Origin of the sequence: Actinoplanes lobatus (genome assembly GCF_014205215.1) — a bacterium.
GTDB lineage: Bacteria > Actinomycetota > Actinomycetes > Mycobacteriales > Micromonosporaceae > Actinoplanes > Actinoplanes lobatus.
In genome coordinates, this window is record NZ_JACHNC010000001.1 from 2,852,916 (window position 1) to 2,907,917 (window position 55,002).

Annotated in this window: 68 protein-coding genes, 2 tRNA genes and 1 riboswitch (1 of these 71 cut by a window edge); of the genes, 67 read left to right on the plus strand and 3 right to left on the minus strand. The window is 68.7% G+C overall.

All coding sequences use genetic code 11. From position 1 onward, the window contains the following. The 53 genes from BJ964_RS13145 to truA form a co-directional block, all read left to right on the plus strand. Positions 1-18: transfer RNA gene (locus BJ964_RS13145), tRNA-Met, on the plus strand; it begins 55 nt to the left of the window's first position. A 107-nt stretch (positions 19-125) separates the two neighbouring features. Further along, a complete protein-coding gene (gene rpmG, locus BJ964_RS13150) occupies positions 126-293 on the plus strand; it encodes a 50S ribosomal protein L33 (protein ID WP_014687739.1) in 168 nt (55 codons plus the stop codon). 137 nt (positions 294-430) lie between these two features. Then, positions 431-880 (plus strand): MaoC family dehydratase N-terminal domain-containing protein, encoded by a 450-nt coding sequence (locus tag BJ964_RS13155; RefSeq protein ID WP_188120942.1) that lies wholly within the window; start codon positions 431-433, stop codon positions 878-880. Continuing rightward, entirely contained in the window at positions 880-1,275 is a 396-nt protein-coding gene (locus tag BJ964_RS13160; RefSeq protein WP_188120943.1) for a MaoC family dehydratase, read from the plus strand. Before BJ964_RS13155 ends, BJ964_RS13160 begins: the two co-directional genes overlap by 1 nt. A 79-nt stretch (positions 1,276-1,354) precedes the next feature. Then, positions 1,355-1,427 (plus strand) — tRNA-Trp (locus tag BJ964_RS13165). Positions 1,428-1,532: 105 nt separating this feature from the next. Next, the gene (secE, locus tag BJ964_RS13170) at positions 1,533-1,907 is read left to right on the plus strand and encodes a preprotein translocase subunit SecE (protein WP_188120944.1); all 375 of its coding nucleotides are present in this window, start codon (positions 1,533-1,535) and stop codon (positions 1,905-1,907) included. A 44-nt stretch (positions 1,908-1,951) separates the two neighbouring features. Beyond that, entirely contained in the window at positions 1,952-2,662 is a 711-nt protein-coding gene (gene nusG / locus BJ964_RS13175; RefSeq protein WP_188120945.1) for a transcription termination/antitermination protein NusG, read from the plus strand. Positions 2,663-2,741: 79 nt separating this feature from the next. After that, positions 2,742-3,461 carry a 50S ribosomal protein L1 gene (gene rplA / locus BJ964_RS13180; protein WP_188120946.1) on the plus strand — a complete coding sequence of 240 codons (720 nt, stop codon included), beginning with the start codon at positions 2,742-2,744 and terminating at the stop codon, positions 3,459-3,461. Positions 3,462-3,557: 96 nt separating this feature from the next. After that, positions 3,558-4,394 carry an ATP-binding cassette domain-containing protein gene (locus tag BJ964_RS13185; RefSeq protein WP_188120947.1) on the plus strand — a complete coding sequence of 279 codons (837 nt, stop codon included), beginning with the start codon at positions 3,558-3,560 and terminating at the stop codon, positions 4,392-4,394. Beyond that, positions 4,391-5,089 carry a hypothetical protein gene (locus tag BJ964_RS13190; protein ID WP_188120948.1) on the plus strand — a complete coding sequence of 233 codons (699 nt, stop codon included), beginning with the start codon at positions 4,391-4,393 and terminating at the stop codon, positions 5,087-5,089. The genes BJ964_RS13185 and BJ964_RS13190 overlap by 4 nt, the downstream gene beginning before the upstream one ends. Positions 5,090-5,363: 274 nt before the next feature. Next, complete coding sequence (rplJ, locus tag BJ964_RS13195; RefSeq protein WP_188120949.1) at positions 5,364-5,909, plus strand: 50S ribosomal protein L10; 546 nt, start codon at positions 5,364-5,366, stop codon at positions 5,907-5,909. 51 nt (positions 5,910-5,960) lie between these two features. Next, the gene (gene rplL / locus BJ964_RS13200; protein WP_188120950.1) at positions 5,961-6,341 is read left to right on the plus strand and encodes a 50S ribosomal protein L7/L12; all 381 of its coding nucleotides are present in this window, start codon (positions 5,961-5,963) and stop codon (positions 6,339-6,341) included. Between the two features lie 598 nt (positions 6,342-6,939). Further along, complete coding sequence (rpoB, locus tag BJ964_RS13205) at positions 6,940-10,380, plus strand: DNA-directed RNA polymerase subunit beta (RefSeq protein WP_188120951.1); 3,441 nt, start codon at positions 6,940-6,942, stop codon at positions 10,378-10,380. A gap of 100 nt (positions 10,381-10,480) precedes the next feature. Next, the gene (locus tag BJ964_RS13210) at positions 10,481-14,374 is read left to right on the plus strand and encodes a DNA-directed RNA polymerase subunit beta' (RefSeq protein ID WP_188120952.1); all 3,894 of its coding nucleotides are present in this window, start codon (positions 10,481-10,483) and stop codon (positions 14,372-14,374) included. Positions 14,375-14,473: 99 nt separating this feature from the next. Next, positions 14,474-14,785 (plus strand): hypothetical protein, encoded by a 312-nt coding sequence (locus BJ964_RS13215; RefSeq protein WP_188126926.1) that lies wholly within the window; start codon positions 14,474-14,476, stop codon positions 14,783-14,785. A gap of 67 nt (positions 14,786-14,852) precedes the next feature. Further along, on the plus strand, positions 14,853-15,386 hold the full coding sequence (locus BJ964_RS13220) for a hypothetical protein (protein WP_229806626.1): 534 nt from the start codon (positions 14,853-14,855) through the stop codon (positions 15,384-15,386). Between the two features lie 428 nt (positions 15,387-15,814). Continuing rightward, positions 15,815-16,189, plus strand: coding sequence for a 30S ribosomal protein S12 (gene rpsL, locus BJ964_RS13225; protein WP_014440718.1), 375 nt, complete (start codon positions 15,815-15,817; stop codon positions 16,187-16,189). Position 16,190: 1 nt separating this feature from the next. Then, the gene (gene rpsG, locus BJ964_RS13230; protein ID WP_188120954.1) at positions 16,191-16,664 is read left to right on the plus strand and encodes a 30S ribosomal protein S7; all 474 of its coding nucleotides are present in this window, start codon (positions 16,191-16,193) and stop codon (positions 16,662-16,664) included. An 85-nt stretch (positions 16,665-16,749) separates the two neighbouring features. Continuing rightward, positions 16,750-18,846, plus strand: a complete 2,097-nt coding sequence (gene fusA / locus BJ964_RS13235) for an elongation factor G (RefSeq protein ID WP_188120955.1) — start codon at positions 16,750-16,752, stop codon at positions 18,844-18,846. Between the two features lie 118 nt (positions 18,847-18,964). Next, positions 18,965-20,158 (plus strand): elongation factor Tu, encoded by a 1,194-nt coding sequence (gene tuf / locus BJ964_RS13240; RefSeq protein ID WP_188120956.1) that lies wholly within the window; start codon positions 18,965-18,967, stop codon positions 20,156-20,158. A 374-nt stretch (positions 20,159-20,532) separates the two neighbouring features. Then, positions 20,533-20,841: a 30S ribosomal protein S10 gene (rpsJ, locus tag BJ964_RS13245; protein ID WP_007073037.1), complete on the plus strand. Its 309-nt coding sequence runs from the start codon at positions 20,533-20,535 to the stop codon at positions 20,839-20,841. 12 nt (positions 20,842-20,853) lie between these two features. After that, complete coding sequence (rplC, locus tag BJ964_RS13250) at positions 20,854-21,504, plus strand: 50S ribosomal protein L3 (protein ID WP_188120957.1); 651 nt, start codon at positions 20,854-20,856, stop codon at positions 21,502-21,504. Further along, positions 21,501-22,148, plus strand: coding sequence for a 50S ribosomal protein L4 (gene rplD / locus BJ964_RS13255; RefSeq protein ID WP_188120958.1), 648 nt, complete (start codon positions 21,501-21,503; stop codon positions 22,146-22,148). The genes rplC and rplD overlap by 4 nt, the downstream gene beginning before the upstream one ends. Continuing rightward, on the plus strand, positions 22,145-22,447 hold the full coding sequence (gene rplW, locus BJ964_RS13260; RefSeq protein WP_183222833.1) for a 50S ribosomal protein L23: 303 nt from the start codon (positions 22,145-22,147) through the stop codon (positions 22,445-22,447). Before rplD ends, rplW begins: the two co-directional genes overlap by 4 nt. Positions 22,448-22,461: 14 nt before the next feature. Further along, positions 22,462-23,301 (plus strand): 50S ribosomal protein L2, encoded by an 840-nt coding sequence (gene rplB, locus BJ964_RS13265; protein ID WP_183222834.1) that lies wholly within the window; start codon positions 22,462-22,464, stop codon positions 23,299-23,301. Positions 23,302-23,313: 12 nt separating this feature from the next. Then, positions 23,314-23,595, plus strand: coding sequence for a 30S ribosomal protein S19 (gene rpsS / locus BJ964_RS13270; protein WP_014687760.1), 282 nt, complete (start codon positions 23,314-23,316; stop codon positions 23,593-23,595). A gap of 37 nt (positions 23,596-23,632) precedes the next feature. After that, a complete protein-coding gene (gene rplV, locus BJ964_RS13275) occupies positions 23,633-24,076 on the plus strand; it encodes a 50S ribosomal protein L22 (protein ID WP_183222835.1) in 444 nt (147 codons plus the stop codon). After that, positions 24,076-24,903 (plus strand): 30S ribosomal protein S3, encoded by an 828-nt coding sequence (gene rpsC, locus BJ964_RS13280; RefSeq protein ID WP_188120959.1) that lies wholly within the window; start codon positions 24,076-24,078, stop codon positions 24,901-24,903. The genes rplV and rpsC overlap by 1 nt, the downstream gene beginning before the upstream one ends. Before the next feature lie 3 nt (positions 24,904-24,906). Next, positions 24,907-25,332 (plus strand): 50S ribosomal protein L16, encoded by a 426-nt coding sequence (rplP, locus tag BJ964_RS13285; RefSeq protein WP_127545789.1) that lies wholly within the window; start codon positions 24,907-24,909, stop codon positions 25,330-25,332. Then, the gene (rpmC, locus tag BJ964_RS13290) at positions 25,332-25,565 is read left to right on the plus strand and encodes a 50S ribosomal protein L29 (RefSeq protein ID WP_183222837.1); all 234 of its coding nucleotides are present in this window, start codon (positions 25,332-25,334) and stop codon (positions 25,563-25,565) included. The genes rplP and rpmC overlap by 1 nt, the downstream gene beginning before the upstream one ends. Beyond that, entirely contained in the window at positions 25,562-25,837 is a 276-nt protein-coding gene (rpsQ, locus tag BJ964_RS13295) for a 30S ribosomal protein S17 (protein WP_183222838.1), read from the plus strand. Before rpmC ends, rpsQ begins: the two co-directional genes overlap by 4 nt. 94 nt (positions 25,838-25,931) lie before the next feature. After that, positions 25,932-26,300, plus strand: coding sequence for a 50S ribosomal protein L14 (gene rplN / locus BJ964_RS13300; RefSeq protein ID WP_007465279.1), 369 nt, complete (start codon positions 25,932-25,934; stop codon positions 26,298-26,300). Then, positions 26,297-26,617, plus strand: coding sequence for a 50S ribosomal protein L24 (gene rplX, locus BJ964_RS13305; protein WP_188126927.1), 321 nt, complete (start codon positions 26,297-26,299; stop codon positions 26,615-26,617). Before rplN ends, rplX begins: the two co-directional genes overlap by 4 nt. After that, complete coding sequence (gene rplE / locus BJ964_RS13310; protein ID WP_188120960.1) at positions 26,617-27,186, plus strand: 50S ribosomal protein L5; 570 nt, start codon at positions 26,617-26,619, stop codon at positions 27,184-27,186. The genes rplX and rplE overlap by 1 nt, the downstream gene beginning before the upstream one ends. A gap of 2 nt (positions 27,187-27,188) precedes the next feature. Next, entirely contained in the window at positions 27,189-27,374 is a 186-nt protein-coding gene (locus tag BJ964_RS13315; RefSeq protein WP_020513598.1) for a type Z 30S ribosomal protein S14, read from the plus strand. Positions 27,375-27,493: 119 nt separating this feature from the next. Beyond that, a complete protein-coding gene (gene rpsH / locus BJ964_RS13320; protein ID WP_014440735.1) occupies positions 27,494-27,901 on the plus strand; it encodes a 30S ribosomal protein S8 in 408 nt (135 codons plus the stop codon). 14 nt (positions 27,902-27,915) lie between these two features. Continuing rightward, positions 27,916-28,455, plus strand: a complete 540-nt coding sequence (rplF, locus tag BJ964_RS13325) for a 50S ribosomal protein L6 (RefSeq protein ID WP_188120961.1) — start codon at positions 27,916-27,918, stop codon at positions 28,453-28,455. Then, positions 28,452-28,847: a 50S ribosomal protein L18 gene (rplR, locus tag BJ964_RS13330; RefSeq protein WP_425322152.1), complete on the plus strand. Its 396-nt coding sequence runs from the start codon at positions 28,452-28,454 to the stop codon at positions 28,845-28,847. Before rplF ends, rplR begins: the two co-directional genes overlap by 4 nt. Before the next feature lie 13 nt (positions 28,848-28,860). Then, positions 28,861-29,484 (plus strand): 30S ribosomal protein S5, encoded by a 624-nt coding sequence (gene rpsE / locus BJ964_RS13335; protein WP_106315548.1) that lies wholly within the window; start codon positions 28,861-28,863, stop codon positions 29,482-29,484. Then, positions 29,484-29,666 carry a 50S ribosomal protein L30 gene (gene rpmD / locus BJ964_RS13340; RefSeq protein ID WP_183222841.1) on the plus strand — a complete coding sequence of 61 codons (183 nt, stop codon included), beginning with the start codon at positions 29,484-29,486 and terminating at the stop codon, positions 29,664-29,666. Before rpsE ends, rpmD begins: the two co-directional genes overlap by 1 nt. Continuing rightward, on the plus strand, positions 29,667-30,116 hold the full coding sequence (gene rplO, locus BJ964_RS13345) for a 50S ribosomal protein L15 (protein WP_188120962.1): 450 nt from the start codon (positions 29,667-29,669) through the stop codon (positions 30,114-30,116). Positions 30,117-30,582: 466 nt separating this feature from the next. Continuing rightward, complete coding sequence (gene secY / locus BJ964_RS13350) at positions 30,583-31,923, plus strand: preprotein translocase subunit SecY (RefSeq protein ID WP_183222843.1); 1,341 nt, start codon at positions 30,583-30,585, stop codon at positions 31,921-31,923. Between the two features lie 71 nt (positions 31,924-31,994). After that, positions 31,995-32,648 (plus strand): adenylate kinase, encoded by a 654-nt coding sequence (locus BJ964_RS13355; RefSeq protein WP_188120963.1) that lies wholly within the window; start codon positions 31,995-31,997, stop codon positions 32,646-32,648. A gap of 84 nt (positions 32,649-32,732) precedes the next feature. After that, positions 32,733-33,566 (plus strand): type I methionyl aminopeptidase, encoded by an 834-nt coding sequence (gene map, locus BJ964_RS13360; RefSeq protein WP_188120964.1) that lies wholly within the window; start codon positions 32,733-32,735, stop codon positions 33,564-33,566. A 34-nt stretch (positions 33,567-33,600) separates the two neighbouring features. Next, a complete protein-coding gene (locus BJ964_RS13365) occupies positions 33,601-34,023 on the plus strand; it encodes a DUF1707 SHOCT-like domain-containing protein (RefSeq protein ID WP_229806627.1) in 423 nt (140 codons plus the stop codon). A gap of 236 nt (positions 34,024-34,259) precedes the next feature. Continuing rightward, on the plus strand, positions 34,260-34,481 hold the full coding sequence (gene infA / locus BJ964_RS13370) for a translation initiation factor IF-1 (protein WP_007073013.1): 222 nt from the start codon (positions 34,260-34,262) through the stop codon (positions 34,479-34,481). Between the two features lie 51 nt (positions 34,482-34,532). After that, on the plus strand, positions 34,533-34,649 hold the full coding sequence (gene rpmJ, locus BJ964_RS13375) for a 50S ribosomal protein L36 (RefSeq protein WP_014440745.1): 117 nt from the start codon (positions 34,533-34,535) through the stop codon (positions 34,647-34,649). A gap of 149 nt (positions 34,650-34,798) precedes the next feature. Continuing rightward, entirely contained in the window at positions 34,799-35,179 is a 381-nt protein-coding gene (gene rpsM, locus BJ964_RS13380; protein WP_188120965.1) for a 30S ribosomal protein S13, read from the plus strand. A gap of 17 nt (positions 35,180-35,196) precedes the next feature. Then, entirely contained in the window at positions 35,197-35,604 is a 408-nt protein-coding gene (gene rpsK / locus BJ964_RS13385) for a 30S ribosomal protein S11 (protein WP_014440747.1), read from the plus strand. Positions 35,605-35,616: 12 nt separating this feature from the next. Next, positions 35,617-36,243, plus strand: a complete 627-nt coding sequence (rpsD, locus tag BJ964_RS13390; RefSeq protein WP_183222847.1) for a 30S ribosomal protein S4 — start codon at positions 35,617-35,619, stop codon at positions 36,241-36,243. 85 nt (positions 36,244-36,328) lie between these two features. Next, the gene (locus BJ964_RS13395; protein ID WP_093618743.1) at positions 36,329-37,351 is read left to right on the plus strand and encodes a DNA-directed RNA polymerase subunit alpha; all 1,023 of its coding nucleotides are present in this window, start codon (positions 36,329-36,331) and stop codon (positions 37,349-37,351) included. A gap of 36 nt (positions 37,352-37,387) precedes the next feature. Next, entirely contained in the window at positions 37,388-37,900 is a 513-nt protein-coding gene (gene rplQ, locus BJ964_RS13400; protein ID WP_188120966.1) for a 50S ribosomal protein L17, read from the plus strand. An 85-nt stretch (positions 37,901-37,985) separates the two neighbouring features. Continuing rightward, complete coding sequence (gene truA, locus BJ964_RS13405; protein ID WP_188120967.1) at positions 37,986-38,801, plus strand: tRNA pseudouridine(38-40) synthase TruA; 816 nt, start codon at positions 37,986-37,988, stop codon at positions 38,799-38,801. 8 nt (positions 38,802-38,809) lie between these two features. Here the strand turns inward: truA and BJ964_RS13410 are convergent, their stop codons facing one another. Further along, on the minus strand, positions 38,810-39,538 hold the full coding sequence (locus BJ964_RS13410) for a hypothetical protein (RefSeq protein WP_188120968.1): 729 nt from the start codon (positions 39,536-39,538) through the stop codon (positions 38,810-38,812). Between the two features lie 95 nt (positions 39,539-39,633). Between BJ964_RS13410 and BJ964_RS13415 the strand changes: the two genes are divergently transcribed. The 9 genes from BJ964_RS13415 to thiC all read left to right on the plus strand — a co-directional run bounded on the left by BJ964_RS13415 (position 39,634) and on the right by thiC (position 47,567). After that, positions 39,634-40,251 (plus strand): class I SAM-dependent methyltransferase, encoded by a 618-nt coding sequence (locus tag BJ964_RS13415; RefSeq protein WP_188120969.1) that lies wholly within the window; start codon positions 39,634-39,636, stop codon positions 40,249-40,251. Between the two features lie 28 nt (positions 40,252-40,279). Further along, on the plus strand, positions 40,280-41,926 hold the full coding sequence (locus tag BJ964_RS13420) for an ABC-F family ATP-binding cassette domain-containing protein (protein WP_188120970.1): 1,647 nt from the start codon (positions 40,280-40,282) through the stop codon (positions 41,924-41,926). A gap of 34 nt (positions 41,927-41,960) precedes the next feature. Next, a riboswitch (TPP riboswitch) is annotated at positions 41,961-42,071 on the plus strand. Further along, positions 42,065-42,646, plus strand: coding sequence for a thiamine phosphate synthase (locus BJ964_RS13425; RefSeq protein ID WP_407650804.1), 582 nt, complete (start codon positions 42,065-42,067; stop codon positions 42,644-42,646). (Overlaps the previous riboswitch by 7 nt.) Then, complete coding sequence (gene thiO, locus BJ964_RS13430) at positions 42,643-43,671, plus strand: glycine oxidase ThiO (RefSeq protein ID WP_188120971.1); 1,029 nt, start codon at positions 42,643-42,645, stop codon at positions 43,669-43,671. The genes BJ964_RS13425 and thiO overlap by 4 nt, the downstream gene beginning before the upstream one ends. Beyond that, the gene (gene thiS / locus BJ964_RS13435) at positions 43,668-43,868 is read left to right on the plus strand and encodes a sulfur carrier protein ThiS (RefSeq protein ID WP_188120972.1); all 201 of its coding nucleotides are present in this window, start codon (positions 43,668-43,670) and stop codon (positions 43,866-43,868) included. Before thiO ends, thiS begins: the two co-directional genes overlap by 4 nt. A 2-nt stretch (positions 43,869-43,870) precedes the next feature. Next, positions 43,871-44,614, plus strand: coding sequence for a thiazole synthase (locus BJ964_RS13440; RefSeq protein ID WP_188120973.1), 744 nt, complete (start codon positions 43,871-43,873; stop codon positions 44,612-44,614). Beyond that, positions 44,608-45,204, plus strand: a complete 597-nt coding sequence (locus BJ964_RS13445) for a thiamine phosphate synthase (protein ID WP_188120974.1) — start codon at positions 44,608-44,610, stop codon at positions 45,202-45,204. Before BJ964_RS13440 ends, BJ964_RS13445 begins: the two co-directional genes overlap by 7 nt. After that, entirely contained in the window at positions 45,201-45,968 is a 768-nt protein-coding gene (gene thiD, locus BJ964_RS13450) for a bifunctional hydroxymethylpyrimidine kinase/phosphomethylpyrimidine kinase (RefSeq protein WP_188120975.1), read from the plus strand. Before BJ964_RS13445 ends, thiD begins: the two co-directional genes overlap by 4 nt. Before the next feature lie 75 nt (positions 45,969-46,043). Continuing rightward, complete coding sequence (gene thiC / locus BJ964_RS13455; protein ID WP_188120976.1) at positions 46,044-47,567, plus strand: phosphomethylpyrimidine synthase ThiC; 1,524 nt, start codon at positions 46,044-46,046, stop codon at positions 47,565-47,567. A gap of 46 nt (positions 47,568-47,613) precedes the next feature. Here the strand turns inward: thiC and BJ964_RS13460 are convergent, their stop codons facing one another. Further along, positions 47,614-48,033, minus strand: coding sequence for a ribonuclease domain-containing protein (locus BJ964_RS13460; protein WP_229806628.1), 420 nt, complete (start codon positions 48,031-48,033; stop codon positions 47,614-47,616). 122 nt (positions 48,034-48,155) lie between these two features. After that, complete coding sequence (locus BJ964_RS13465) at positions 48,156-49,661, minus strand: hypothetical protein (protein WP_188120977.1); 1,506 nt, start codon at positions 49,659-49,661, stop codon at positions 48,156-48,158. A gap of 528 nt (positions 49,662-50,189) precedes the next feature. Between BJ964_RS13465 and BJ964_RS13470 the strand changes: the two genes are divergently transcribed. Genes BJ964_RS13470 through BJ964_RS13490 form a run of 5 tightly spaced genes read left to right on the plus strand, consistent with a single transcriptional unit; the run spans position 50,190 to position 54,857 of the window. After that, positions 50,190-52,904 carry a sensor histidine kinase gene (locus tag BJ964_RS13470; protein ID WP_188120978.1) on the plus strand — a complete coding sequence of 905 codons (2,715 nt, stop codon included), beginning with the start codon at positions 50,190-50,192 and terminating at the stop codon, positions 52,902-52,904. Further along, the gene (locus tag BJ964_RS13475; RefSeq protein WP_188120979.1) at positions 52,901-53,308 is read left to right on the plus strand and encodes a roadblock/LC7 domain-containing protein; all 408 of its coding nucleotides are present in this window, start codon (positions 52,901-52,903) and stop codon (positions 53,306-53,308) included. Before BJ964_RS13470 ends, BJ964_RS13475 begins: the two co-directional genes overlap by 4 nt. A 41-nt stretch (positions 53,309-53,349) precedes the next feature. After that, positions 53,350-53,712, plus strand: a complete 363-nt coding sequence (locus tag BJ964_RS13480; RefSeq protein WP_188120980.1) for a DUF742 domain-containing protein — start codon at positions 53,350-53,352, stop codon at positions 53,710-53,712. Then, the gene (locus BJ964_RS13485) at positions 53,693-54,304 is read left to right on the plus strand and encodes a GTP-binding protein (RefSeq protein ID WP_188120981.1); all 612 of its coding nucleotides are present in this window, start codon (positions 53,693-53,695) and stop codon (positions 54,302-54,304) included. Before BJ964_RS13480 ends, BJ964_RS13485 begins: the two co-directional genes overlap by 20 nt. Beyond that, complete coding sequence (locus tag BJ964_RS13490) at positions 54,255-54,857, plus strand: GNAT family N-acetyltransferase (protein WP_188120982.1); 603 nt, start codon at positions 54,255-54,257, stop codon at positions 54,855-54,857. Before BJ964_RS13485 ends, BJ964_RS13490 begins: the two co-directional genes overlap by 50 nt. The last annotated feature ends 145 nt before the right edge of the window (positions 54,858-55,002 follow it).

A 55,002-nucleotide genomic window follows, 5' to 3' on the forward strand; every position in this document is an offset into this window, starting at 1 on the left:
CAAGTCCGGCCATCGCTACTCTTCTGTGGTGCCCCAACCGGGGCCCCACTTTGCGAAGCGGCTGACCGAGCGTCTACGCTGGTTCGTCGTCAGTAAGAAATCCGTTAGCAGGAAGGCACCCCGCCGTGGCCAAGGCGACCGACGTCCGTCCGAAGATCACCCTGGCGTGCACGGAGTGCAAGGACCGGAACTACATCACCAAGAAGAACCGGCGTAACGACCCGGACCGCGTCGAGCTGAAGAAGTTCTGCCCGCGCGACGGGAAGCACACCCTGCACCGCGAGACCCGTTGATCTCTCGCAACATCTGATCTTCACACTGCGCCGCCCGGAGTCACTCCGGGCGGCGCAGTGCTGTTTCCGCAGCATCCTCGATATTTTTGCACTGACAGTGCTATTTCTGGGATGGCCCCGGAGGGTAGTTTGTGGGCATGCCTCTGGACCAATCGTTCGTCGGCCGTAGCTGGCCGCCCACCGAGCCGTACCTGGTCGGTCGGGAGAAGATCCGTGAGTTCGCCCGGGCGATCGGCGCCACCGACGCGGCGTACCACGACCCCGCGGCCGCGCGCGCCCTCGGCTATCCGGACGTGGTGGCCCCGCCCACCTTCCCGGTCGCGATCACCATGGCGGCCAGCCGTCAGGTCATCGCCGATCCCGCCCTGGGCCTCGACTACACCCGGGTGGTGCACGGCGACCAGCGGTTCGCCTACACCCGTCCGGTGGTCGCCGGGGACGCTCTGATCTGCGTCAACTCGGTGGACGAGATCACCAGCCGGGGTGGCCACGAGTTCATCACCACCCGGACCGAGGTGACCACCGAGGCCGGCGAGCCGGTGGTCACGGTCTGGTCGAAGCTGGTCCAGCGCGGTGAGGAGCACTGATGGCCGACGCATTGGAGCCGAAGACCTTTCGGGTGACCCGGGCCGATCTGGTCCGCTACGCGGGCGCCTCGGGCGACTTCAACCCCATCCACTGGAGTGACCGGTTCGCCACCGGCGTCGGGCTGCCCGGCGTCATCGCGCACGGCATGTTCACGATGGCTCTGGTGGGCCGTGCCGTCACCGAGTGGGCCGGCGCTCCGGACGCGGTGGTCGAGTTCAGCGTGCGTTTCAGCCGCCCCGTCCCGGTGCCCGACACCGACGAGGGGACCGAGGTCGTGGTGTCCGCCACGGTCAAGGAGGTCACCGATGAGGGGCACACTCGGCTGAGCCTGACTGCGACATGCAATGGGGACAAGGTACTGTCCTTGGCACAGGCGCTCATCAGTAAGCGGTAGCCCGGGTTGGGGTAATGCCCGGCGTACCGGTACAGTGATGCGCCGTGGGGCTGTGATTCGAAAGACAGCAGCTCCGCAAAGGGGTGTAGCTCAATTGGCAGAGCAGCGGTCTCCAAAACCGCAGGCTGCAGGTTCAAGTCCTGTCACCCCTGCGCATTTCTCCTAGACGTGCCCGCCCGGTGCGCGGTTCGCACAAATTCCGCGTCCGGTCGAGCGCTGACAGGATTCAAGACCACCGACGACGGAAGTAGGGCGAAGTGGCCGAGAAGGACCGGCCCGGTGACGACGTCCCGGGCGACGACGAGCTGCTCGCCGCCGCCGCCGGTGGCGATGTTCCGGACGACAACGCCGATGACGCGCTGGTGACCGCCGGCGGTGGCACCGCCGTCGCCGAGCGGAGCGACTCGGAAAGCCCCAAGACCAAGAAGTCGGGTCGGCGTTCGGGTCTTTTCGGCCGGGTGGGCGGCTTCTTCCGTGAGGTCGTCAGCGAGCTTCGCAAGGTCATCTGGCCGACCCGTAAAGAGCTGCTCACCTACACCGCTGTGGTGATCGTCTTCGTGGTGATCATGACCACCATCGTGGCCGGCCTGGACTACGCGTTCGGTAAAGCGATGCTATGGGCGCTGGGCTGACGTCCGGCGATCCGCGAACCGAAGACTTTTGGAAGTGAGCGAGCGTGCCTGAGTACGACGACGAGACCGCGCAGTTTGCTGACGAGCAGTCGTCGCTGGAGACCGAAGAGCCGGTCGAGGCCGCCGAGCCGGTCGAGGCTCAGGCGCCCGAGGCTGACGAGGACTACGACCCGGTCAAGGAGCTGCGGCAGAAGCTGCGCTACGCCCCCGGCGACTGGTATGTCGTGCACTCCTACGCGGGCTACGAGAACAAGGTCAAGACCAACCTCGAGACCCGGATCACGAGCCTCGACATGGAGGAGTTCATCTTCCAGGTCGAGGTGCCGACCCGCGAAGAGGTCGAGGTCAAGAACGGCAAGCGCAACCAGGTGCAGGCCAAGGTCTTCCCCGGCTACATCCTGGTCCGGATGGACCTGAGCCCGGAGTCCTACTCCTGCGTGCGCAACACGCCCGGTGTGACCGGCTTCGTGGGCGCCACCGACCGGGTCGACCGGCCGGCCCCGCTCTCCCTCGACGAGGTGCTGAAGTGGCTGGCCCCGGCTGTCCAGGCCGAGGAGAAGAAGGCGAAGCCCGAGGTCAAGGTGCTCGACTTCGAGGTGGGCGACTCGGTCACGGTGACCGACGGCGCGTTCGCCTCGCTGCCGGCCTCGATCAGCGAGATCAACGCCGACCAGCAGAAGCTCAAGGTCCTGGTGTCGATCTTCGGCCGGGAGACCCCGGTCGAGCTGAACTTCAACCAGGTCACCAAGATCTGATCGCCGGATCCCCGGCGATATCAGTGGGAGGGGCCGCGCATCCGAAGCGGCCCCGCCATCTACCACAGGAGTAAGTGAAATGGCACAGCGCAGCAAGGTGTACCGCGCCGCCGTCGAGAAGATCGACGTCAACAAGCTCTACGAGCCGAAGGACGCGGTCGTCCTCGCCAAGGAGACCGGCTCCGCCAAGTTCGACGCCACCGTCGAGGTCGCGATGCGCCTCGGTGTCGACCCGCGTAAGGCCGACCAGATGGTCCGCGGCACCGTCAACCTGCCGCACGGCACCGGTAAGACCGCCCGCGTCATCGTGTTCGCCCAGGGCGCGAAGGCCGAGGAGGCCGTCGCGGCCGGCGCCGACGAGGTCGGCACCGACGAGCTCGTCGCCCGGATCCAGGGTGGCTGGCTGGACTTCGACGCCGCGATCGCGACGCCGGACCAGATGGCCAAGATCGGCCGGATCGCCCGGATCCTCGGCCCGCGTGGCCTCATGCCGAACCCGAAGACCGGCACCGTGACCATGGACGTCACCAAGGCCGTCAACGAGATCAAGGGCGGCAAGATCACCTTCCGGGTGGACAAGCACTCCAACCTGCACCTGATCATCGGCAAGGCGTCCTTCTCGCCGGAGCAGCTGATCGACAACTACGGCGCGGTCCTCGACGAGGTCCTGCGCTCGAAGCCGTCCGCCGCCAAGGGCAAGTACCTGAAGAAGGTCACCATCACCACCACGATGGGCCCCGGCATCCAGGTCGACCCGAACGTGCACAAGAACCTGCGCGGCTCGGACGCCACCGCCTGACGGTCGCATCTCTCGAAATCCCCCGGGGACTTCCCCGGGGGATTTCGTGTTTCCCGGGCCTGCGTCGAAGGCGGTCTCTGTGGCAGGCTTCCGGCCGTGCGCTTCGACAAAGTCTGGTTCCGGTACGCGCGACGCGCCGACTGGACGCTGCAGGACATCGACGCCGCGGTGGAGCCCGGGCAGACGATCGTGGTGCTCGGCCGCAACGGCGCCGGCAAGTCGACCCTGCTGCAACTCGCCGCGGGGGTGCTCCGCCCGTCCCGGGGCGTGATCCACGACCGGCCGGCCGTGGTGGGCTGGGTCCCCGAACGCTTCCCGGCCGCCCAGCCGTTCACCACGATCGGCTACCTGCGCTCGATGGCCCAGATCCGTGGCCTGCCCGCGGCCGGCGCCGACCGGTGGCTCGAGCGGCTCGGCCTGACAGGGCACGCCGACACCCCGCTGCCGGACCTCTCCAAGGGCACCGCGCAGAAGGTCGGCCTGGCCCAGGCTCTGCTCACCACACCCGGCCTGCTGGTCCTGGACGAGCCCTGGGAGGGTCTCGACGCCCCGTCCCGGCAGCTCATCCCGGAACTCGTCACCGAGGTCACCGCTGCCGGCGGGGCGGTCCTGGTCAGCGATCACCGTGGCGAGATCGCCAACCTGCCGGGCGCGATCCACTGGACCGTCACCGGCCACGGGCTGCACCACACCGGCGAGCCCGAGCCCGAGCCCGAGCCCGAGCCGGACACCGGCGCCGACGAGGTGGTGGTCGAGGTGGTGGCGCGACGGCATGAGGCCGCCGCGACGGTGGACCGGCTCCGTGCCTCCGGTCACCGTGTCCTCGGGGTCCGGGAGCGAGACCCGGCCGGGGTACGCGGGACGAGCTCCTTCCCGAGGCAGAGGGCGATGGGCGTACCCGGAATCGAGAGCACCGAGAGTGAGGGGCGATGATCGCGCTGACCCGGATGCGCCTCGCCGGTTTTCTGCGCGGTGGCCGCGCTGTGGCGCCCCTGATCACCCTGCTGGTGATCTTCTCCATCCTCCACGGTGGCGGGCCGTCGCTCGCCATGCACGCCTACGCCTACTCGGCGGTCTGCCTGTTCCCGGTGCTGGCCTGGCTCACCAAACTGTTGCTGGACACCGAACCGGACGCTCAGCGCCGGCTGGCCCGCCTCGCCGTCGGCCCGTTGCGGGAGGGCGCCGGCGGCCTGCTCGCCGCCGTGTTCCTCGCCGCGGTGGTGTGCCTGGTCGCGATGCTGGTCCCGTGGCCGCTCGGCGCGATCGCTCCACCGCGACCCGATAGCGCCGAGCCGTCGACGCAGACCGGCATCCTGCTCGGGATCCTGGCGCACGTGCTGTCGATGGCCGCCGCCGTGACGCTCGGCGCCCTGTCCGGACGAGCGGTCACCCGGCGGCTCCTGCCCGGTGTCGTGGTCCTGGTGAGCGGCTCGATCCTGGTCATCGTGCTCGGCCTGACCGGCTCGATCGCCCCGTGGCTGGTGCCGCCGGTGATGGCCACCGCCCGGGAGATGGGCGGGGATCACCCGCCGGACGCCGCCACCCTGCTGGTCCTGGTCGTCTGGACGGTCCTGTGGTGTGCCGCGGCCCTCGCCGGGTACGCCGGCCTGCGGCGCGCACGCTCGTAGTCCCGGCCCCGATTTGGCGTTCCGTGACAGGTCCGCGTAGTGTTGCATCTCGAAGTTCCACCCATAGACCGCTGGTCGCCGCAGCAGCCGTCATCTCGACGGAGGCCGCGGCCGAAGGTCCCGCTGAAAGCGGGCGACCCGCGTAGGGAGAACGGTTCGTGATCGTCGACCGCGTGTGAGCGTGTGTTCGAGTCCGCCCCGTGCCCTGCGCCGGGGCGTTTTGCTTTGTACGGACCCTCTCGACCAGTGGCTGAAGCACTGAGAGAGGAGGGACATGGCGGACAAGCCGGTCCGGGCCGACAAGGCTTCGGCTGTTTCCGAGCTCACGGATCACTTCCGTGGTTCGGCGGCCACCGTGTTGACCGAATACCGCGGCCTCACCGTGAAGGAGCTCACCGAGCTCCGGCGGTCGCTGGGCGGCGAGAACAAGTACGCCGTCGCCAAGAACACGCTCGCGAAGCGTGCCGCGGCTGACGCGGGTATCGAGGGCCTCGACGCGCTGTTCACCGGTCCTACCGCGCTCGCCTTCGTGAACGGTGATGTGGTCGAGGCGGCCAAGGGCCTCCGTGCCTTCGCCAAGGCCCACCCCGTTCTCGTCATCAAGGGCGGTGTCTTCGAGGGCAAGGCCATCACGGCGGACGAGGTCAACAAGCTTGCTGACCTCGAGTCCCGTGAGGTTCTGCTGGCCAAGCTGGCCGGCGCCATGAAGGCCAACCTGAGCAAGGCCGCTGCCACGTTCCAGGCGCCCCTCACCAAGACGGTGCGCACGGTCGAGGCTCTGCGGGCGCAGCGCGAACAGGCTGGTTCCGCCGAGGCCTGATGCCTCGCGGAAACCGTTAAACGTCAGATTTCTTAGGAAAGGTTGCCTCACATGGCGAAGATCAGCACCGAAGACCTGCTCGAGGCCTTCAAGGAGATGACCCTCATCGAGCTCTCCGAGTTCGTGAAGCAGTTCGAGGACGTCTTCGACGTCAAGGCTGCCGCTCCGGTCGCCGTTGCCGCCGCCCCGGGTGCTGCCCCGGCCGAGGCCGAGGCCGAGAAGGACTCCTTCGACGTTGTCCTCGAGGGCGACGGTGGCAAGAAGATCCAGGTCATCAAGGTCGTGCGTGAGCTGACCGGCCTGGGCCTCAAGGAGGCCAAGGACGCCGTCGAGTCCGCCCCGAAGGCGATCCTCGAGGGTGTCAACAAGGAGAAGGCCGAGGCCGCCAAGGCCAAGCTCGAGGGTGAGGGCGCCAAGGTCACCCTCAAGTGATCTAACGCTCCACAGTGTCATCGGTCGATGGCGGGGATCCGTTCCGGGTCCCCGCCATCGCTGTTTCTCCAGCCGTCCGCGCAGCTCAACGGGGTGCTGTCGAGCCGTCTTCGCTGCGGGTGGCAAAGACTGTCAAAGTTCGCTATTTGTGCGTCGAGGCCCCTTCGGTGCGCCGGGCGGATGACCGCGGGCGTCCGACCCGCGGCACAGCCCTTGACTGTGTGTCGGCGGACAGGCACGCTGACATCAGCAAGTTTCCGCGCTTGCGACAGCCGCCCGCTGGGTAACGGATCTACTGCCGATACCTGTCGGACTGGCACCAGAGGGGTAGTTGCCGCGTTTCTGAGCGGCCCCGTCCCGGCCCTGACCGTAGAGGTCCAGGTCAGCCGCGACGGTGGCATGTTCCGCAGGCCACCTCGGGTGTGGGCTGGACAGCGGTTAGCCAAGCGGCTACACTGCTAGTTTGCGCTGCCTTCTGTCTTGATGCCTCTCGGGATATCCATGTGGATAACTTCCCGGGGGCTCATTGGAGTGCACGCAGACCAGTTGCATCAGCAACTCAGCCGCATAGCAGCACCGGTCCTCGGAAGGACGCATCTTGGCAGCTTCCCGCCCTGCGAAGACCAGCCGTACGTCGAGCGCTTACGCACCCCGCCGGGTCTCTTTCGGCCGGATCACCGAGCAGCTAGAGGTCCCCAACCTCCTCGCACTCCAGACCGAGTCCTTCGACTGGCTGGTCGGCAATGAGGGTTGGCAGGCCCGGACGACGGACGACCCGCACGCCCACTCGGGCCTCGCAGAGATCCTCGAAGAGATCAGTCCCATTGAGGACTTCTCCGGCACCATGTCGCTGTCCTTCTCGTCTCCGCGCTTCGACGAGGTGAAGGCCTCGATCGAGGAGTGCAAAGAGAAGGACCTGACCTACTGTGCCCCGCTGTTCGTGACCGCGGAGTTCACCAACAACACGACTGGCGAGATCAAGAGCCAGACCGTGTTCATGGGTGACTTCCCGATGATGACCCCCAAGGGGACGTTCGTCATCAACGGCACCGAGCGGGTCGTGGTGAGTCAGCTCGTCCGTTCGCCGGGCGTGTACTTCACCAAGGAGCCGGACAAGACCTCCGACCGTGACCTCACCAGCGTCAAGGTCATCCCGAGCCGGGGTGCCTGGCTGGAGTTCGACATCGACAAGCGCGACACCGTGGGTGTCCGCATCGACCGTAAGCGCCGGCAGGCCGTCACCGTCCTGCTCAAGGCGATCGGTTGGTCCGCCGACCAGATCCGTGAGCGCTTCGGCTGGTCCGAACTGCTCATGACGACGCTGGAGAAGGACCACATCGCCGGGCAGGACGAGGCCCTGCTAGACATCTACCGCAAGCTGCGCCCTGGCGAGCCCCCCACCCGGGAGAACGCGCAGACCCTGCTCGACAACCTCTTCTTCAACCCGAAGCGGTATGACGTAGCCAAGGTCGGCCGGTACAAGTTCAACAAGAAGCTCGAGATCGACGTGCCGATCGTTCGTGGCACGCTGACCGAGGAAGACGTCGTCCGCACCGTCGACTACCTCTGCCGGCTGCATGCCGGTGAGGACGGGTACGAGGCCGACGACATCGACCACTTCGGCAACCGGCGCCTGCGTACGGTCGGCGAGCTCATCCAGAACCAGGTCCGCGTGGGCCTCTCCCGGATGGAGCGGGTCGTCCGTGAGCGGATGACGACCCAGGACGTCGAGGCGATCACGCCGCAGACCCTGATCAACATCCGGCCGGTCGTGGCCGCGATCAAGGAGTTCTTCGGCACCTCGCAGCTGTCGCAGTTCATGGACCAGACGAACCCGCTCGCGGGTCTGACCCACCGTCGCCGTCTGTCGGCGCTCGGCCCGGGTGGTCTGAGCCGTGAGCGGGCCGGCTTCGAGGTCCGCGACGTGCACCCGTCCCACTACGGCCGGATGTGCCCGATCGAGACCCCTGAGGGCCCGAACATCGGTCTGATCGGCGCGCTCTCGACGTTCGCGCGGGTCAACCCGTTCGGCTTCATCGAGACGCCGTACCGGAAGGTCGAGAACGGTGTCGTCAGCGACGAGGTGCACTACCTCACCGCCGACGAGGAAGACCGGTTCATCAAGGCCCAGGCGAACGCCGTGCTGTCCAGCGACGGCACCTTCGCCGAGGACCGCGTCCTGGTCCGCCGTAAGGGCGGTGAGGTCGACTACGTGCCCGGCACCGAGGTCGACTACATGGACGTCTCGCCGCGGCAGATGACCTCCGTCGCGACCGCGATGATCCCCTTCCTCGAGCACGACGACGCGAACCGTGCCCTCATGGGCGCGAACATGCAGCGTCAGGCCGTGCCGCTGGTCAAGGCGGAGTCGCCGCTCGTCGGCACCGGCATGGAGTACCGTGCCGCGGTCGACGCCGGTGACGTGGTCGTCGCCGAGGTCGGCGGTGTCGTCGAGGACCTGTGCGCCGACTACGTGACGGTGCACCAGGACGACGGCCACCGGCGTACCTACCTGCTGCACAAGTTCCGCCGGTCGAACGCGGGCTCCTGCGTCAACCAGAAGCCGATCGTGTTCGAGGGCGACCGCGTCGAGGCCGGCCAGGTCATCGCCGACGGTCCCTGCACCGACGAGGGCGAGATGGCGCTCGGGCGCAACCTGCTCGTCGCCTTCATGTGCTGGGAGGGCCACAACTACGAGGACGCGATCATCCTGTCGCAGCGCCTCGTGCAGCAGGACGTCCTCACCTCGATCCACATCGAGGAGCACGAGGTCGACGCCCGCGACACCAAGCTGGGCCCGGAGGAGATCACCCGCGACATCCCCAACGTCAGCGAGGAGATGCTCGCTGACCTGGACGAGCGCGGCATCATCCGGATCGGCGCCGAGGTCGTCCCCGGCGACATCCTGGTCGGCAAGGTCACCCCGAAGGGTGAGACCGAGCTGACCCCGGAGGAGCGCCTGCTCCGCGCCATCTTCGGCGAGAAGGCCCGGGAGGTCCGGGACACCTCGCTGAAGGTTCCGCACGGCGAGACCGGCACGGTCATCGGCGTCCGGACGTTCTCCCGCGAGGACGGCGACGAGCTGCCCCCGGGTGTCAACGAGCTGGTCCGGGTCTACGTCGCCCAGAAGCGGAAGATCCAGGACGGCGACAAGCTCGCCGGCCGGCACGGCAACAAGGGCGTCATCTCCAAGATCCTGCCGGTCGAGGACATGCCGTTCCTGGAGGACGGCACCCCGGTCGACATCGTGCTCAACCCGCTGGGTGTGCCCTCGCGTATGAACATCGGCCAGGTCCTGGAGACCCACCTCGGGTGGATCGCCAAGACCGGTTGGTCGGTCGAGGGTGAGGACGAGGACTGGAAGCGTCAGCTCCGCTCGATCGAGGCCCACGAGTCTTCCGCCGACAGCAACGTCGCGACCCCGGTCTTCGACGGTGCCCAGGAGGAGGAGATCAAGGGTCTGCTCGAGTCGACGCTGGTCAACCGCGACGGTAAGCGGCTGGTCAACGGCGACGGTAAGGCGCAGCTGTTCGACGGCCGCTCCGGTGAGCCGCTGCCGGACCCGATCTCGGTCGGCTACGTCTACATCCTCAAGCTGAACCACCTGGTCGACGACAAGATCCACGCTCGGTCGACCGGCCCGTACTCGATGATCACGCAGCAGCCGCTGGGTGGTAAGGCGCAGTTCGGTGGCCAGCGGTTCGGCGAGATGGAGTGCTGGGCCATGCAGGCCTACGGGGCGGCCTACGCCCTGCAGGAGCTGCTCACCATCAAGTCCGACGACGTCCTGGGCCGAGTGAAGGTCTACGAGGCCATCGTCAAGGGCGAGAACATCCCGGAGCCGGGAATCCCGGAGTCGTTCAAGGTGCTTCTCAAGGAGCTCCAGTCGCTGTGCCTGAACGTTGAGGTGCTGTCCAGCGACGGTGTGGCGCTCGAGATGCGCGAGACCGACGACGAGGTCTTCCGGGCCGCGGAGGAACTCGGCATCGACCTGTCCCGTCGCCCGAACGAGGGCGTCAGCAGCGTCGAAGAGATCTGACGGAGAGCGTCCTCGGCCGGCCCCGATCACCGGGGCCGGCCGGGGGCGCCCCCGCCGGCCTTGAATTCACCCGAGCAACGAAACACGAGGGATAGTCCAAGTGCTCGACGTCAACTTCTTCGACGAGTTGCGCATCGGCCTTGCTACCGCTGACGACATCCGGCAGTGGTCGCACGGCGAGGTCAAGAAGCCCGAGACGATCAACTACCGCACCCTCAAGCCCGAGAAGGACGGACTCTTCTGCGAGAAGATCTTCGGTCCGCAGCGGGACTGGGAGTGCTACTGCGGTAAGTACAAGCGTGTCCGGTTCAAGGGCATCATCTGTGAGCGCTGCGGCGTCGAGGTGACCCGCTCCAAGGTCCGGCGTGAGCGCATGGGCCACATCGAGCTGGCCGCCTCCGTCACCCACATCTGGTACTTCAAGGGCGTCCCGAGCCGTCTGGGCTACCTGCTCGACCTGGCGCCCAAGGACCTCGAGAAGATCATCTACTTCGCCTCGTACGTGGTGACGAGCGTGGACGCCGAGTCGCGTCACCGCGACATGTCCACGATCGAGAACGAGATCTTCGCCGAGAAGCGCCAGTCCGAGAACGGCCGTGACTCGGAGATCGAGAAGCGTGCCGCGAAGCTGGAGCAGGACCTCGCCGAGCTCGAGGCCGAGGGTGCCAAGGCCGACGTGCGCCGCAAGGTCAAGGAAGCCGGCGAGCGCGAGATGCGCCAGATCCGCGACAAGGCGCAGCGCGAGATCGACCGCCTCGACGAGGTGCTCGACACCTTCCGCAAGCTCGACTCGAAGCAGCTGGTCACCGACGAGCTGCTCTACCGCGAGCTGCGTGACCGCTTCGGTGAGTACTTCACCGGTGGCATGGGTGCCGAGGCGATCAAGGCGCTGCTCCAGAACATGGACCTGGACGCCGAGGCGGAGAACCTCCGGGAGATCATCCGCACCGGTAAGGGTCAGCGGAAGATCCGGGCGCTCAAGCGGCTCAAGGTCGTCGCGGCGTTCCTGAACACCCGTAACTCTCCGCTCGGCATGGTCCTGGACTGCGTCCCGGTCATCCCGCCGGACCTGCGCCCGATGGTGCAGCTCGACGGTGGCCGGTTCGCGACCTCCGACCTGAACGACCTGTACCGCCGGGTCATCAACCGGAACAACCGCCTCAAGCGTCTGATCGACCTCGGTGCGCCCGAGATCATCGTGAACAACGAGAAGCGGATGCTCCAGGAGGCCGTCGACGCGCTGTTCGACAACGGCCGTCGTGGCCGGCCGGTCACCGGTCCGGGTAACCGCCCGCTGAAGTCGCTGTCCGACATGCTCAAGGGCAAGCAGGGCCGGTTCCGTCAGAACCTGCTCGGCAAGCGGGTCGACTACTCCGGTCGTTCCGTCATCGTCGTCGGCCCCCGGCTCAAGCTGCACCAGTGCGGCCTGCCGAAGCAGATGGCGCTGGAGCTCTTCAAGCCGTTCGTGATGAAGCGCCTGGTGGACCTCAACCACGCGCAGAACATCAAGTCGGCCAAGCGGATGGTCGAGCGGCAGCGCCCGGTCGTGTGGGACGTCCTCGAAGAGGTCATCTCCGAGCACCCGGTCCTGCTGAACCGTGCTCCGACCCTGCACCGTCTGGGCATCCAGGCCTTCGAGCCTCAGCTGGTCGAGGGCAAGGCGATCCAGATCCACCCGCTCGTCTGTACCGCGTTCAACGCGGACTTCGACGGTGACCAGATGGCGGTCCACGTGCCGCTGTCGGCCGAGGCTCAGGCCGAGGCCCGGATCCTGATGCTGTCGTCGAACAACATCCTCAAGCCGGCCGACGGCAAGCCGGTCACCATGCCCACCCAGGACATGGTCATCGGGCTGTACTACCTGACCCACATGACGCCCGGTGCCAAGGGCGAGGGCCGGGTGTTCAGCTCGGACGCCGAGGCGCGGATGGCGTTCGACAACGGTGAGCTGCACCTCCAGGCGCCGGTGAAGATCCGTCTCCGGGAGGTCATCGGGGTCGACAACGGCGCCAAGGGCGAGGCCTGGGTCGCGCCGGAGGAGTGGGTCGAGGGCGACCCGGTGCTGGTCGAGACCACGCTGGGCCGCGTCATCTTCAACGAGACGCTGCCCCCGGGCTACCGGTACGTGAACTACGAGATCCGCAAGGGTCAGCTGTCGGCGATCGTCAACGACCTCGCCGAGCGCTTCCCCAAGGTCGCCCTGGCCGCGACCCTGGACGCGCTCAAGGAGGCCGGCTTCCACTGGGCCACCTGGTCCGGTGTGACGATCGGTATGGGCGACGTCATCGCGCCCCCGCGCAAGCCGGAGATCCTCGCCAAGTACCAGGCCGAGGCGGACCGGATCGACAAGCAGTACCAGCGTGGCCTGATGACCGGTGAGGAGCGCCGCGGCGAGCTCATCGAGATCTGGACCAAGGCGACCAACGAGATCTCCAAGGAGATGGAGACCGCGCTGCCGCAGGAGAACCCGCTCTGGGTCATGATCAACTCCGGCGCTCGCGGTAACCTCCTCCAGCTCCGGCAGATCGCCGCGATCCGTGGTCTGGTGGCCAACCCCAAGGGTGAGATCATCCCGCGGCCGATCACCTCGTCGTACCGTGAGGGTCTGACCGTTCTGGAGTACTTCATCTCCACGCACGGTGCCCGTAAGGGTCTGGCTGACACCGCCCTGCGTACCGCCGACTCGGGTTACCTGACCCGTCGTCTGGTGGACGTCTCGCAGGACGTCATCATCCGCGAGGAGGACTGCGGTACCGAGCGCGCGATCCCGATGGCGGTCACCGACGCCGAGCGGGTCGACGGCAAGCTGGTCGTGCACCAGCACGCCGAGACCGGCGTGCACGCCCGGACGCTGGCCGACAACATCGACGACGCCAACGGCAACCGCGTGGTGTCGCGTGGCGACGACCTCAACTCGATCATGGTGGAAGCGCTTGTCGCGGCCGGCGTCGAGACGGTTCGGGTGCGCAGCGTCCTGACCTGTGAGTCGAAGCTCGGCGTGTGCGCGGCCTGCTACGGCCGTTCGCTGCCGACCGGCAAGGCGGTCGACATCGGCGAGGCGGTCGGCATCATCGCCGCCCAGTCCATCGGTGAGCCCGGCACGCAGCTGACGATGCGTACCTTCCACACCGGTGGTGTCGCGGGTGAGGACATCACCCAGGGTCTGCCGCGTGTCCAGGAGATCTTCGAGGCCCGCGTTCCCAAGGGCAAGGCGCCCATCGCCGACACCCCGGGACGCGTCCGCATCGAGGACGGCGAGCGCTCTCGCAAGATCATCGTGGTGCCGGACGACGGCAGCGAGGAGATCGTCTACGACAAGATCTCCAAGCGCGTCAAGCTCCGCATCCCGGACGGCGGCCACGTCGGCGTCGGCGAGAAGCTCACCGAGGGCACCATCGACCCGCACGAGCTGCTGCGCATCATGGGCCCGCGCGCGGTCCAGGTCCACCTGACCAGTGAGGTCCAGGAGGTCTACCGCTCGCAGGGTGTGCTCATCCACGACAAGCACATCGAGATCATCATTCGCCAGATGCTCAAGCGGGTGACGGTCATCGACTCCGGCGCGACCGAGTTCCTGCCGGGTGTGCTGGTCGACCGGGCGCTCTTCGAGTCGGAGAACCGCCGGCTCGTGGGCGAGGGTGGCGAGCCCGCCGCCGGTCGTCCGGTGCTGATGGGTATCACCAAGGCCTCGCTGGCGACCGACTCGTGGCTCTCCGCGGCCTCCTTCCAGGAGACCACCCGGGTGCTCACCGACGCTGCGATCAACTCGCGCAGCGACTCGCTGGTGGGCCTCAAGGAGAACGTCATCATCGGTAAGCTCATCCCGGCCGGTACCGGTATCTCCAAGTACCGGAACATCCGGGTCGAGCCGACCGAGGAGGCCAAGGCGAAGGTGTACTCGATGACCGGGTACCCGGAGACCGACTACGGCTTCGGGCCGGCCAGCGGGCAGGCTGTGCCGCTGGACGACTTCGACTTCGGGTCGTACCGCTAAGGATTTCTCCGCATGGGGCGGTCGCGCTGGGCGCGGCCGCCCCATGGGCGTTTCTAGGATGGTGGCGTGACGCTTCCCGTAGTTCCCACCCGTCACCCGATGGACCCCGAGCCGGTGCCGATGACGAAGGCCCGGGCGGTTTTCGCGCTGGGTTTGGTGGGGCTGCTCACCGGGCCGCTGGTGGGTGGGGTGATCCCGGCCACGCTGGCGTTGCTCCTGGCCCGCCAGTCGGCCCGTCAGGCGTACGCGGCTGGGGGCTATCTGACCGGTTCGGCCTGGATCCGGCGGGGCCGTCAGCTCGCCTGGACCGGCCTCGTGCTGGCCGCGACCGCGCTGGTGGTGGCCTTGATCGCAGGGCTACTGCACCTGGCGGCGGCGCCCGGGCAGGATTTCGCGCCGGGCACTGACTGACCGGGCACGGTTCAGCGCGGTTCGGGTGGGCTGCACGCCCGCTCGTGCGGGTGACATGCTTGGTGATATGACGCAGCCCCCGGGTCAGCCCTACCAGCCGTCCTACGGCCCCTCGTATGGTCCTGGGCCCGGCTACGGGGCGCCGTCGCCGTACGGATCTCCCTATGGTTTCCAGCCGCCTCCGCCGCCGGTCTCGGCGGGCTGGCAGCCGGAGCGGCTGGAACAGGTGACCGGGACCGAATTCGGTCTGGTCCATCTTCAAGTCGCGCCCATCACGTCGGGGCCGGCCATCGGTTCGCTGGCCGCCGGCATCGCCGCGATCGTGGTCTCCTTCGCGGCCCTCTGCTTCGGCGTCTCCGGCGCCGAGGCGGGCTGGGGCGGTTGGGTCGCCGGCGCGTTCGCGCTGCTCAGCGTCCTGGCGTGCGGGGGAGCGGTGGGCGCCGCGGTGATCGCCAGACGGCAGATCGCGGGCACCGGTGAGCCGTGGCGGGTCCGTTTCACCGGCCGTGGCCTGACCACCGGCGGGATCATCTGCGGCTTGATCGGTGCTTTTCTGGCGGTGCTGTCGTTGGCGCTGGGGCTGACGTTGCAGTTGTCATGAGCGGACACCGGCTCTCGAGGCCGCGGCCGCGCCCGGATCCGGCACCGCAGCGATGGTGCGCCAAGCGACCCGGTACACTGGTATACGGAGATGTCCATCGTGGGAGCCTGGGCTCATTTTGACCTGGGTGCGCAGGGTGGGTAGGCTTTCCCCTCGTGCCCGGGCTCGCCCGGGCAACTCGTGCGTGCACCCGTTTCGGAACGTGCGACGGGTTAGAGCACCACGACGGGCAGGGCTCAGTGATGGCCCTGTTCACACAGACAACATCCGGAACGCGTGAACCTTCACGCGCGATGGGACCGTGAGCCGGACGACACGCCCGACCGCGGGTGCCGGACGCCTCCTCTGGGGGGTGGCCGGCACACAGAGGCAGAAACACACGGTGCGGCCGTACAACAGGAAGCGGCCGAAGGGAGCGGAGAAACCCGGTGCCCACGATCCAGCAGCTGGTCCGCAAGGGCCGCCAGGCGAAGACGAGCAAGACGAAGACGCCGGCGCTGAAGGGAAGTCCCCAGCGGCGCGGCGTGTGCACGCGCGTGTACACCACCACCCCCAAGAAGCCCAACTCTGCGCTGCGCAAGGTCGCTCGTGTGAAGCTCAGCAGCCAGATCGAGGTCACGGCGTACATCCCGGGCGTCGGTCACAACCTGCAGGAGCACTCGATCGTGCTCGTGCGCGGCGGCCGTGTGAAGGACCTTCCGGGCGTTCGCTACAAGATCGTTCGTGGTTCGCTCGACACCCAGGGTGTCCGGAACCGCAAGCAGGCCCGCAGCCGTTACGGCGCGAAGAAGGAGAAGAGCTGATATGCCGCGTAAGGGACCCGCTCCGCGCCACCCTGTGGTCGCTGACCCGGTGTACAACTCCCCGCTGGTAACGCAGCTGGTCAACAAGATCCTGGTCGGCGGCAAGCGTCAGCTCGCCGAGCGCATCGTGTACGGAGCCCTCGAGGGCTGCCGTGAGAAGAGCGGTGGCACCGACCCGGTGGTCATCCTCAAGCGCGCCATGGACAACGTGAAGCCGACCCTCGAGGTCCGCAGCCGCCGTGTCGGTGGCGCGACCTACCAGGTTCCGGTCGAGGTCCGCACCCCGCGTCAGACCACCCTCGGTCTGCGCTGGCTGGTCCAGTACTCCAAGGCCCGCCGCGAGAAGACCATGATCGAGCGCCTGCAGAACGAGCTGCTCGACGCGAGCAACGGCCTCGGCGCCGCGGTCAAGCGTCGTGAGGACACCCACAAGATGGCGGAGTCCAACAAGGCCTTCGCGCACTACCGCTGGTAAGACCCTGCTGCGGGCCCGGCTTCCGGCCGGGCCACGGCAGTCGTACCGGTCCTAGAGACGACGACGAAGAAAAGTAGGGATGGAAGTGGCCGCCGCAGACGCGCTCGCCAAGGTTCGCAACATCGGCATCATGGCGCACATCGACGCTGGTAAGACCACGACAACCGAGCGAATCCTGTTCTACACCGGCATCACGTACAAGATCGGTGAGGTCCACGAGGGCGGCGCCGTCATGGACTGGATGGAGCAGGAGCAGGAGCGCGGTATCACCATCACTTCCGCCGCCACCAAGTGCGAGTGGAAGGGTCACACGATCCAGATCATCGACACGCCCGGCCACGTCGACTTCACGGTCGAGGTCGAGCGGTCGCTGCGCGTGCTCGACGGCGCGGTGGCGGTCTACGACGGCGTTGCCGGCGTGGAGCCCCAGACCGAGAACGTCTGGCGTCAGGCGGACAAGTACAACGTCCCGCGGATGTGCTTCGTCAACAAGCTGGACCGGACCGGCGCGGACTTCTTCCGCTGCGTGCAGATGATGATCGACCGGCTGAACGCGACGCCGCTCGTGCTCCAGATCCCGATCGGGCTCGAGGGCGACCACATCGGTGTCGTCGACCTGATCGAGATGCGTGCCCTCACCTGGCGTGGTGAGACCCAGAAGGGTGAGGACTACGCGATCGAGGAGATCCCGGCCGACCTGGCCGACTCCGCGGCCGAGTGGCGCGAGAAGCTCATCGAGACCCTCGCCGACGTCGACGACGCGGTGATGGAGAAGTACCTCGAGGGCGAAGAGGTCTCGATCGAGGAGATCCGGGCCGCCATCCGGCGCGCCACGATCGCCAGCAAGGCCAACCCGGTGCTCTGCGGCTCGGCGTTCAAGAACAAGGGTGTGCAGCCGATGCTGGACGCCGTTGTCGAGTTCCTGCCGTCGCCGCTGGACATCCCGGCCATCGAGGGCACCGCGACCGACGGCGAGACGCCGATGCAGCGGAAGCCGTCGAACGACGAGCCCTTCTCGGCGCTGGCCTTCAAGATCCAGACCGACAAGCACCTCGGCAAGCTGACCTACGTGCGGATCTACTCCGGCACGCTCGAGACCGGTACCCAGGTGATCAACTCCACCAAGGACCGCAAGGAGCGCATCGGCAAGATCTACCAGATGCACGCGAACAAGCGTGAGGAGCGCACCACCGCGCAGGCCGGCGACATCATCGCCGTCCAGGGTCTGAAGCAGACCACCACCGGTGACACGCTCTGCGACCCGGCCAAGCCGGTCATCCTGGAGTCGATGACCTTCCCGGAGCCGGTCATCCAGGTCGCCATCGAGCCGAAGACCAAGTCGGACCAGGAGAAGCTGGGCACCGCGATCCAGCGTCTGGCCGAGGAGGACCCGACCTTCCGCGTCTTCAACGACGAGGAGACCGGGCAGACCATCATCGCCGGCATGGGCGAGCTCCACCTCGACATCCTCGTCGACCGCATGCGGCGCGAGTTCAACGTCGAGGCGAACATCGGTAAGCCGCAGGTGGCGTACCGCGAGACGATCCGCGGCACCGTGGAGAAGCTCGACTACGTCCACAAGAAGCAGACCGGTGGCTCGGGTCAGTACGCGAAGGTCATCGTCAAGGTCGAGCCGCTCGGCCTCGAGGCCGACGGTCCGACCTACGAGTTCGTGAACGCCGTCACCGGTGGCCGTATCCCCAAGGAGTTCATCCCCTCGGTGGACGCGGGCGCGCAGGACTCCCTGCAGTACGGCGTTCTCGCCGGCTACCCGCTGGTCGGCGTGAAGTTCACGCTCCTGGACGGTCAGTACCACGAGGTCGACTCGTCCGAGATGGCGTTCAAGATCGCCGGCTCGATGGCGATGAAGGAAGCGGCCCGCAAGGCCGACCCCGCTCTGCTCGAGCCGATGATGGCCGTTGAGGTCACCACCCCTGAGGACAACATGGGTGACGTCATCGGCGACCTCAACTCCCGGCGTGGCATGATCCAGTCGATGGAGGAGCGCCACGGCGCCCGCGTCGTCAAGGCTCTGGTGCCGCTCTCGGAGATGTTCGGCTACGTCGGCGACCTGCGGTCGAAGACTGCCGGCCGGGCTAGCTACAGCATGCTGTTCGACTCCTACGCCGAGGTTCCGCAGAACGTGGCGAAGGAGATCATCGCTAAGGCCACCGGCGCCTGATGCGTTGAGGCACGTGCGGCCTGTCGAGGGCCGCACGTGCACTGGCAGTCGACAGAGTCCTGAGCGCCTTATCGGCGTGCCGGGCGACAAGTAATGATCAGTCCACAGGAGGACACCAGTGGCGAAGGCGAAGTTCGAGCGGACTAAGCCGCACGTCAACATCGGCACCATTGGTCACATCGACCACGGTAAGACGACGCTGACTGCGGCCATCACGAAGGTCCTGCACGACGAGTTCCCGGACCTGAACCCGTACACCCCGTTCGACGAGATCGACAAGGCGCCGGAGGAGAAGGCCCGCGGCATCACGATCTCGATCGCGCACGTCGAGTACCAGACCGCGGCGCGCCACTACGCGCACGTGGACTGCCCCGGCCACGCCGACTACATCAAGAACATGATCACCGGTGCGGCGCAGATGGACGGCGCCATCCTGGTGGTCGCCGCGACCGACGGCCCGATGCCGCAGACCAAGGAGCACGTGCTCCTGGCCCGCCAGGTCGGCGTTCCGTACATCGTCGTCGCCCTGAACAAGAGCGACATGGTCGAGGACGAGGAGCTCCTGGAGCTCGTCGAGCTCGAGGTCCGCGAGCTGCTCAGCACCTACGAGTTCCCGGGCGACGACCTGCCGGTCGTGCGCGTGTCGGCGCTCAAGGCGCTCGAGGGCGACCCGGAGTGGACCGGCAAGCTCCTGGAGCTGATGAACGCGGTCGACACCGCGATCCCGCAGCCCGAGCGTGAGACCGAGAAGCCGTTCCTCATGCCGATCGAGGACGTCTTCACGATCACCGGCCGTGGCACCGTGGTGACCGGTCGCGCCGAGCGTGGCATCCTCAAGCCGAACGAGGAGGTCGAGATCGTCGGTATCCGCGAGAAGTCGACCAAGACCGTCTGCACCGGCATCGAGATGTTCCGCAAGCTGCTCGACGAGGCCCGCGCGGGTGAGAACGTCGGTCTGCTGCTCCGCGGCATCAAGCGCGAGGACGTCGAGCGCGGCATGGTCGTCGTGAAGCCGGGCACCACGACTCCGCACACGGAGTTCGAGGGCCAGGTCTACATCCTCTCCAAGGAGGAGGGCGGCCGGCACACCCCGTTCTTCCAGAACTACCGCCCGCAGTTCTACTTCCGTACCACGGACGTCACCGGCGTCGTCACGCTGCCCGAGGGCACCGAGATGGTCATGCCGGGCGACTCCACCTCGATGGCCGTGAAGCTGATCCAGCCGATCGCCATGGACCAGGGCCTGAAGTTCGCGATCCGTGAGGGTGGCCGCACCGTCGGCGCCGGAACGGTCACGAAGATCATCAAGTGATTGCGAGGGTTGTTCACGGCGCGTTCTGTTCGTGAGCAACCCTCACTGGTGACCCCGATTAGCATTGCCGGATTCAATCGGGCATACTAGTCAGGTTGCGTCCGCGCGGGGTGGGTATCAGCTCAGCAGTAGCACTGCTAGATCAGGTACCCGCCCTCGCCGGGTGTCCGGGTGTGTTCCTCTGCCACCCAGTGACACCTTAGATCCCCGTGATCGACTGGAGTGCTAGCACTCTGCGTGGGCTCCTTATGCCGAGGGGCGCGACACGCCCGACCGCGGGGGTCGGACAACGCAGGATCAACCGTCCTGCGGGCATGCGGAGGTCAACCCGCTTCCGCAGGTAGCGGCATCGAGAGAAGGAAACAGAAGCCACCATGGCGGGACAGAAGATCCGCATCCGGCTCAAGGCCTATGACCACGAGGTCGTCGACTCCTCGGCGCGGAAGATCGTCGAGACGGTGACGCGTACCGGGGCGCAGGTCGCGGGCCCGGTGCCGCTGCCCACGGAGATCAACCGTTTCTGCGTGATCCGTTCGCCGCACAAGTACAAGGACTCGCGCGAGCACTTCGAGATGCGCACGCACAAGCGTCTGATCGACATCATCGACCCGACTCCGAAGACGGTCGACTCGCTCATGCGCCTCGACCTGCCGGCTGGCGTCGACATCGAGATCAAGCTGTAGGGATCGCGACTAATGGACAGGCAAGTTAAGGGGATCCTGGGCGCCAAGCTCGGCATGACCCAGGTCTGGGACAACAACAAGGTCGTCCCGGTGACCGTGGTTCAGGCCGGCCCGTGCGTCGTGACCCAGGTCCGCACCGATGAGAAGGACGGCTACTCGGCTGTCCAGCTGGCGTACGGCGCCATCGACCCGCGCAAGGTGAACAAGCCGGAGAGCGGCCACTTCGAGAAGGCCGGCGTCTCGCCGCGTCGTCACGTCGTGGAGCTGCGCACCGTCGACGCCGGCGAGTACGAGCTGGGCCAGGAGGTCACCGTCGACGCGTTCACGGTCGGCCAGCCGATCGACGTGACCGGCAAGACCAAGGGCAAGGGCTACGCCGGTGTCATGAAGCGGCACGGCTTCCACGGTCTGCGCGCGAGCCACGGTGTCGAGCGCAAGCACCGCTCCCCGGGTTCGATCGGCGCCTGCGCCACCCCGGGTCGTGTCTTCAAGGGCGTCAAGATGGCCGGTCGCATGGGTGGCAAGCGCTTCACCGTGCAGAACCTGGTCATCCAGGCCGTCGACACCGAGCGCAACCTGATCCTGGTCCGCGGCGCGGTGCCCGGTCCCAAGGGCGCGCTGATCCTGGTCCGTTCCGCGGCGAAGAAGGGCGGTGCCAAGTGAGCTCGGTTGACGTGATCAACGCTGAGGGCGCGAAGGCCGGCTCGGTCGAGCTTCCCGGCAACGTCTTCGGCGTCGAGCCGAACATCCCGCTGATGCACCAGGTCGTCGTGGCGCAGCTGGCCGCGGCCCGGCAGGGTACGCACAAGGCGAAGACGCGCGGTGAGGTCGCCGGCGGCGGCAAGAAGCCGTACAAGCAGAAGGGCACCGGCCGCGCCCGTCAGGGCTCGATCCGGGCGCCGCAGTTCACCGGTGGTGGCGTCGTGCACGGCCCCGTGCCGCGCGACTACAGCCAGCGGACCCCCAAGAAGATGAAGGCTGCCGCGCTGCGTGGCGCCCTCTCGGACCGGGCGAGTGAGAACCGCGTGCACGTGGTCGAGGCGTTCGTCACCGGCGAGAAGCCGTCGACGAAGACCGCGATCGCGACGCTGCGCAAGGTCGCCCAGACCACCAAGGTTCTGGTCGTCCTGGACAGCCAGGACGAGCTGAACTGGGTGTCGCTGCGGAACGAGCCGACCGTTCACCTCATCGAGGCCGGCCAGCTCAACACGTACGACGTGCTGGTCGCCGACGAGGTGGTCTTCACGAAGGCCGCGCTCGACGAGTTCCTGGGCGGGTCCGAGAAGTCCGAGGAGGGCGACAAGTGAGCACGATCGCCGACCCGCGCGACATCATCGTCGCCCCGGTGGTCTCCGAGAAGAGCTACAGCGTTCTCGACCAGAACTGGTACACGTTCGAGGTCCGTCCGGACGCGAACAAGACCCAGATCAAGATCGCGATTCAGCAGATCTTCAACGTCCGCGTGCTGACCGTGAACACGGCGAACCGCGAGGGCAAGCGCAAGCGCACCAAGTCCGGCTGGGGACAGCGCAAGGCGACCAAGCGCGCGATGGTGAAGCTGGCTGACGGTGACCGTATCGAGGCCTTCGGCGGCCCGGTCAGCTAAGGGGTTTGTGAATCATGGCAATCCGTAAGTACAAGCCGACCACGCCGGGCCGTCGTGGCTCCAGCGTCGCCGACTTCGCCGAGATCACCCGGTCCACGCCGGAGAAGTCTCTGCTGGTTCCGCTGCCCAAGAAGGGTGGCCGCAACGTCCACGGTCGCATCACCACGCGGCACCAGGGCGGTGGCCACAAGCGGCAGTACCGGCTGATCGACTTCAAGCGGAACGACAAGGACGGCGTGCCGGCCAAGGTCGCTCACATCGAGTACGACCCCAACCGCACCTCCCGCATCGCTCTGCTGCACTACGCCGACGGTGAGAAGCGCTACATCCTCGCGCCGAAGGACCTCAAGCAGGGCGACCGCGTCGAGTCGGGTGTGGGCGCGGACATCAAGCCGGGCAACAACCTGCCCCTGCGCAACATCCCGGTCGGTACGACGATCCACGGTGTGGAGCTTCGTCCCGGCGGTGGCGCCAAGCTGGCCCGTTCGGCCGGCGTCGGCATCCAGCTGCTCGGCCGTGAGGGTGTGTACGCCACGCTGCGTATGCCCTCCGGCGAGATCCGTCGCGTCGACGTCCGCTGCCGCGCGACGATCGGCGAGATCGGCAACGCCGAGCAGTCGAACATCAACTGGGGTAAGGCCGGCCGTATGCGGTGGAAGGGCAAGCGCCCGACCGTCCGTGGTGTCGCCATGAACCCTGTCGACCACCCGCACGGTGGTGGTGAGGGTAAGACCTCTGGTGGTCGTCACCCGGTCAACCCGGCTGGTAAGCCGGAGGGCCGTACCCGCCGCAAGGGCCAGGAGAGCGACAAGCTGATCGTTCGCCGCCGCTACGCCACCCGCAAGCGCGGGTAACGGGAGTTAAAGATGCCTCGCAGCCTCAAAAAGGGCCCGTTCGTCGATGACCACCTGCTCAAGAAGGTGGAAGTCCAGAACGAGAAGAACTCGAAGAACGTCATCAAGACCTGGTCGCGGCGCTCGACGATCATCCCCGACATGCTCGGGCACACGATCGCTGTGCACGACGGGCGCAAGCACGTCCCGGTCTTCGTCACCGAGGCGATGGTCGGGCACAAGCTCGGCGAGTTCGCTCTGACCCGGACGTTCAAGGGTCACGAGAAGGACGACCGCAAGAGCCGTCGTCGCTAAGCAGATACACGGATCTGAGGAATTAGGAGCTACAGCGATGCCAGTCAAGGGCGACGCTCCGGTGCTTCCGGGCGCGCGGGCGGTTGCGCGGCACGTGCGCATCTCGCCGAACAAGGCGCGCCGGGTGATCAACCTCGTTCGTGGTCTGCCCGCGAAGGAGGCGCTGGTCGTCCTGCAGTTCGCGCCGCAGGCCGCTAGCGAGCAGGTCTACAAGGTGCTTGCCAGCGCCGTCGCGAACGCGGAGAACAACGAGCGGCTCGACCCCGACGCCCTCCTCGTGAGCGAGGCGTTCGTCGACGAGGGCCCCACGCTCAAGCGGTTCCGTCCGCGGGCGCAGGGCCGGGCGTACCGGATCCGCAAGCGCACGTGTCACATCACCATCGCGGTCGAGGCGGTCCAGACGGCCCGCCCGGCGAAGAAGGCCGCGGCCAAGAAGGCTGCGCCGAAGGCCGAGTCCCAGAGCACGGAGGGTGCCGAGTAATGGGTCAGAAGGTTCACCCCACCGGGTTCCGCCTCGGCATTTCCACCGACTGGCGAAGCCGCTGGTTCGCGGACAAGCTCTACAAGGACTACATCGGCGAGGACGTCAAGATCCGCCGCATGATGTCCCAGGGCCTCGAGCGTGCCGGCATCTCCAAGGTGGACATCGAGCGCACCCGGGACCGGGTCCGCGTCGACATCCACACCGCCCGGCCGGGCATTGTCATCGGCCGTAAGGGTGCGGAGGCCGACAAGATCCGCGGGAAGCTCGAGAAGCTCACCGGCAAGCAGGTCCAGCTGAACATCCTCGAGGTCAAGAACCCCGAGTCGGATGCCCAGCTGGTCGCGCAGGGTGTCGCCGAGCAGCTGTCCTCCCGGGTCAGCTTCCGGCGGGCGATGCGCAAGGCGATGCAGTCGGCCATGAAGAACCCGATCTGCAAGGGCATCCGGGTGCAGGTCTCCGGCCGTCTCGGCGGCGCGGAGATGAGCCGCACGGAGTTCTACCGTGAGGGTCGCGTTCCGCTGCACACGCTGCGGGCCAACATCGAGTACGGCTTCTTCGAGGCCCGTACCACGTTCGGCCGCATCGGCGTGAAGGTCTGGATCTACAAGGGCGACGCCGTTCCGGGTCGGGAGGTCGTCGCCGAGGCGCCGGCTCGCCCGCGCCGGGACCGTGCCGACCGCGCCGAGCGTCCGCGTCGTGGCCGTTCCGGTTCGTCCGGCACGACCGCGGGCGGCACCGAGGCCGGCCGGGCCGCGCAGGCCCAGGCGTCCGCCGACAACACCGCCGCTGCTCCGGCTGCGGCTGAAACGCAGCAGGAGGGCTGAGCCATGCTGATGCCGCGTAAGCCCCCGAAGGGCTTCCGCAAGCCGCACCACCCGGACCGCAGTGGCGCGTCCAAGGGCGGCAACCGGGTCGTCTTCGGCGAGTTCGGTATCCAGGCGCTGGAGCCCGCGTACGTGACGAACCGGCAGATCGAGTCGGCGCGTATCGCGATGACCCGCCACATCAAGCGTGGTGGCAAGGTCTGGATCTCGATCTTCCCGGACCAGGCTCTGACCAAGAAGCCGGCTGAGACCCGTATGGGTTCCGGTAAGGGTTCTCCGGAGTGGTGGGTTGCGAACGTCAAGCCGGGACGCATCCTCTTCGAGATGTCCTTCCCGAACGAGACGATCGCGCGTGAGGCGATGCGCCGCGCGATCCACAAGCTCCCGATGAAGTGCCGCATCGTGACGCGCGAAGTGGGTGAAAGCTGATGGCAGCGGGCGTTAAGGCAGCCGAGCTCCGCGAGCTTCCTGAAGAGGAACTGGTCGCGAAGCTGCGGGAGGCCAAGGCGGAGCTGTTCAACCTTCGTGTGCAGCGCGCGACCGGGCAGCTCGACAATCACCGTCGACTGCAGGTCGTCCGCAAGGACATCGCGAAGATCTACACGATCATGCGTGAGCGCGAGCTTGGGCTCTCGGTCGCGCCGGATGAGGTGACGGCATGAGTGAGAACACCACCACCGCTCCGCGCGCTCAGCGCAAGGTGCGTGAGGGTCTCGTGGTCAGCGACAAGATGGACAAGACCGTCGTTGTCGAGGTCGAGGACCGCGTCAAGCACGCGCTGTACGGCAAGGTCATCCGCCGTACCCGCAAGCTGAAGGTGCACGACGAGCAGAACTCGGCCGGCGTCGGCGACCGGGTTTCGATCATGGAGACTCGTCCGCTCTCCGCCACCAAGCGGTGGCGCATCGTGGAGATCCTCGAAAAGGCCAAGTGAGTGCGCTGGGCCGGCTCCGGCCGGCCCAGCGGACCATCGTTCCGCCAAGCTTCGGGCCTGCGGCCCGGAGAACTGGCAGACATAGGAGACAGACGTGATCCAGCAGGAGTCGCGACTGCGCGTCGCCGACAACACGGGTGCCCGGGAGATCCTGTGCATCCGGGTGCTCGGTGGCTCCGGTCGCCGTTACGCGAGCATCGGCGACGTCATCGTGGCCACGGTCAAGGACGCCATCCCGGGCGCCGGTGTGAAGAAGGGTGACGTCGTCAAGGCGGTCGTCGTCCGCACCGCCAAGGAGAGGCGCCGTCCGGACGGCTCGTACATCCGTTTCGACGAGAACGCCGCCGTCATCATCAAGGACGGCGGGGACCCCCGCGGTACCCGCATCTTCGGCCCGGTCGGGCGCGAGCTGCGCGACAAGCGGTTCATGAAGATCATCAGCCTGGCGCCGGAGGTGCTCTGACCGTGAAGATCAAGAAGGGCGACACGGTCGTCGTCATCGCCGGCAAGGACAAGGGCGCGAAGGGCAAGGTCATCGCGGCCTACCCGACGCGTGACAAGGTCCTGGTCGAGGGCGTCAACCGCGTCAAGAAGCACGAGCGCATCCGCACGAACCAGCGCGGTTCGAAGACCGGCGGCATCGTCACTCAGGAAGCCGCGATCCACATCTCGAACGTGCAGGTGCTGGACGGCGACGGCAAGCCGACCCGGATCGGCTACAAGATTGACGAGAACGGCAACAAGGTCCGGATCGCGCGTACGACCGGTAAGGAACTCTGATGACTGCCGCCACCGAGACCAAGACGCTGCCGCGCCTCAAGCAGAAGTACCGCTCCGAGGTTGCGCCGGCCATCAACGAGCAGTTCAAGTACGGCAACCCCATGCAGATCCCCGGCCTGGTCAAGGTCGTCGTGAACATGGGTGTCGGCGAGGCTGCCCGGGACTCCAAGCTGATCGACGGCGCGGTCCGTGACCTGACCACCATCACCGGCCAGAAGCCGCTGGTGCGCCGGGCGACCAAGTCCATCGCGCAGTTCAAGCTGCGTGAGGGCATGCCGATCGGCGCGAAGGTCACCCTCCGCGGCGACCGGATGTGGGAGTTCCTGGACCGGCTGCTGTCGATCGCGCTGCCGCGTATCCGCGACTTCCGCGGTCTGGACGGCCGGAAGCTCGACGGGCACGGTAACTACACCTTCGGTCTGACCGAGCAGTCGGTGTTCCACGAGATCGATCAGGACAGGATCGATCGGCCGCGGGGCATGGACATCACGGTGGTCACCACCGCCGCGACTGACGACGAGGGCCGGGCGCTGCTCAAGCTCCTGGGCTTCCCGTTCAAGGAGAACTGAGCATGGCGAAGAAGGCGCTGATCCTGAAGGCTGCCGCGAAGCCCAAGTTCGCTGTGCGTGCCTACACCCGCTGCCAGAAGTGCGGTCGCCCGCACTCGGTCTACCGCAAGTTCGGCCTGTGCCGGGTCTGCGTGCGGGACATGGCCCACCGCGGTGAGCTCCCCGGCGTGTCCAAGGCCTCCTGGTAACTTCCGTCCTCCGGCCCGCCGTCCGCGGCGGGCCGTCAGGCGGACCCGAATGTAATGCCGCTTCGCCGTAGGCCTGAGCCCGGCTCGGGAACCCCGGCGAGAAAGGTTGACGAATACCCATGACGATGACGGACCCGATCGCAGACATGCTCACGCGTCTGCGTAACGCCAACCAGGCGTACCACGACAAGGTGACGATGCCCTACTCGAAGATCAAGGCGAACATCGCCGAGGTCCTCAAGGCTGAGGGTTACATCGCCTCGTGGACGTCTGAGGAGCCCGAGGAGGGCGCGGTCGGCAAGCGTCTGGTCGTTGAGCTCAAGTACGGCCAGAACCGCGAGCGCAGCCTCGCCGGCATCAAGCGCGTCTCGAAGCCGGGCCTGCGGGTTTACGCCAAGTCCGACGAGCTGCCCCGCGTGCTCGGTGGCCTCGGTGTCGCGATCATTTCGACGTCCCAGGGACTGCTGACCGACAAGCAGGCCCGCAAGCGGAGCGTGGGCGGGGAAGTCCTCGCCTTCGTCTGGTAACTGGAGACTTAGACATGTCGCGAATCGGACGTAAGTCGATCCCGGTCCCGGCCGGCGTCGACGTCACCATCACGGGGCAGACCGTCAAGGTCAAGGGCCCCAAGGGCGAGCTCTCGCACACCGTCGCCGAGCCGATCACGGTCTCGCAGGACGGCGGCGAGCTGGTCGTCAACCGCCCCAACGACGAGCGCAAGGCCAAGGAACTGCACGGCCTTTCTCGTACCCTGGTCGCCAACATGATCACCGGCGTCACCGAGGGCTACAAGAAGACGCTCGAGATCAACGGCACCGGTTACCGCGTGACCGCCAAGGGCAAGGACCTCGAGTTCGCCCTGGGCTTCTCGCACCCGGTCCTGGTTCCGGCGCCGGCGGGCATCACCTTCTCCGTCGAGAAGCCGACCCAGTTCACCGTCACTGGTATCGACAAGCAGCTGGTGGGCGAGGTCTCCGCGAACATTCGCAAGATCCGTCCGCCGGAGCCCTACAAGGGCAAGGGCGTCAAGTACCAGGGCGAGGTCATCCGCCGCAAGGCTGGAAAGGCAGGTAAGAAGTGACCGCCACGCTGCTCAAGCGCCGCAACGGCGGCGGCGTCGCCGCCAAGCGTGCCGTCGGCAAGGCGCGTCGGCACTTCCGGGTCCGCAAGAACGTCCGTGGTACGGCCGAGCGTCCCCGCCTTGTCGTCACCCGGTCCTCGCGGCACATCACCGCGCAGATCATCGACGACCTCAAGGGCCACACGCTGGCTTCGGCGTCCACCCTCGACACCTCGATCCGGGGTGGCGAGGGCGACAAGACCGCCCAGGCCGGCAAGGTCGGTGCGCTCCTCGCCGAGCGGGCCAAGGCCGCGGGGATTTCCAAGGTCGTCTTCGACCGGGGTGGCAACAAGTACGCGGGCCGGATCGCCAAGCTCGCGGACGCCGCTCGCGAAGCCGGACTCGAGTTCTAGGAGGGATTGACCAATGCCTGGTCAGCAGCGCCGAGGCGGCGGGTCCGGCGGTAACACCGAGGGTGGCAACCGCAGGGACAACCGCCGTGAGGGCGGCCGCGGCAACGCGCCCGTCGAGAAGACCCCGCACCTGGAGCGGGTCGTCGCGATCAACCGTGTCGCGAAGGTCGTCAAGGGTGGTCGTCGCTTCAGCTTCACCGCCCTGGTGATCGTCGGCGACGGTGACGGCACCGTCGGTATCGGCTACGGAAAGGCCAAGGAGGTGCCCGCGGCCATCGCCAAGGGCGTCGAGGAGGCCAAGAAGCACTTCTTCAAGGTTCCGCGGATCGGTGCGACCATCCCGCACCCGATCACCGGCGAAGCCGCCGCGGGTGTCGTGCTGCTCAAGCCGGCCTCTGCCGGTACCGGTGTCATCGCCGGTGGCCCGGTGCGTGCCGTGCTCGAGTGCGCGGGCATCCACGACATCCTGTCGAAGAGCCTGGGCTCGTCGAACCCGATCAACATCGTGCACGCGACGGTGGCCGCGCTGAAGGGCCTCGAGTCGCCGGAGATGGTCGCGAAGCGTCGTGGCCTGCCGGTCGAGGACGTGGCGCCGGCGGCCATGCTGGCGGCACGTGCGGAAGCGGCGGTGCACTGATGGCCCGCTTGAAGGTCACCCAGATCCGGTCCGGTATCGGCCGTAAGCAGAACCAGCGGGAGTCCCTGCGGTCGCTCGGTCTGAAGCGGATCAACGATGTGGTGGTCAAGGAGGACCGTCCCGAGATTCGGGGCATGATCTTCGCCGTGAACCACCTCGTCACTGTCGAGGAGGTCGAGTAAATGGGGATCAAGGTCCACCACCTTCGCCCGGCGCCCGGTGCGAAGACCACCAAGACCCGCGTGGGTCGTGGTGAGGGTTCGAAGGGTAAGACCGCGGGCCGCGGTACCAAGGGCACCGGGGCTCGCAAGAACACCCCGGCGTCGTTCGAGGGTGGGCAGATGCCCATCCACATGCGGCTCCCGAAGATCAAGGGTCTGGGCAACCGGCCCCGTAACAAGGTCGTCTTCCAGGTGGTCAACCTGGACCGGCTGGCCGAGCTGTTCCCGAACGGCGGCGAGGTCGGCCCGGCCGAGCTCGTCAACGCCGGCGCGGTCCGCAAGGGCCAGCCGGTGAAGGTTCTGGGCTCGGGCGAGCTGGGCGGCGTGTCGCTGACCATCTCGGCGCACGCGTTCAGCGAGTCGGCCAAGGAGAAGATCGCCGCAGCCGGTGGTTCCGCCACCGAGCTGTAGGACGTGAAACGGTGAGAGGCCGCGGTACCGGGGAAACCCGGCGCCGCGGCCTCTTCCGTTGTTCCGGGAGTGGCGTAAACGGCCCTGTGCGGCGCGTGAGGCCTGGATCCCGGTGTGGACGCGTTGCCCATCGGGTGAGCGGCCAAAGTGCCGTGACGGCCGTCTCAGGCCGTTTGGTGGGAATCCCCGTTGCGGAGAGTGGCTCCCTTCGATGGATCGGGGACGCCTTCCGGCCCGTGCCGTAGGGTGGGGCGGGCATTTCGATCGGGCGCGCAAGCACCCGCTTCAGCCATGAAGCCGGACACTTGTGTTGTACTGGGACATCGGCCGGTGCGATGCCGGTGGTTGCGCTCTCGGCCTTGCTGATACAGTGCTCCGCTGGCGGCCTATACGGCTGCTCAATGATGTGTGCCCGAAGTTCCGGGATACCGCAACCCAGAGTGTGGCGACCACGCAGGAGGATCAGTTGTTGTCCGCCTTCTCGAGCGCGCTTCGGACGCCTGACCTGCGGAAGAAGCTACTCTTCACGGTAGCGATTGTGGGGATCTACCGTTTCGGTGCCACATTGCCCAGTCCGGGCGTGTCGTACTCCAACGTTCAGGCCTGTATCAAGCTCACCGAGTCCGACACGAACGGCGTTCTCAACCTGCTGAACCTGTTCAGCGGCGGCGCGCTTTTGCAGTTGTCCGTGTTCGCGCTGGGCATCATGCCCTACATCACGGCGTCGATCATCCTGCAGCTGCTCACCGTGGTCATCCCGCGGTTGGAGCAGCTCCGCAAGGAGGGTCAGTCCGGCCAGGCGAAGATCACGCAGTACACCCGCTACCTGACGCTCGGCCTCGCCGTGCTCCAGGCGTCGGCGTTCGTGGCGCTCGCCCGTACCGGTCAGCTGTTCAACAACATGTGCGACCAGGACGACCCGGCCTACCAGATCATCCCCGAGAACACCGGCATCCCGATGTGGCTCACCCTGAGCCTGCTCGTGATGACGATGACCGCCGGCACCGGCGTGGTCATGTGGCTCGGCGAGCTGATCACCGACCGTGGCGTCGGCAACGGCATGTCCGTGCTGATCTTCACCTCGATCGCGGCCCGCCTCCCCGGCGAGGGCTGGAGCATCAAGGAGTCCAGCGGCACCGGCAAGTTCTTCCTGGTGATCGGCCTGGTTCTGGTGATCATCGCGCTGGTCGTCTTCATCGAGCAGGCGCAGCGCCGGATCCCGGTCCAGTACGCGAAGCGCATGATCGGCCGGCGGATGTACGGCGGCACCTCCACCTACATCCCGCTCAAGGTGAACCAGGCGGGTGTCGTCCCGGTCATCTTCGCGTCCTCGCTGCTCTACCTGCCGCAGCTCTACCTGCAGTTCTTCGACCAGAACAAGCTCAAGGGCTACCAGGTCTGGATCCAGAACTACCTGGCCAACCCGACCCACTGGCTGTACATCGCGGTCTACTTCCTGCTGATCATCTTCTTCACGTACTTCTACGTGTCGATCACGTTCAACCCGACTGAGGTCGCGGAGAACATGAAGAAGTACGGTGGTTTTGTTCCGGGTATCCGCCCGGGCAAGCCGACCGCCGACTACCTCGACTTCATCCTCAGCCGGATCACCCTGCCGGGCGCGCTGTACCTTGGTCTGATCTCGGTCCTGCCGAACTTCTTCTTCATCTGGCTGAACCAGCAGCAGTACCAGAACTTCCCGTTCGGTGGTACCGCGGTGCTGATCATGGTGGGTGTGGGCCTGGAGACGGTGAAGCAGATCGAGAGCCAGCTCATGCAGCGGAACTACGAAGGGTTCCTCCGGTAGTGGGTACGCGGGGCCGGGGGGCTCTGGCGTCGGTGGGCGTGGTTTCTCAGGACCGAAGCGAGGCGATGTAGGTGCGGCTGGTACTGGTGGGCCCTCCGGGGGCCGGCAAGGGGACCCAGGCTGAGTTCATCGCCGCCCATCTCGCCGTACCGAAGATCTCGACCGGGGACATCTTCCGGGCGAACGTGTCGCAGGGGACGCCGCTGGGCGTCGAGGCCAAGCGCTACATGGACGCCGGGCAGCTGGTCCCGGACGAGGTCACCATCAACATGGTGCGCGACCGGCTCGCCGAGCCGGACGCGAGCGACGGCTTCCTGCTGGACGGCTTCCCGCGTACCGTGCCGCAGGCCTCGGCGCTGGACAAGCTGCTGGCCGACCTGGGCACCGCGCTGGACATCGTGATGGAGCTCGTGGTCGACGACGACGAGGTCATCCGGCGGCTCTCCGGCCGGCGTACCTGCCGGGGCTGCGGCAAGATCTGGCACGTCGAGTTCGACCCGACCAGCAAGCCGGACATCTGCGACCGCTGCGGCAGTGAGCTGTTCCAGCGCGACGACGACAAGGCCGAGACGATCGCCAACCGTCTCGTGGAGTACGCCGACAAGACCGCGCCCCTGGTCGACTTCTTCGGCGCCCAGGGCAAGCTGGTGGGCATCGACGCCACCGGCCCCGTGGAGGACGTCACCGTGCGCGCGATCGACGCTCTCCGGTCGTACGGCGGCTGATTCCGCCGACCGATTCACTTCCGCCGCCCCGGGGTCTCCCGGGGCGGCGGCATTTCTAGGACGAAGAGGGTTAGGCTCACCGCCATGCGCCGCCAAGAGCTGAACATTCAGCTGAAGACTCCCGAGCAGATCGAGAAGATGCGGGCGGCCGGTCTGGTCGTCGCCGCGGCTCTGGACGCGATGCGCGCAGCGGTCGCCCCGGGTGTCTCCACCGCCGACCTGGACGCCATCGCGGAGAAGGTGATCCGGGACGCCGACGCCATCCCGTCCTTCAAGGGCTACCACGGCTTCCCGGCGTCGATCTGCGCCTCGGTGAACGAGCAGGTGGTGCACGGCATCCCGAGCGCCGGTCAGGTGCTCCGGGAGGGCGATCTGATCTCGCTGGACTGCGGCGCGGTCCTGGACGGCTGGCACGGCGACTCGGCGATCACGGTCGGGGTGGGCGAGACCGACCCGGCGCTGCTGCGGATGGCCGAGGTGGCCGAGGACGCGATGTGGGCCGGGATCGCGGCGGCGGCCCGTGGGATCGCCAACGGCCGGGGCAAGCTGACCGACATCTCGTTCAACATCGAGCGGTCGATCCGCAAGGCCGGCCGGTACGGGATCGTCGACGGCTACGGCGGCCACGGCATCGGCACCGAGATGCACCAGGACCCGCACGTGCTGAACCACGGCAAGCCGGGCCGGGGCATCCGCCTCGAGGTGGGCCTGGCCCTGGCGATCGAGCCGATGATCACGATGGGCTCGCCGCGGACCGTGGAGCTGGAGGACGGCTGGACCGTGGTGACCCGGGACGGGTCGCGGGCGGCGCACGTCGAGCACACCATGGCGCTGATGGAGGACGGGGTCTGGGTGACCACGGCGCCGGACGGCGGCCGGGCTCGTCTGGGTGAACTGGTGACCGCCCGGCAGGCATAGATCGCGGTGGCCCGTCCCTGGCATGCTGTGACGCATGGGGCATGAGGGGATGCGGGCCGGCGACAGCGACCGGCAGAAGGTCGCCGACCAGCTGAAGGCGGCGCTCGACGAGGGCCGCCTGGATCTGAGCGAGTACGACGACCGCGTCCAGCGGGCCTACGCGGCGAAGACCTACGGGGACCTGGACGGCCTGCTCGACGACCTGCCCGGCACCATCCCGGTGGAGAAGTCGCAGGTCGTACCCCGCGAGGGGGTTTCTGAGCCGGTCGCGAAGCCGGCTTCGAAGCACCAGGGGCGCTCCGGTTTCCCGGGCATGCTGGGGGTTTTCGTGGTCTGCACCCTGGTCTGGGCGATGAGCAGCCTGGGTTCGGGGGAGCTCCAGTATTTCTGGCCCGGCTGGGTGTTGATCCCGGTCGTCCTCGCCTTCTTCGCCCAGTTCGGGAAACGACGCCACTGAGGCCGATATCGTCGACTTGTCCGTCACGAACACGCCCGACAGCGGGTTACGCAACCCTCGGTTTGGCGTCGGTGTTACGGGCGCGTAGACTGGCTCGCTGGCGCGTAGCGTCCACTCCCTCATGTCCTCAAGCGCTTCGAGGAACCGGGGGAGCCGTGGCTGGTCCGGGTCATTTCGACCCGGAAACGACGTTGCGCAAGCCTGCCCCAAGAACCCGATGTCAGGTAGCGGAGGACATGCCTAAGAAAGACGGAGCCATCGAGATCGAAGGCCGAGTGATCGAGCCGTTGCCGAACGCTATGTTCCGCGTCGAGCTCGCAAATGGTCACAAGGTCCTGGCACACATCTCCGGGAAGATGCGCCAGCACTACATCCGCATCCTTCCCGAGGACAGGGTCGTCGTCGAGCTGTCGCCGTACGACCTGACCCGTGGGCGCATCGTCTACCGCTATAAGTAACCGAGGGTCGCGGGGTTTCCCAACCCGTCTGACTGAGAGTTAAGGCAAACCGTGAAGGTCAAGCCGAGCGTCAAGCGGATCTGCAACAACTGCCGGGTCATCCGGCGGCACGGCCGGGTCATGGTCATCTGCTCCACCGACCCGCGCCACAAGCAGCGCCAGGGCTGAGTCCCGCGCAGGATCCGCACCACTGAAGAAGCTCGTCCCAGTCGTGGCTGTCCACGGCTGTACCCCCGGTCGGAGGCCGGGGCCCGCCAGGGCAGGTGGGGTGGGACGGGCACAGACCTCCGCGATCACAACGAGGAGTACGCCCAGAAATGGCACGTCTCGTCGGCGTCGATCTTCCCCGCGAGAAGCGGATGGAGATCGCGCTCACCTACATCTACGGCATTGGCCGTACGCGCTCGGTCGAGGCACTGACCGCGACCGCGATTGACCTGAACAAGCGCGCCAAGGACCTCTCGGACGAGGAGCTGGTTCAGCTCCGCGACTACATCGAGGCCAACTTCAAGGTTGAGGGCGACCTGCGCCGCGAGGTCGCCGCGGATATCCGCCGCAAGGTCGAGATCGGCTGCTACGCCGGTATCCGCCACCGCAAGGGTCTGCCCGTCCGGGGCCAGCGGACCCGTACCAACGCTCGTACCCGTAAGGGTCCGAAGCGCACGGTCGCCGGTAAGAAGAAGCCCGGTCGGAAGTAATAGGAGCGCACTGACTTATGCCACCGAAGGCACGCGCTGGGGCCGCTGTAAAGAAGGTCCGGCGCAAGGAACGCAAGAACGTCGCCCACGGGCAGGCGCACATCAAGAGCACCTTCAACAACACCATCGTGTCGATCACCGACCCGACCGGTGCGGTCATCTCCTGGGCCTCGTCCGGCCAGGTGGGCTTCAAGGGCTCCCGCAAGTCGACCCCGTTCGCCGCGCAGCTCGCTGCCGAGGCGGCCGCCCGTCGTGCCATGGAGCACGGCATGCGCAAGGTCGACGTCTTCGTCAAGGGCCCCGGCTCCGGCCGGGAGACCGCCATCCGTTCGCTGCAGGCCGCCGGCCTCGAGGTCGGGCAGATCTCCGACGTCACGCCGCAGCCGCACAACGGATGCCGCCCGCCGAAGCGCCGCCGGGTTTAGGGAGGAGCTGAGATGGCTCGCTATACCGGAGCGGACTGCAAGCGGTGCCGCCGCGAGAAGATGAAGCTGTTCCTCAAGGGCAGCAAGTGCGACGGGCCGAAGTGCCCGTTCGAGTCGCGTCCCTTCCCGCCCGGCCAGCACGGCCGCGGTCGGACCAAGGAGACCGAGTACCTGCTCCAGCACCGTGAGAAGCAGAAGGCCCGCCGCGCGTACGGCGTGCTCGAGAAGCAGTTCCGCGGTTACTACGAGGAGGCTGTCACCAAGCCCGGCAAGACCGGTGAGGTGCTCCTCCAGATCCTCGAGTCCCGCCTCGACAACGTCGTCTACCGGGCCGGCTACGCCGCGTCCCGCGACATGGCCCGGCAGCTGGTCAAGCACGGCCACTTCCTGGTCAACGGCGTCAAGGTGGACATCCCCTCGTACCGGGTGAAGGAAAAGGACATCGTCACCCTGCGCGAGAAGTCGAAGGAGCTCACGCCCTTCGTCGTCGCGCAGGCGCAGGCCGGCTCCCGGCCGGTCCCGGCGTGGCTCGAGCCGATCCCCAGCGAGATGAAGATCCTGGTCCACACGCTTCCGGCCCGCGGTGTCATCGACACCCAGGTCCAGGAGCAGCTGATCGTGGAGCTTTACTCCAAGTAACAGGGTTGCCCGGCGTCTCCTTCGAGGCGCCGGGCAAAACGGACGGCCATCAAATAGCGGGTGGCCCGACAGAAAGAAGAACAGCGTGCTCATCAGCCAGCGGCCGACCCTCTCGGAGGAGTCGCTCAGCGAGACCCGCTCCCGGTTCACCATCGAGCCTCTGGAGCCGGGCTTCGGCTATACCCTCGGTAACTCACTGCGGCGGACCCTGCTGTCGTCCATCCCGGGCGCGGCGGTCACCAGCATCAAGATCGACGGCGTGCTGCACGAGTTCACCACGATCCCCGGTGTCAAGGAGGACGTGGTCGAGCTGGTCATGAACGTCAAGGAACTGACCGTCAGCTCAGAGCACGACGAGCCGGTCAGCATGTACCTGCGCAAGCAGGGCCCGGGCGACGTGACCGCCGGCGACATCCAGCCCCCGGCCGGTGTCTCGGTGCACAACCCCGATCTGAAGCTGGCGACCCTGAACAGCAAGGGCCGGCTCGACATGGAGCTGACCGTCGAGCGCGGTCGTGGCTACGTCACCGCGGCGCAGAACAAGAACGCCGGCGCCGAGATCGGCCGCATCCCGGTCGACTCGATCTACTCGCCGGTGCTCAAGGTCACTTACCGCGTCGAGGCGACCCGTGTCGAGCAGCGCACCGACTTCGACCGCCTGATCATCGACGTCGAGTCGAAGGCGTCGATCTCCCCCCGGACCGCGCTGGCCTCGGCCGGCTCGACCCTCGTCGAGCTCTTCGGCCTGTGCCGTGAGCTGGACGAGACCGCCGAGGGCATCGACATCGGCCCGTCGCCGCAGGACGCGCAGCTCGCTGCCGACCTGGCCCTTCCGATTGAGGAGCTGGACCTCACCGTCCGGTCGTACAACTGCCTCAAGCGCGAGGGCATCAACTCGGTGGGCGAATTGATAGGGCGTACCGAGGCCGACCTTCTGGACATCCGGAACTTCGGCCAGAAGTCGATCGACGAGGTCAAGATGAAGCTCGCCGGAATGGGCCTGGGCCTGAAGGACAGCGCGCCGTCCTTCGACCCCGCGCACGTGGTCGACTCGTTCGGCGACGTGGACTACGACACCGACGACTACCGCGAGACCGAGCAGCTCTAAGAGCTCGGCTGCGCCACATTTCAAGGAGCATCCGAAATGCCCACGCCCACCAAGGGTGCCCGCCTCGGCGGCAGCCCGGCTCACGAGAAGCTCATCCTGGCCAACCTGGCCACCGAGCTCTTCCGGCACGGGAAGATCAAGACCACCGAGTCGAAGGCCAGGCGGCTGCGCCCGCTGGCCGAGCAGCTGGTCACGAAGGCCAAGCGCGGCGACCTGCACGCCCGTCGCCGGGTTCTGGCCACCGTGAAGGACAAGGACGTCGTGTACGCCCTGTTCGAGCAGATCGCTCCGCGGTACTCCAACCGCCCCGGTGGGTACACCCGCATCACCAAGATCGGCCCCCGCAAGGGTGACGCCGCCCCCATGGCGGTCATCGAGCTGGTCGAGGAGCTGCAGGTCGCGGCCACCACCTCCGGCCCGTCGAAGGAGGCCCGCAAGGCCGCCGCGCAGCAGGCCAAGGTCGAGGCGCTCGCGCCCGAGGAAGAGGTGCCCGCCAGCACCGACGCCGCCGAGGGCGACAAGGTCGAGGGCGACGAGCCCAAGGCCTGAGTTTGATCACTGAGAGGCCCGGCACCCACTCTGGGTGCCGGGCCTTTCTCTGCGGGACCATTCATTCGTACGGGCGAGGACGGTAATGACGGAGACGGTTCGGCTGCGCCTGGACGTGTCGTACGACGGCGCCGACTTCTCCGGCTGGGCGGCACAACCGTCACGCCGTACCGTCGCCGGGGTTCTGACCGAGGCCTTCGCCCGCCTGCTGGGGCCGGAGACGGCGCTCGGGCTCACCGTGGCCGGCCGCACCGACGCCGGGGTGCACGCCACCGGCCAGGTCTGCCACGTGGACCTGCCCGCCGGGCGCTGGACCGAGCTGGAGTCGTCGCTGCTGCGGCGTCTCGCCGCGCTGATGCCGCCGGACGCCCGGGTGCGGGCGCTGGCGCCGGTGCCGGACACCTTCGACGCCCGGTTCTCGGCCACCTTCCGGCGCTACGAGTACCGCGTCGTGGACACCCCGTGGGGCCCGGAGCCGCTGCGCCGCCACGACACCCTCGGCTGGGTCCGTCCGCTCGACCTGGACCGGCTCAACGCCGCCGCGGCCGGGCTGCTGGGTGAGCACGACTTCGCGGCGTTCTGCAAGCGCAAGGAGCACGCCACCACGATCCGGGCGATCAACCGGCTGGACTGGCGCCGCGACCCGGACGGCGTCTGTGTGGCGACCGTGCAGGCCGACGCGTTCTGCCAGGCCATGGTGCGCAGCCTGGTCGGGGCGATGCTCACGGTGGGGGACGGGCGCCGGGACCCGGAGTGGCCGGCCAAGCTGCTCACCCTGCGGCAGCGGTCCAACGACGTGGTGGTGGCGCCGGCGCACGGGCTCACCCTGGTGGCGGTCGGCTACCCGGGCGAGGCGGACTACGCCGCCCGCGCCGAGGCGACCCGCCGCCTGCGCGCCTGACCCGGCACTCAGGCCCGGCGGGACAGGACGGTCTCGCTCAGGTAGACGTCGAGCAGGTCGTGGGTTAGCTGGTCGAGCTGCGGTTCGTCGGCGGGGACCAGGGCGCCGTCCGGGCCGGTGATCACGCAGTACATCAGGTAGTGGCCGCGGGTCCGCCACACCACCGGGGTGCCCGCGCCGGTCGCCTCGCCGGACATCAGCGCGAATCCGCCGTCACCCGACTCGACCAGGGAGCGGACCTGGTCACCGACGGCCGTCGCGCCGGTGGCGTCGGGCAGGTTCAGCATGCCGGCGGTCACCCGGTAGTCGGCGTACGGGACGGTGAGGGCGGCCCGGACCGCCTGCGAGCACCCGTACCGCTGAAGGGTGAAACGCAGGGCGCCGGTGACCGCGACCGTGCAGTCGGCCGTGAGGCCGGTCTCCTCCACGCCGAAGGCGGTGGAGCCGCTGGGGAAGACCTCGGCCTCGGTGAGCGGCTCCGGATCCACCGTGCGTGAGGCGATGAGCTGGTCGATCTCGGCGGCGGCGAGCCGGCTCGGGGTGGAGTCGTGCTCGTCGGCGACGAACAGCACGCCCAGCATGACGCAGATGCCGAGCACGATGAGCGCGGCCAGGCCGCGGGTCAGCAGGTGAGCGGTCCGGTACGGCTCACGCCAGGCGTGCCGTTGGGACCGTGTCGGCCGTCGATGCCGGCTCGGCGTGGAAAGCCGGATCAGGCCGGGGGTGGCGTGCCGCATCCGCTCAAGCTAGGCGCGCACACCGATCTATGAACGCACACGGTGTCCGCCACCCCGCCGCCGTCGTGTCCACCCGTGGGCGGGAGACTTGGCCGGTGAGCGCCGACCACTACTTCTCCGCCGAGCCGGACGCGCCGATGCGCCGGGGCGAGATCGAGTTCAACGTCGCCGGCCGGGACTACCGTCTGGCCGTCGCCTCCGGGGTCTTCTCGGCCGGCCGGCTCGACCCGGGCACCGCGGTCCTGCTGCGCAAGGCCGGGTTGCCGGGCGCCTCCACCGAGGGCACCCTGCTCGACCTGGGCTGCGGTTACGGCCCGATCGCGTGCGTGCTGGCCAGCGAGGCGCCGGCCGCCACCGTGTACGCCGTCGACGTCAACGCGCGGGCCCGTGACCTGGCGAGCGAGAACGCCGAACGGCTCGGTCTGGCCGGCCGGGTGCTGGTGCGGGCCCCGGAGGAGGTGCCGGCCGACGTCACCTTCACCGAGATCTGGAGCAACCCGCCCACCCACATCGGCAAGGCCGGGCTGCACACGCTGCTGGAGACCTGGCTGCCCCGGCTCGCCCCGGACGGGGTCGCCTGGTTGGTGATCAACCGGAACCTGGGTGGCGACTCGCTGCACTCCTGGCTCGCCGGGCTCGGCTGGACGGTCGAGCGGACCGCCAGCCAGCGGGGCTTCCGGGTGCTGCGGGTCACCGGAAAATCGACTGACTGAACCGGTTCGTACAGGGAGGATGCCCGGCATGGGTTACGTGGATGTCGCCGGTGCCGGGTTCGTGCTCCCGGACGGGCGTGAGCTCTTCACCGACGTGTCGTTCCGGGTCGGCGAGGGCGCGAAGGTGGCGCTCGTCGGGCCCAACGGCGCCGGCAAGACCACCCTCATGCGGATGGTGGCGGGCGACATCCCGGCACAGAGCGGCGTGATCGCGCGATCCGGTGGGCTCGGTGTCATGCGGCAGTTCATCGGGATGATCGGCGACGACCGTACCCTTGAGGATCTTGCTCTTTCCCTGGTGCCACCCGCGCTGCGCGCGGCAGGTGAGCGACTGCGCACGGCCACCGCGGCCCTCGACGAGACCGAGAAGACCCAGATCGCGTACGCGAACGCGCTCGCCGGCTGGGGCGAGGTCGGCGGATACGACGCCGAGGTGCTGTTCGACACGGTGGCGGTGTCCATCCTCGGCCGGCCGTGGGAGGAGACCCGGAACCGGATCGTGCGGACCCTCTCCGGCGGCGAGCAGAAACGGTTCGCCCTCGACCTGCTGCTCCGCGGCGCCGACGAGGTGCTGCTGCTGGACGAGCCGGACAACTTCCTCGACGTGCCCGCCAAACGCTGGCTGGAGCAGCGGCTGCGCGAGTCGAACAAGTCGGTGCTGTACGTCTCGCACGACCGGGAGCTGCTGGCCCAGACCGCGGACCGGGTGGTCGCCGTCGAGGGCGGCGGCGCGTGGACCCATCCGGCCGGGTTCGCCTCCTGGCACGAGGCCCGGGTGCACCGGCACGAGCGGCTCGAGGAGAACCGGCGGCGCTGGGACGAGGAGCACGAGAAACTCAAGGAGCTCGTGTTCACGCTGCGGAACAAGGCGGCCTTCAACGACGGGCTGGCCTCGCGCTACCAGGCCGCGCAGACCCGGCTCCGCAAGTTCGAGGAGGCCGGGCCGCCGCCGCTCCCGCCCAAGGACCAGGCCGTGAAGATGAACCTGCGCGGTGGGCGGACCGGGAAGCGGGCGGTCATCTGCGAGCGGCTCGAGCTGGAGAACCTGACGTTCCCGTTCGACGTGGAGATCTGGTACGGCGACCGGGTCGCGGTGCTGGGCGCCAACGGCACCGGCAAGTCGCACTTCCTGCGGCTGCTCGCGGCCGGCGGCAGCGACCCGGATCTGGAGCACAAGCCGGTGGACGGGGCGCCGCTGGCGTACGTGGCCCACGACGGGGTGGCGAGGCTCGGCGCGCGGGTCCGGCCCGGGCACTTCTCGCAGACCCACGACCGGCCGGAGCTGGTCGAGAAGACGCTCGTCGAGATCCTGTGGCGGGGCGACGAACACCGGTCCGGGATGGACCGGGCCGGCGCCATGAAGGCGCTCAACCGGTACGAGCTGGCGGCCCAGGGGGACCAGCGGTTCGGCACGCTCTCCGGTGGGCAGCAGGCCCGGTTCCTGGTGCTGCTGCTGGAGCTGTCGGGGGCCACCCTGCTGCTGCTCGACGAGCCCACCGACAACCTGGACCTGGCCTCGGCGGAGGCGCTGGAGGAGGGGCTGAAGGCGTTCGACGGCACGGTGATGGCTGTCACGCACGACCGCTGGTTCACCAGATCCTTCGACCGTTTCCTGCTGTTCAGGGGCGACAACGAAGTTGTGGAGGTCCCTGAACCGGTCTGGGACGTCCGCTAGTTTTCCTGTGACGGACCGGTTAGGGTCCGATTACAACCAACCCCACGGGAGTCCGGGCACCGGGCTGAGAGGGGGGCTGATGCGGCCCCCGACCGTCGAACCTGATCCGGATAATGCCGGCGCAGGGAGGAGTGCCTCGTGCACAGTTTTCCGCGCATCCATGTCATAACCGACTCCATCGATGTCGTGCGCGGCGTCGCGGGGCTCGATGACATCGCGGTGCAGATCCGGGTCAAGAGCAACGACGCCCGGGCGTACGAGCTGGCCGCCGCCGCCGTCGAGATCTGTCGCCCGGCCGGCACGATGGTGCTGGTCAACGATCGGGTCGGGGTGGCTCTCGCGGCGGGCGCGGACGGCGTCCACGTCGGCGCCGACGACCTGCCGGTCGAGGTCGTCCGGCGGGTCCTCGGGCCGGCCGCGATCGTCGGCGCCACCTGCCGGACGCCCGCGGCCGCGCGGGCGGCCGTCGCCGCCGGGGCGAGCTACCTCGGTGCCGGGCCGGCGTTCCACACCTCCACGAAGGACGGGCTACCACCACCGCTCGGGCCGGCCGCGATCGCCGCGGTCGCCGGTGCGGTTCCGGGTACGCCGGTCCTCGCGATCGGTGGGATCACCGCTGACCGGGTGCCGCTTCTCGCGGTGCACGGGGTGGCGGCGGTCTCCGCCTTCGCGGCGGACCCGAAGGGAGCTGCCGCGGACTTCCTGGCGGTTCTGCGATGACCGCCGGATCCGGCCCGCGTGTGGCCGTCGTCGGGGGCGGCATCATCGGGCTCGCCATCGCCGCGGAGCTGCTCGACCGTGGGGCCGACGTCACCGTCCACGACCCGTCACCTGAGGGGTCGGACGGGGCCTGGCATGTCGCCGCCGGGATGCTGGCGCCCGGTGGTGAGTCGGCCTTCGAGTATCCGTACCTCACCCGCCTGCTGGAGGCCTCGGGGGAGCTGTGGCCGTCGTTCGCGGGACGGCTCGGTGACGTGGGCTACGACGAGGCGGGCACTCTCTCGGTGGCGCTCACCGCCGATGACGTGGCCGACTGCGCGCGGGAGTGGAAGCACCAGAAACTGGCCCGGCTCAGCGGCTCCCAGCTGCGGGAACGTGAACCGGCACTGTCGCCGCGAGTGCGGGCCGGGGCCTTCGCGCCCAGCGAGATCCAGGTCGACCCGCGCAAGGTGGTCGGCGCGCTGCGGCATGTTCTGAAAGGGCGCATCATCGCCCGCCAGATTTCCGACTTGTCCGAAATCGAGTCGGACGTGACCGTGGTCGCGGCCGGCTGCGGGACCGCCACCCTCACCGGGCTGCCGATCCGGCCGGTGAAGGGCCAGGTGCTGCGCCTGCGCGGCGAACCCGGCCTGCTCCGCCACGTGATCCACGGCGCGGCCGACGGGCGGCACGTCTACCTGGTCCCGCGCGCCGACGGCGAGGTCGTGGTCGGCGCCACCCAGGAGGAACGCGCCGACCGGCAGATCACCGCGGGCGGTGTGCACGACCTGCTGCGGGCCGCCCTCGACCTGGTGCCCGGCCTGGCCGAGCACGAGATCACCGAATGGACCGTGGGTCACCGGCCGGGCAGCCCGGACAACGCACCGCTGCTCGGCCACCTCGACGACCGGACCGTGGTCGCGGCCGGCCACCACCGCAACGGGATCCTGCTCGCCCCGATCACCGCACGACTCATCGCCGACCTGGTGCTCACCGGCTCGGCGGACCCACTGCTGGAAGCGTTCGCGCCCGGGAGGTTCGGATGAAGCTGACGATCAACGGCCAGACCCAGGACCGGTCCGGCACCTGCTCGGTGGCGACCCTGGTCGCCGAGATCATCGCGGCCCAGCGCGGGGTCGCCGTCGCGGTCAACGGGACGGTCGTGCCACGTTCCACGTGGGGGCAGGTCGACCTCGCCGACGGCGACCGGATCGAGGTCCTCACCGCGGCGCAGGGAGGGTGACGATGTTCCTTCCGGAGAACGGGCTGATCCTCGGCACCGGCGGGGCGAACAGTCTCGCCGCCCTGGAGGAGGCCGTCGTCGCGTCCGAGACGACGCTCGTCACCGTGGCGCTGCGCCGGGTCGACGCGGCCGGGCCCGGGCTGCTGCCGATGCTCGACCGCCTCGGCGTACGGGTGCTGCCCAACACGGCCGGCTGCTACACCAGCGGGGACGCGGTCAAGACCGCGCAGATGGCCCGGGAGGCGTTCGAGACCGACCTGATCAAGCTGGAGGTGATCGGCGACGAGCGGACCCTGCTGCCGGACGGTGTGGAACTGCTCAAGGCCGCGGAGATCCTGGTGGCGGACGGGTTCACGGTCCTGCCGTACACCAGCGACGACCCGATCCTGGCCCGCCGCCTGGCCGACGCCGGGTGTGCCGCCGTCATGCCGGCCGGTTCGCCGATCGGCTCCGGGCTGGGCGTCTCCAACCCGCACCACATCGAGTTGATCGTGCAGAGCGTCGACGTGCCGGTGGTTCTCGACGCCGGGATCGGCACCGCCTCGGACGCCGCCCTCGCCATGGAGCTCGGCTGCGACGCGGTCCTGATCGCCACCGCCATCACCCGCTCCGACGATCCGGCGGCGATGGCCGCGGCGATGCGGCACGCGGTCACGGCCGGCCGGCTCGCCCGCGCCGCCGGGCGGATCCCGCGCCGCTTCCACGCGCTGGCGTCCACCCAGGACGACGGGATCGCCGAATGGTGACCCCCGGCGGGCTCGTCGTGCTCACCGATCGGCGGTCCGCCGCCGGGCCGCTGCCCCGGGTGGTCGCGGCGGCGGTCCGCGGCGGCGCGGCGTGGGTCATCCTGCGTGAGCGCGATCTTCCGTACGCCGAACGCGCGGCCCTGGCAGCCGAGTTGCGATCGTCGCTGCCCCCGGGCCGGTTGATCGTCGCCGGCCCGGACCCGTTGGGCGGCGACGCCGTGCACCTGGCCGGTGGCGATCCGCTGCCGTCCGGGATCCCGCTGGTGGGCCGTTCCTGGCACGGGACCGAGTCGCTGTCCGGCGTGGACTACGTGACGGTCTCGCCGGTCCACCTCACCGAGTCCAAGCCGGGGTACGGTCCCGCACTCGGGGCCACGGGGGCCGCCGAGTTGCGTGCGCCGGTGCCCTGGCTGGCGCTCGGCGGGATCGACTCGCCGTCGCGGGCGGCCGACTGCGCGGCGGCCGGAGCCGCGGGGATCGCGGTGATGGGCGCGCTGATGCGATCACCCGACCCCGAGTGCACGGCCCGGGAACTGGCGACCGCGTTCGCCACCGCCCCGGTCGGCGCCGGTCGCGGGGGTGGGCGGTGACTCCGCCGGTGGTGTTGACGATCGCCGGGTCGGACTCCGGCGGGGGCGCCGGGATCCAGGCGGACCTGAAGACGTTCGCGGCGCTGGGGGCGTTCGGGACGTCGGTGATCACGGCGATCACGGCGCAGAACACGCTCGGCGTCACGGCCATCCATCCGGTGCCCGCCGAGATCGTCGCCGCGCAACTCGACGCCGTGCTGTCGGACCTGCCGGTGGCCGCCGTGAAGGTCGGGATGATCTCCGACCCGGCGGTGGCCAAGGTGATCGCCGCCCGTGCGGCGGAGCTGCCGAACCTGGTCGTCGATCCGGTTCTGGTGGCCACCGCGGGCAGCCGGCTCGGTGAGGTGGATGTGGTCGGGGTGCTCACGGCGTACCCCTGCGTTCTGACACCGAACCGGCACGAAGCCGGCGCCCTCCTCGGAAGGGTGATCGAGACGGCCGAGGAGATGGTCTCGGCGGCGGCCGAGCTCGCGGCGCGCGGGCCACGCGCCGTGGTGGTCACCGGGAGTGAGCTGGCGCTCGACGTCCTGCATCACGCGGGGGAGGCCGTCCTGCTGCGTGGGGAGCCGGTGGCGACCGTGAACAACCACGGCTCGGGCTGCACGTTCTCGTCGGCGATCGCGGTGCGGCTGGCGGCCGGCGATCCGGTTCCGGAGGCGGTCGCGGCGGCCAAGGAGTACGTGAACCGCGGCCTGCGTGGTGGCGCTCAGTGGCGGCTCGGGGCGGGACCCGGGCCGCTGGACCACTTCGGCTGGTCCGTCTAGATCTTCCGGCCGGGGTGGCGGTCGAGGATGCCTGCTGCCGTTTGATGCCGGGTTTGTACTATTTTGGGAGGTCTCGTGAGGCGCAAGGTCTACGTCGAAGGTTCCCGCCCGGACATCCGGGTGCCGTTCACCGAGGTGGTGCTCACCGGCGACCACCCGCCGGTACGGCTCTACGACACATCCGGTCCCGGCAGTGAACCCGCGGTCGGGCTGCCGCCGCTCCGGAAACCCTGGCAGACCGGCCGTACCCAGCTCGCCAGCGCGCGGGCCGGGATCGTCACGCCGGAGATGGAGTACGTCGCGGTCCGCGAGGGCGTCGCACCGGAGGTCGTCCGGGACGAGATCGCGGCCGGGCGGGCCGTGCTGCCGGCCAACCGGAACCACCCCGAGTCCGAGCCGATGATCATCGGGTCCCGGTTCCTCGTGAAGGTCAACGCGAACATCGGCACCTCGGCGGTCACCTCGTCCGTCGACGAGGAGGTGGAGAAACTCACCTGGGCCACCCAGTGGGGCGCCGACACGGTGATGGACCTGTCCACCGGGCCGCACATCCACGAGACCCGGGAGGCGATCGTCCGGAACTCGCCGGTGCCGATCGGAACCGTGCCGCTGTACCAGGCGCTGGAGAAGGTCAAGGGGGATCCGCTCAAGCTGACCTGGGAGATCTTCCGGGAGACCGTCATCGAGCAGGCTGAACAGGGCGTCGACTACATGACGATCCACGCCGGGGTGCTGCTCGCCTACGTGCCGCTGGCCGCTGAGCGGATCACCGGGATCGTGTCGCGCGGCGGGTCGATCATGGCGGCCTGGTGTCTCGCCGAGCACCGGGAGAACTTCCTCTACACGCACTTCCGGGAGCTGTGCGAGATCTTCCGGGAGTACGACATCACGTTCTCACTCGGGGACGGGCTGCGGCCCGGGTCGATCGCGGACGCCAACGACGAGGCGCAGTTCGCCGAACTGCGGACCCTCGGGGAGCTGACGCACATCGCCTGGGAGTACGACGTCCAGGTCATGGTCGAGGGGCCGGGACACGTACCCATGCACAAGATCAAGGAGAACGTGGATCTCCAGCAGGAGCTGTGCTCGGGGGCGCCGTTCTACACGCTCGGGCCGCTCGCCACCGACATCGCGCCCGCCTACGACCACATCACGTCGGCCATCGGGGCGGCGATGATCGGGATGTTCGGTACGGCGATGCTCTGCTACGTGACGCCCAAGGAGCATCTGGGGCTGCCCAACAAGGAGGACGTCAAGGCCGGGATGATCGCGTACAAGATCGCGGCGCACTCGGCCGACCTGGCGAAGGGGCACGCGGGGGCTCAGGAGTGGGACGACGCGCTGTCCCGGGCCCGGTTCGACTTCCGGTGGGAGGACCAGTTCGAGCTGGCGCTCGACCCCGGGACCGCTCGCGCCTACCACGACGAGACGCTGCCGGCGGCTCCGGCCAAGACGGCGCACTTCTGCTCCATGTGCGGGCCGAAGTTCTGTTCCATGCGGATCAGCCACGAGATCCGGGCGGCGGGGATGAAGGCCAAGTCCGAGGAGTTCGTGTCGGCCGGTGGGCGGGTCTATCTGCCGGTCACGCCCACGACCTGACGGAATACGGCGCGGTGGCCGCCCGGGGGCGGCCACCGCGTACCTCTCAGAGCTTGTAGAACGTGACGTAGTGGTCCGGGGTGAAGTAGGCGACGCGGGTGCTGCGGTTGACGACGATGCGGTAGGCGTCGCGGGCGGCGCCGCGGCTGCGGGAGTAGACGTCGTACTCGCTGTAGGTGGCGGAGGGGAGCTGGCCCTCGCGGTTGTAGAACTGGCCGCCGGTGTAGTTGTAGTTGCCGTACGGCCAGGAGTACCACCCGGCGGTGGTGGGCCAGCCGAGGGACTGCCAGCCGGTGAACGCGGTGCGGGCGGCCGAGCAGCGGCTGATGGTGCAGCTGCTGTAGACGGCGGCCTGGGCCGCGTCGGTCGTGGTGGGGGCCACTACCGCGGGGGCCACCAGCGCGGTGCCGGCCAGGGCGAAGACGAGGGCGAACTGGGAGAGGAAGCGGCCGATACGAGTGATCATGATCGGACTCCGATGCCGTCGAGGGGGGACCCGGACATCGACCATCGTCACCGGACTGCGGTGGCGGCGGTACCTCTCAAACTCATCATTCCATCGGCGTTTGCCGATGTTTTACGGGGCGGTCAGTTGCCGAGACCGTTCACCCAGTCGACGTAGTCCGCCTCCTTGCGGCCCATCGCGCCGCGCTGGGCGGGGGCGGGGGCGACCGGCGGCGGGGCGATCGGCTGGGGCTGGGGCAGCGGGGCGCTGATCGGGGTCGGCTCGGGGGTGAGCGGGGCACGGGCCGCGACCCGCGGGTGCTCGGCGGTGTCGACGCCCACCCGGGGGCCGGCCGGCCCGGCGGCGAAACCGTTGAACGAACCGGTGTCACCGGTCAGGGCCGGGGACGGCGCGGGAGTCTCGGGAGCGCCGCGCCGGGTACGCCATCCGCGCCGCAGGCCGGCGCCCATGCCGCGCTTGGCGGGCTGCTGTCCGGAGAAGCGCGGCTCGGCGTCGCCGGACGGGGCCGGAGCCTGGCCGAACGGCGAGGCGGGCGTTGCCGCGGCCAGGTCCTGCAACGGGTGCGGGCGGTCCCCGGCGCCCACGGCGAACACGCCGGTGTCGGACGGCCGGAGCTGATCCTCGGGGCGCTGGGCCGCGACGGCCGCCGCGGCGGCGATCGCCGACTGCACCGGTACGTCACGGCGGGGCAGGCTGGCGCGGCCGGAGACGGGCTCCGGCTTCGCGTCGGCGGGGGAGTCGTCGGCGGGGGAGTCCGGCTCCGCGGCGGGGGCCGGCTCGGCGCCACCGCCGCGGACGATCGCGGCCAGGACCGAGCCGAGCACGCCGGCGCCGGCCGCGGTCATCGCCGCCCAGTACGGGCTGAGCTCGAAGCCGGCCGCCGAACCGGGGCCGGCGACCAGGTAGGCGAGGGTCAGCAGGACCGGGCCGGCCAGGCCGCTGAGCGCCACCGCGAAGGTGGACAGTTTCCGGCCGCGGGCCACCAGTCCGAGGATCAGACCGGAGAGCAGCGCCAGCACGGGCATCGTGACGAACGGGGTGTGCTCGGTGGCGGCGGCCGGGATGAGCCTGCCCTCGAGCACGCCGAGGCGGGCCGCGACCGGGGTCTCGCCGGGAAGCAGGGACGGCACGACGGAGATCAGTGCGACGACCCAGACGATGACGCTCAGGGTGGCGACGCTCCAGCGGGCCACGGGCTTCGCGGCGGCGGCGGCCGCGGCGAAGATGCCGACCGCGGCGGCGAGCACGGCGCAGATGCCGATGACGACGACCGGCTGCACACCGGCGATCTGGGCGGTGCGTGCCGGCTGCATGGTCAGCGGCAGGACCGCGAGGGCGCCGAAGCCGGCGGCCAGGCCCATGGCGAGGGAACCGGCGGCACCGACCGGGCGGGGCGACCAGCGGGGCCGGAGCCCGGTGGCGACCACGGCGCCGATCGCCGCGGCGGTCATCGTGATCCACGCGACCCAGGCGAGTTGTGCTGTCCACTGATCACGCTGGGTGACTTCCAGAGTCTGGTCGAGCCGCACCATGCCGAGCCCGTAAGCGATGCCGAGTTGACCTGCGCCGACGACGGCGGCGGCCATGGTGGTGGCGGCCAACAGCTTCAGCCAACTCCGAAATGCCATGCCGGGCACGTTACGGAATGTTCCGCAGGATGCGCCAGTCCGGGTCGTCCTTCTTAAGGCGGCCTAAAGTCGTAACCGTCTATGATCGAAAAGCGTCTATGGAAAATCGGCTACTCACGGTAACTATCGTGCGAACTGCGAGCGACTTGCCAGAACGATGGTCCGGAGTGGACACTGTCGCGCACCGGACAACGAGTCCGTCGTGTCGTGCCAAACCTTGCCACCGTGGTCGCGGGACGAAACTCCCAGATAGTGGTTGGAACGAATATGGTGTCCGGTGACCGTGACTTCACGGATGGTTACGTGTGACGTATTCGTGCACGTCAGTGCTGGTGAGAAGATCGGTGCGCGGGTTTCACCCGGACGGGCGGGTCCTTTCCGGGAGGTTCCAGGCTTCCCAAAGGCCCCGGCGTTCTGATGAAATCGCCGCGCCGGAAACGCGGGCGCCGGACGGGGCCGGGGACCGCGATCGCCGGCAGACCGGCTCCAACCGTGGTGCGGAGCGGTGACGACCACGAAGGAGATGTCGTGAGCACGGGATCCTCGACCCTGGCTGCGCGACGTGGTGGCTTCCTCGGCCTGCGCAACGCACGGCTGCGCACCAAACTCGCCGGCCTGCTCGTCATCCCGCTGGCCGCGGTGCTCGCCCTGGCGAACGTACGGCTCATGGAGGTCGGTGAGCGCGCCGGCGACGCCGAACGGGTCGCCCAGCTCGCCGACCTGGGCACCGGCCTCGCCACCCTCAGCCGGGCGCTGCACGACGAGCGGATGGCCGCCGTCGAGTACCTGTCCGGGCCGGACGTGCCGGAGACCGGATACCGCGAGGCGATCAAGGCGGTGGACTCGCAGGCCCGCATCGTCCGTGCCGACCGCGCCGAGATCACCGAGGTGCCGTCCCGGGTCGACGACCGGCTCGACCTGATCGATCAGCACCTGAGCGGGCTAGCCGGGCTGCGGGTCGGGGTCAGCGGGCGCACCGGGGAGGACCTGGCCGGCGCCAACCAGCGCTACAGCGAGACCCTGGCCGTCCTGTCCGGCTACGAGTCGCTGCTCAGCCAGGTCGCCGAGCCGGGACCGGTCGCCGACGGGCTGCGCACGCTGGCCGCCTTCTCCGAACTGGAGACCGCGGTCGCCGAACAGGCCGCGGTGGCGTACGTGGCCCGGACCACCGGCAGCCTCGACGCCGACCGGCAGAAGACGCTCACCACCGCCCAGGTCGTCCGGGCCCGGGCACTCGCCGAATTCCGCGCCGGCGCCGCCCGGGAACAGATCGCCCTGGTCGACTCGGTCATCGGCGACGAGACGGTGGCCCGCGCCGACGAGCTGTCCACCCGGCTGACCGGACCCGGGGCGGCCGGGGCGGCCGAGATCACCGACACCTTCGGCGACGTGACCGAACTGCTGCGTTCCGCCGAACGGCAACTGGAGGACCAGGTCGTCGCGGTCGCCGAGGACGAGAACGCCAGCACCGGGCGGCGGTCGACAATCGAGTTCGTGGTGGTGCTGCTGGTCGTGATCGCGGCCGTGGCGCTCGCCGTCTACCTCGGCCGCTCGCTGCTGCTGTCGGTCCGCCGCCTGCGGGAGGGCGCGCTCGCCGTCGCCCACCGGGACCTGCCCGACGTGGTGAACCGGCTGCACGACGCCGAGAACCTCGGCGAGGGCGGCGTCGACCGGATCCTGGCGCAGACCCGCGACCCCATCGACATGCCCGAGCAGGACGAATTCGGCCAGGTCGCCGAGGCGTTCAACATGGTGCACCGGGAGGCCGTACGGGTCGCGGCGGAACAGGCCGGCCTGCGTACCAGCGTCTCCACCATGTTCCTGAGCCTGGCCCGGCGCAGCCAGTCGCTGGTCGACCGGATGATCGGCGAACTCGACCAGATCGAGCGGATGGAGGAGGACCCGAAGCGGCTCGCCCGCCTCTTCGAGCTGGACCACCTCGCCACCCGGATGCGCCGCAACGACGAGAACCTCCTGGTGCTGGCCGGCGCCGAGGTCGGCACCCCGCGCCGCGAGGACGCGCTGCTGATCGACGCGCTCCGGGCCGCCCAGTCCGAGGTCGAGCTCTACCACCGGATCGAGTTCGGCACCCTCGACACCGACGTGCTGGTCGCCGCGGCCGCCGTCAACGACGTGGTGCGCCTGATCGCCGAACTGCTGGACAACGCCACCCGCTTCTCCCCGCCGAGCACCGTGGTGGTGGCGCACGGCGGCCGCTCCGGCGACCACGCCGTGGTCCAGGTCGAGGACCGCGGGCTGGGCATCTCCGCCGACCAGCTGGAGCAGCTCAACCGGCGGCTCAGCGATCCGTCCGAGGTGGATGTGGCCACCTTCCGCCTGATGGGCTTCGCGGTGATCGGGCGGCTGGCGTCCCGGCACGGCATCCGCGTCGAGCTGCGGCCCGGCCCCGAGGGCGGCACCCTCGCCGAGGTGACCCTGCCGGCCGACATCGTGGTGCTGCCCGGCGCGCCGGCCGCCCCGCCGTCCCGGGCGGCCAGCTGGACCCGGCCCGGCCCTCCGCCGCAGGCGCCCGCCGGCATGCCGCGCACCGTGGAGAGCCGGCCGCCGATCCGTACCGCTCCGCCCGTCGCGCCCCCGCTGCGGGCGCAACCGGTCGCGGCACCCCGGGAACCGGACTTCGTGCCGACCCCCGACCGGCCGCCGCTGCCGACCCGTACGCCCCGTCCGGCCGACGACCCACCGGCCGGGCTGCCGCCGGCCCCGGTCGCGATGCCCTCGGCCCCGGTCGTGATGCCGCCGGCCCCCGTCGGGATGCCGCCGGCTCCGGTCGCCGCGCCCATCCGGATGGAGGTTCAGCACAGCTGGTTCGCCGGAGAGCTGCCGGCCGCCAACCAGCAGGGCATGCCGACGGCCGGATACGCGCCACCGCCGACCGCGGTCACGGTCAAGGCCGAGCCGGTCGAGCCGACCATGCCGAAACCACGCTCGTCGGCCGAGGACCGCTGGCGTACCGCGGCCGACGAGGGCTGGCAGCGGGCCATGGCGGCGTCCGCCCCCAAGGACGGCGGCACCACCCGGTCCGGCCTGCCGAAGCGGGTTCCGCAGGCGCAACTCGTCCCCGGTGGGGTGCACGAGATCCCACGGGCACAACATCGTCGCAGTCCCGATGAGGTTCGCGGCCTGCTTTCCGCGTATCACAGGGGAGTGCAACGAGGGCGGACGGACGGCGTGGCCGAAACCGCCGCCGCGGCAACACCGGCTCCTAAGGAGAGGGAACAGTGACCAGGCCCCCCACCATGCACGACATGGGCTGGCTGCTCAGCAACTTCGCGGACAGCGTCGCAGGCATCGCGCACGTGATCGCGGTCTCGGCGGACGGGCTGCTGCTGGCCTCATCACGGGACCTGCCAGCGGACCGGGCCGACCAGCTCGCCGCGATCACGTCCGGCGTGGTCAGCCTCACCGACGGCGCGTCGCGGATGTTCAGCGCCGGCGCGGTGCAGCAGACCATCATCGAAATGGAGAGCGGCTATCTTTTCCTGATGTCCATCAGCGACGGTTCCTCGATGGCCGTCCTGGCGGCGCGCAGTTGCGACGTCGGCCAGGTCGGTTACGAGATGGCCCTGCTGGTGGAACGCGTCGGCGCGGCACTGTCGCCGGCGCCCCGCGAGGCCGTCAGTTACTAGCGCCGGGTCCGACCGACCGGCGGAGACGAGGTGACCGCGTCATGACACAGCCGCATGATCCCCGGGGCAACCTGGTGCGGCCGTACGCGGTCACCCGTGGCCGGACCGAACCGATCCGGGACATCCCGATCGAGGCGGTCCTGATCGCCAGTGCGGCGGCCGTGCAGGAGGCACGGTTCGCCGGACATGACAAGTACCGCATAGCCGTGCTGTGCGAGCCGAAGGCGTTGTCGCTCGCCGAGCTGGCGGCGCACACCAGGTTGCCCTTGGGGGTAGCCCGGGTGCTCGTCGCCGACATGGTGGCCGACGGGCTGCTTCAACTGCACAGTGCCGCTCCCAAGACGGGGTTCACGGAGCGGATGGACCTGCTGGGAAGGGTGTTGGGTGGACTTCGCAAGCTCTGAGCGGACGGGGCCGAATCCCGCGGAGATCACGTCCGCGAAGATCGTCGTCGCGGGTGGTTTCGGTGTGGGGAAGACGACCCTGGTCGGGGCGGTCTCCGAGATCGAGCCGCTGACCACCGAGGCGGTGATGACCGTGGCCGGCGCCGGCATCGACGATGCGTCGAAGGTGCCAGGCAAGGAGAGCACGACGGTCGCGATGGACTTCGGCCGGATCACGATGGCCGACGACCTGATCCTCTACCTCTTCGGGACCCCAGGTCAGACCCGGTTCTGGTTCATGTGGGACGAGCTGATCCGGGGTGCGGTCGGCGCCGCGGTGCTCGTCGACACGCGACGGCTCACCGACGCCTTCGCGCCGCTGGACTACTTCGAGAACCGGCATCTGCCCTATCTCGTCGCGGTCAACTGCTTCGACGACGCGCCACGGTACGAGCCCGACGAGGTGCGTGAGGCGCTCGCCATCCCGGCGCGGGTGCCGCTGCTGATGTGCGACGCGCGGCATCGCGAGTCGGTCAAGGCCGTGCTGATCGGGGTGGTCGAGCATGCGATGGCGACCCTGGTTGCCGAACACGAGGCCGCGGCGGTCGGCTAACCCACGCCGGGCGCACACCTTTCCCGACCTGGTCCTGCGGACCGATCGCCTGGTGCTGCGGGAGCTGCGGGAATCGGACGCCGGCGACGTCGTCGCCGGCGCCTCCGACGAGGTCACGCAACGCTGGCTGCCGCTGCCCCGGCCCTACACCGAGCGGCACGCGCTGCTGCTCATCAACGGGCTGGCCCCGGGCACCCGGGCCACCGGCCGGGGCCTGATCCGCGCGGTCGAGCACGCGGGCGTCTTCGCCGGCGTGCTCGATCTCAAACGCGCCGACTGGATGGCCCGCTCGGTCGAGATCGGCTACTGGGCCATGCCGGCCGTCCGCGGCCGCGGCGTCACCACTGAGGCGGTCACCGCCCTCACCCGCTGGGTGCTGCACGACTTCGACTTCGAACGCGTCGAGCTCCGCGCCGCCCCCGGCAACCGCGCCTCCCAGCGCGTCGCGGTCAAGGCCGGCTTCGTCGCCGAGGGCGTCGCCCGCAGCGCCGGCACGCTCCGCACCGGCCGCACCGACCTGACCGTCTACAGCCGCATCCGTTCGGACCCCTGAAGAGCAGAACCCCGATGTCGCATCTGAGCGGGTGGTACAGACCGCTGCTCCCGCCGAGGGCCCGGGGTGACTCGCTGGCCGCCGGCGCGTCCAGAACGCTCCCCACCCCGGGCGACGTGCGTGAGTGGTCGCGCTCCGGAACCGC

Excerpts from the sequence above, each read along its gene's own strand:
- BJ964_RS13480 (WP_188120980.1), top strand. The coding sequence starts at position 53,350 with ATGACACAGCCGCATGATCCCCGGGGCAACCTGGTGCGGCCGTACGCG.
- rpmC (WP_183222837.1), top strand. The coding sequence starts at position 25,332 with ATGGCAGCGGGCGTTAAGGCAGCCGAGCTCCGCGAGCTTCCTGAAGAG.
- rpsH (WP_014440735.1), top strand. The coding sequence starts at position 27,494 with ATGACGATGACGGACCCGATCGCAGACATGCTCACGCGTCTGCGTAAC.
- BJ964_RS13410 (WP_188120968.1), bottom strand. The coding sequence starts at position 39,538 with ATGCGGCACGCCACCCCCGGCCTGATCCGGCTTTCCACGCCGAGCCGG.
- BJ964_RS13190 (WP_188120948.1), top strand. The coding sequence starts at position 4,391 with ATGATCGCGCTGACCCGGATGCGCCTCGCCGGTTTTCTGCGCGGTGGC.
- thiS (WP_188120972.1), top strand. The coding sequence starts at position 43,668 with ATGAAGCTGACGATCAACGGCCAGACCCAGGACCGGTCCGGCACCTGC.
- BJ964_RS13155 (WP_188120942.1), top strand. The coding sequence starts at position 431 with ATGCCTCTGGACCAATCGTTCGTCGGCCGTAGCTGGCCGCCCACCGAG.
- rpsJ (WP_007073037.1), top strand. The coding sequence starts at position 20,533 with ATGGCGGGACAGAAGATCCGCATCCGGCTCAAGGCCTATGACCACGAG.
- BJ964_RS13460 (WP_229806628.1), bottom strand. The coding sequence starts at position 48,033 with ATGATCACTCGTATCGGCCGCTTCCTCTCCCAGTTCGCCCTCGTCTTC.
- BJ964_RS13215 (WP_188126926.1), top strand. The coding sequence starts at position 14,474 with ATGGACCCCGAGCCGGTGCCGATGACGAAGGCCCGGGCGGTTTTCGCG.
- rplQ (WP_188120966.1), top strand. The coding sequence starts at position 37,388 with ATGCCCACGCCCACCAAGGGTGCCCGCCTCGGCGGCAGCCCGGCTCAC.
- BJ964_RS13160 (WP_188120943.1), top strand. The coding sequence starts at position 880 with ATGGCCGACGCATTGGAGCCGAAGACCTTTCGGGTGACCCGGGCCGAT.
- rpsE (WP_106315548.1), top strand. The coding sequence starts at position 28,861 with ATGCCTGGTCAGCAGCGCCGAGGCGGCGGGTCCGGCGGTAACACCGAG.
- rplF (WP_188120961.1), top strand. The coding sequence starts at position 27,916 with ATGTCGCGAATCGGACGTAAGTCGATCCCGGTCCCGGCCGGCGTCGAC.
- BJ964_RS13490 (WP_188120982.1), top strand. The coding sequence starts at position 54,255 with ATGCGATGGCGACCCTGGTTGCCGAACACGAGGCCGCGGCGGTCGGCT.
- rplL (WP_188120950.1), top strand. The coding sequence starts at position 5,961 with ATGGCGAAGATCAGCACCGAAGACCTGCTCGAGGCCTTCAAGGAGATG.
- rpsQ (WP_183222838.1), top strand. The coding sequence starts at position 25,562 with ATGAGTGAGAACACCACCACCGCTCCGCGCGCTCAGCGCAAGGTGCGT.
- truA (WP_188120967.1), top strand. The coding sequence starts at position 37,986 with ATGACGGAGACGGTTCGGCTGCGCCTGGACGTGTCGTACGACGGCGCC.
- BJ964_RS13315 (WP_020513598.1), top strand. The coding sequence starts at position 27,189 with ATGGCGAAGAAGGCGCTGATCCTGAAGGCTGCCGCGAAGCCCAAGTTC.
- BJ964_RS13440 (WP_188120973.1), top strand. The coding sequence starts at position 43,871 with ATGTTCCTTCCGGAGAACGGGCTGATCCTCGGCACCGGCGGGGCGAAC.
- rplV (WP_183222835.1), top strand. The coding sequence starts at position 23,633 with ATGCCAGTCAAGGGCGACGCTCCGGTGCTTCCGGGCGCGCGGGCGGTT.
- rplA (WP_188120946.1), top strand. The coding sequence starts at position 2,742 with ATGGCACAGCGCAGCAAGGTGTACCGCGCCGCCGTCGAGAAGATCGAC.
- thiO (WP_188120971.1), top strand. The coding sequence starts at position 42,643 with ATGACCGCCGGATCCGGCCCGCGTGTGGCCGTCGTCGGGGGCGGCATC.
- rplE (WP_188120960.1), top strand. The coding sequence starts at position 26,617 with ATGACTGCCGCCACCGAGACCAAGACGCTGCCGCGCCTCAAGCAGAAG.
- BJ964_RS13420 (WP_188120970.1), top strand. The coding sequence starts at position 40,280 with ATGGGTTACGTGGATGTCGCCGGTGCCGGGTTCGTGCTCCCGGACGGG.
- BJ964_RS13465 (WP_188120977.1), bottom strand. The coding sequence starts at position 49,661 with ATGGCATTTCGGAGTTGGCTGAAGCTGTTGGCCGCCACCACCATGGCC.
- infA (WP_007073013.1), top strand. The coding sequence starts at position 34,260 with ATGCCTAAGAAAGACGGAGCCATCGAGATCGAAGGCCGAGTGATCGAG.
- rpsG (WP_188120954.1), top strand. The coding sequence starts at position 16,191 with ATGCCGCGTAAGGGACCCGCTCCGCGCCACCCTGTGGTCGCTGACCCG.
- BJ964_RS13445 (WP_188120974.1), top strand. The coding sequence starts at position 44,608 with ATGGTGACCCCCGGCGGGCTCGTCGTGCTCACCGATCGGCGGTCCGCC.
- rplJ (WP_188120949.1), top strand. The coding sequence starts at position 5,364 with ATGGCGGACAAGCCGGTCCGGGCCGACAAGGCTTCGGCTGTTTCCGAG.
- rplP (WP_127545789.1), top strand. The coding sequence starts at position 24,907 with ATGCTGATGCCGCGTAAGCCCCCGAAGGGCTTCCGCAAGCCGCACCAC.
- BJ964_RS13220 (WP_229806626.1), top strand. The coding sequence starts at position 14,853 with ATGACGCAGCCCCCGGGTCAGCCCTACCAGCCGTCCTACGGCCCCTCG.
- map (WP_188120964.1), top strand. The coding sequence starts at position 32,733 with ATGCGCCGCCAAGAGCTGAACATTCAGCTGAAGACTCCCGAGCAGATC.
- rpmD (WP_183222841.1), top strand. The coding sequence starts at position 29,484 with ATGGCCCGCTTGAAGGTCACCCAGATCCGGTCCGGTATCGGCCGTAAG.
- rpsC (WP_188120959.1), top strand. The coding sequence starts at position 24,076 with ATGGGTCAGAAGGTTCACCCCACCGGGTTCCGCCTCGGCATTTCCACC.
- rplO (WP_188120962.1), top strand. The coding sequence starts at position 29,667 with ATGGGGATCAAGGTCCACCACCTTCGCCCGGCGCCCGGTGCGAAGACC.
- BJ964_RS13365 (WP_229806627.1), top strand. The coding sequence starts at position 33,601 with ATGGGGCATGAGGGGATGCGGGCCGGCGACAGCGACCGGCAGAAGGTC.
- rpsS (WP_014687760.1), top strand. The coding sequence starts at position 23,314 with ATGCCTCGCAGCCTCAAAAAGGGCCCGTTCGTCGATGACCACCTGCTC.
- rplC (WP_188120957.1), top strand. The coding sequence starts at position 20,854 with ATGGACAGGCAAGTTAAGGGGATCCTGGGCGCCAAGCTCGGCATGACC.
- rpsD (WP_183222847.1), top strand. The coding sequence starts at position 35,617 with ATGGCTCGCTATACCGGAGCGGACTGCAAGCGGTGCCGCCGCGAGAAG.
- rpsM (WP_188120965.1), top strand. The coding sequence starts at position 34,799 with ATGGCACGTCTCGTCGGCGTCGATCTTCCCCGCGAGAAGCGGATGGAG.
- rpsK (WP_014440747.1), top strand. The coding sequence starts at position 35,197 with ATGCCACCGAAGGCACGCGCTGGGGCCGCTGTAAAGAAGGTCCGGCGC.
- rplB (WP_183222834.1), top strand. The coding sequence starts at position 22,462 with ATGGCAATCCGTAAGTACAAGCCGACCACGCCGGGCCGTCGTGGCTCC.